Raw genomic sequence first — 55,389 nt, forward strand, 5'->3', positions numbered from 1 at the left:
ACATCCATGCGGCCTTTTTCTTCAATGGCGCTATGGTGCGTGGCGATATCTACAAAGCGCAGCAGATCGGTGCCCTGTGGGAGCAGATCACCCGTAGTAGGGGGAGCTACGACAGCTGCAATCACAACAAAGCCCAGTACGGTGATAAATGCGGTATCGGGATGATTCACCGTCGTGACGAGCGGACTCGTGGCAATGTGCATCGTACGATGAGCTATCTGGTCAAGCGGTTTCAGCGACTTAGATTACGTCCGAAGGGGGCGAAGTGCTTGCGTAAGGGGCAACCTGTACTCCGGTAGCTTGGTATTGGTACGCCGCTAGCCCTATTCCCTGGGAAGGTGTGCTCGGTGGTGTGGAGATACGGTTGAGGCGGGCGTCAGCGTTTGACCGGAATAGGCTCCTCGAAGGGGCTGCTCCCTTGGTCTACTTAGCCGCTCGCCTGCTCGCCCTTCGAGCTCGTCAATTTAGCGCTGCTGACTCAGCGACCCGATAATCCGGCATTCCTCGATTACCCCACCATGGCAGCAGGACAGCAAGTGCTGCAGTTCGTTCTCCAGCCCCTGTAGGTCGTGGATGCGCAATCTCACCTGCTCCAACTGCTCGGCCACCTTGGCATCCACCGAGGCGCATGACGCTTGGCGGTGGTCGGAAAAAACCAGCAACTGACGGATGTCGTTAAGACTGAAGCCCAAGGCGCGGCTGCGACGAATGAACAGCAGTCGATCACGTTCCTCCGCTGTGTACTGGCGGTAGCCGGAAGCGTTGCGCGAAACCATGGGCAGCAGGCCCAATTGCTCGTAGTAGCGAATGGTTACCGCCTTGGTATCGGTTAGGCGCGCCAGTTGGCCCACAGTGAAGTTCGTCGTACTCATGGCACTTGACCTTATAGTCGCTATAACCCTCATTCTAACGACAAGATCGAGCGAACGAGGTACGGATCATGGACAGCTGCTGCGAAAACAAGGCCGGCGAACTGGCCCAGCTGCGCGCTAAACAGAGCCGAGTGCTCTATATCGTCCTGGCCGTCAACGTCGTCATGTTCCTGGTGGAGTTCATCGCCGGTTGGATCGCCAACTCAACGGCGCTGCTCGGTGACTCGCTGGACATGTTCGGCGACGCGTCGGTGTATGCCCTTACGCTGTTCGTCATGCACCGCAGTGTTCGAGCCCGCGCCGGAGCCGCGCTGTTCAAAGGCGGGTTCATGCTGTTGTTCGGCGTGCTGGTGGTAGCCGATGCTCTGCGCAAACTGATACTGCAGGAAGTGCCGTCTGCCGATCTGATGGGTGTCATCGGCACACTCGCACTGATCGCCAATGGCTACTGCTTCGCGCTGCTCTACAGCCATCGCTCCGATGACCTGAACATGCGTTCGACCTGGCTCTGCTCGCGTAACGACTTGCTGGCCAACAGCAGCGTGATTATCGCAGCAGGCATGGTCGCGCTGACAGGCAGCTTGTGGCCGGACATCCTCGTCGGCCTGGCCATCGCCGCATTGTTCCTGCACTCCGCCGGGCAGATCATCCGCGAGGCTTGGATAGAGTGGCGAGCCAGCGCGCCTGAGCCGCAGCAATGCCCACAGCCGTTGCTGGGTATCACCGAACCGACCGCTACGCCAGTCCAGTTTGAGCCGGCCAAGAGTTGCTGCGCGGGTGAGGCTCAGACAGCGAAGAAGGACACCTGCTGCGAACAGCCCCGAGCCGCCAGCACGCCGGTGAAGGGCTGCTGCTCGCCTAAGCAACAGGACTAGAAACTCATAACAACAAGGAGTACAGCGATGCGCAGACTCGTACAACTCGCGACTACAGCACTGCTGCTGATCGCCTCGACGGCGGCCATGGCCGAGCTGCAGGTCAGCGAGGCAAAGCTAAGGCTGTTGCCGGGTAACTTACCGGCGGCCGGCTATTTCACTCTGACCAACACCGGCAACCAGCCGGTGGTACTGACCGGCGCCCAGAGCACCGCCTTCCTCCAGGTGATGATGCATCGCAGCTCGCTGGAAAACGGCATGGCCAGCATGCAGCACGTCGCTCAGGTCGAGGTAGCCGCTGGCGCGACGTTGAAATTCGCCCCCGGCGGTTATCACCTGATGCTGATGCAGCGCCAACGCGAGTTGGCCCTGGGCGACCAAGTCGAAGCAAGCCTGCTCTTCGCCGATGGCCAGAGCCTGTCGGTGACCTTCACCACCGTACCGCCTGGCGCGGACTGAGGATCAGCAAATGACCACCCAAACGCCCTCGCATCTGTGGGCTCTCCTGCTCCTTGCCTGGCTGGTAGCGCTGGTGTCGACGCTTTCCGCACTCTTCATCGGTGAGGTGATGGGCCAGGCGCCCTGCGTGCTGTGCTGGTTCCAGCGCGCCTTCATGTTTCCCCTGGCGGTGATCCTGGCTATTGCCTGCTACCGCTCGGATTTCGCCGTCTGGCGCTATGCACTGCCGCTGGCCGGCATCGGTGCGTTACTAGCCTTTGTGCACGTACTGCTCTACGCCGGCTTGATTCCGCAGCCGATTCAACCCTGCACGGCCACCGGGCCATCGTGCTCCGGTGCCGGCATGACCATCTTCGGCGGCGTACCGCTGCCGGGGCTGGCGCTGTTCGCTTTCGTTCTGATCGTCATTTTGCTTGTCCTTATCCGTCGGAGAACCACCCCATGAACCGCCGTACTCTGGTCCTGATCATCAGCGTGGTGATTCTGATCGCCTTCGCTGCAGCCGCTTACTTCTACTCGCCGTCTGCGCCGCCCCCAGCGGAGCAGCCCGCTCAAGCCCAGTCCCCGGCACAGCAGGCAACTTCCAGTGCAGCCAATCTGGTTCGCTTCCACTCGCCGGTCTTCGGCCCTGCGCAGGCACCGGTCACCATCGTCGAGTTCTTCGATCCTTCCTGCGAGGCCTGCCGCGCCTTCTATCCCCATGTGAAGAAGATCCTCGACGAGAATCCCGACAGCGTACGCCTGGTGTTGCGCTACGTACTGTTCCACCAGGGCTCGGAAGAAGTCTCACGGCTGCTGGAAGCAGCTCGCAAGCAGAATCTCTACCCGCAAGTCCTGGAAGCGGTGCTTGAGGCTCAGCCAGGCTGGCATGACGATCCCAAAGTACTGGAAGCTTGGGTTGCCGCTGAGCGCGCCGGACTGGATATAGAGAAGGCTCGCGCAGACATGCATACGCCAGCCGTTGATGCGGTGCTGCAACTGGATATGCAGGATGTGAAGGCTGTAGGTGTCCAGGGCACGCCGACCTTCTTCGTCAATGGTCGTCCACTGGATAAGTTCGGCCCTGAGCCGCTGCGCCAGATGGTCGCCAGCGAAGTCGCCAAGGTCGGGAAGTGATGTCATGGGCGCATTGGAGAACCGCATTCCTCCGCCTTTAGTCGCCACCCTTTTTGGCTTGCTGATGTGGCTTGCAGCCCATCATCTGCCGGGTGCTCTGGAACTGAAAGTCGAGTGGCGTGCCAGCATAGCTCTGTTGGTGTTGCTGGCGGGCGTCGCCATCTGCTTGGCTGGCGTGCTGTCCTTCCGTGTAGCCCGTACCACGGTCAACCCGCTGAGGCCGGAAACGGCTTCGGCGTTGGTACGCTCGGGCATATACCGACATACGCGTAATCCCATGTATCTCGGCTTTGCTACTGGCTTGCTTGCCTGGTCGGTCTATCTAGCCTGGCCGCCAGCACTGCTGGGTGTGCTGGGCTTTGTGCTGTACATGAACCGTTTTCAGATCGCACCTGAGGAGCGAGCCCTTACCGGTCTCTTTGGAAATGACTTCGTACAGTACTGTCGTCAGGTCAGGCGCTGGCTTTAGCGCCAATGGATACCCTCTTCTGCCCCTGTTTGTGTAAAAGCAACGGTATCGACCTTGCTGTGATTTGATGACTTCAAATCTGCTATTAGCAGGGAAGCGTTTATCCAAGGGCGAGGCGAGACCAGCCTACTTTGCTTGCCGAGCGTCAAGATGGCTGATTGGCGGACTTAAATCCGGTGTGGTCGCGACGTTTTCATCGACGAAGCCGAGCATACCAAACTGAGTTAATGAGAACTTGCGTGGGCTTTATGCAATACCCCCTTGAAAAGGGGGCTGGCTGTCAGCGTTGATTGCGACACTCGCCATAACTTCGATAGCGGATGCTGCGTAGTTCATCGTTTGAGTCCTCGAATACCATGATCATCGGTACTGCGCCGCAGTACTCGATGTTCGGGCTCTGATAAATGACTTTGGCTACGTTCAGTTTCATGCTGTAGCTATAGTCTTGAATTTCAGGCACTGGCTTGCCGGTGCGCTCGGCATATTTCTGAGCGATCTCGACACTCTTCTGTTCGATCTGCCTGACCTTGTCCTCTGGAAAGGACTGTGCGTAAGTGTAGCCAGCAGCCAGCAGAAGAGTGATCGGAAGGAGGCGTTTGAGCAGTTTCATGAGTAGGCCCGTTGGCTAGTGTTTACAGGGCAAACATTAGCGATTCGTCCCTTACCCAGGCATTGCGCCAACATTACAATCGCGAAAGGGGGCTGGCAGGTGAGGGCACCTGCCAGCGACTGACTCAGAATGCGTACTGCAAGCGCATGACGACTCCGTCGCCGCTATCATCACCGACCGAGTTACTGACCCTGTCGGTACTGGCCTTGATGTAGTTGGCACTGATCTTTACCGCATCGTTGGCGTACCAGTTGACACCCAAGGTGTGAGCCTTGCCGCTTGCATCGCCGACTTGCCGCGTCGCGCTACTACTGGTCACGTTGTCATCTTCTACGTTGATCGAGTCGAATCGGTAGAACAACTCCCATGCGCCTAACTGTTTGTTGGCAGGTTTGATGGTGTCGAACTTGGCTCCATCGAGTTTATAGAGGCGCGGCTCACCTGTGAGCGTATAGGCCACCTGCACGTAGTAGCCCTTGGCGTCTATATCGCTGCTAGCCTGATCGGCCTTGAGTGTGCGGCTAAGGTATTCGCCCTGAATCGAAAAGGCATTCAGTGCCCATGCACCTTCTACGCCCCAAACGGCATCGTCTTCCCAAAGGTCGGCAGTGGCCGCGCTACCACCGAACAGCGCACGGTTGCCGTTGGCGCCGGCACTGTTGCCACCGTTGGTATCGACGCCGCGCATCCCCATACGCGAGCGAATGCGAGTATCCACTGCACTGCCACTGAGGTCGCGATAGGCGTACTGCAGGCCTACATGCAGAACGTTACCCGGTTGGTTCAAAGGCGCAAAAACGCTGCGAGCGTTGTAGCGTTTGACGCTGTCGCCGTCGGTATCGTTATTGTTCTCGCTGAAAACGCTGCCTGACAGGAACACGCTGTCAGCGAGTACGCTGCTGGCCTGTACGCCCATGCCCGAGTTGTCATTTGTCCATTCGGCCAGGTCGTACGAAAGGTTGCGTTCCAGGGCTGTCGTCCATTTGGAACTGGTAGCTTTTTCCAAGCCGAAGTCGGTGTAGAAACGCCCGAGCTTGATGTTCAGGGGGCTGAAACCAGTGTAGGTCACGCTGGCTTCATCGAAATAACCTGCGCTGTCGTTACCGGTGTTTCGTGACAGGTCATAGTTGACCTGGTACTTCCAGTCTTTGTAAGCAGTGCCACCCAATTCCAGGTAGGCACGACGGAAGTATGCCGCATCGGCAGCGTTGCCATTACGGGTGTAGTAGTCGTCGAACATCGCATAGTCGGCCTGTAGACGCCCACCGATCTTGAAGCTGAATGCCTTGTCGGTCGTCGCGACCTCCAGGCCACCTTTGGTCTTGATAACGATGTCAGCACCATCGGTGGTGACCGTGCCGGCCATTACCGAGAAGGCCGGCAGGCTTAGCAGAATGCCGAGTGCCAGTGGGGAGAGTTGGGTGCTTTTGATCAACATGCATGGCTCCTTATCGCCGAGTGCTAGGTGTTGGCGACGCGATGCTTTGCAGTTCGGGTGACGGTTATTGGTCTGTTTCGTGACGATTTGATTGCGGGGTGTAGGCTGGTTTTGCCAGCCCAGAGCTGGCGGGCGTTGGGGCTTTTCGGTAATCGTCCGTGGGTGGTTTCACTTCAATTACCGTTTGGTGAAACCGCAGGCTGTGATGACCCCTACGCTGAAGGTAAAGGCGATCCAGCTAGACCAGCCGAAGTTTGAGTGCTCTGTGCGGGTCACGTTCCCGCATTACAGATAAGTAATTTTCCAGCAAGGCTGGTGATAGGTGGTGGTGAGTAGGCTTGCTTGCACGCAATCACTTCTCATCTGCCTTACATGATGCTTCTGGGTCACACATCGAATCGAATACCGGGCGGCGCTTATGGGGGCTGCCGTGGCTGAGGTCGAACGGCGGGTGGCCAGAAGCTTCCTGACGACTGCGCGCTGTGCCAGTTTCAAGCAGGCTGCGCGCAGCCTGAATCTGCCTCCCATGGTGCTACGCAGGCAGTTGCAGCGGCTCGAGAAAACTGTTGGAGAGGCGCTCTTCGTGTATCAGGAGCGTGCCCTTGCTCTGACGGTGCGCGGTCGTTCTTTGCAGGCAGAGCTGGCTGCCCAGTATCAAGATTTGCGTCCAGAGGCCGGTTTGCTTGAAAAGCCCAAGCTCCGTCTGGCGTTACCTGAGAGAGTGCTCAACGATATTCTGGGACGGCATCTGGTGGCCTTTCTGCGTAGGGATGCTGGTGTGCACCTGGAGCTGATCCGCCAGGAGCGTGGCCCGTTAATGCAGAGTGAGGTCATGATCTGGTTGGCCGATCCTAATCAGACTCGACCCGACCCAGGTTTCGCCATGACGCGACCGCAGCGTCTGGCCTGCATCGACTTTCAGGCGTGCATAGCCAAGCGCTATGCGCGTGAGCGGCGCCTCCCCGCCAGCCTCGAAGATCTGAATGACTACATGCTGGTTCAGCAGGCCGATATCTCCACATCGGCCCTGTTTTCACCGTGGAATGCTCTGGTGGACTCAAGGCGCAGCGCAGTGACGCGAGTGCATTCTCAGCAGTGGGCGATGGAACTGGTCAAGCATGCCGCCTGCGTTGGTCTGATGCCGAACTACATCACTCATCTCGATGCGAACCTGCAATCGCTACCCACCCTCTTCACGCAGCCCATGAGGCAATCGATCTGGCTGTCCTGCGCACCATTGTCCGCGCAGCGCGAGGACGTCGTTGGGCTGGTGGCGTTGATCCAGGCTGCGTTCGAGGAGCGGCGGCAGTGGTTTCTGCCTGATGACGGTGAGTGAAGCTACATGGCGAACTCGACAACATGGTTACAAGAACAACGATGCCTCACCCATGACAATTGGAGAATAAAGCATGAAACGATCCACCCTGGCACTGGCCATCACGGCGGCGGCACTCAGTCAGGCTGCTTCCGCCGATTTTCTCGGAGACAGCAAGGCGACGCTCGATATGCGCAACCTCTACTTCAATGAGGATGTGCGTGATCGCGACATTCCATCTACTCAGGAGTGGGGGCAGGGATTCATCCTCAACTATCAGTCTGGCTTCACCGAAGGGACGGTCGGCCTGGGGGTTGATGCCATTGGCCTGCTGGGGGTACGCCTCGATGGCGGTGGCCGGTCGGGCAAGGCAGGTATTGATCGTAACCCTGGCGCCCTGTTCCCGCTGGATAGCGATGGTTCTGCAGTCAGTGACTATAGCAAGGCCGGTGTAACGGCCAAGGCGCGTCTTTCCAAGACCGAGTTGCGCCTAGGCACTTTGCAGCCGAAGTTGCCGGTGGTGACTTTCAACGATGGTCGCCTGTTGCCGCAGTTGTTCGAAGGTGGTCAGATCGTCTCCAACGAGATCGAAGGGCTGACCTTGACAGCCGGTCAGTTGGAGCACGCAAAAGGTCGGAGCTCGACTGACTCACGTGGCTTGTCCATCGCCGGATCCAACAATGCAACCACTGGACAGTTCGTTAATACGTTCTATTTCGCGGGTGGCGACTACAAGGTCACCAAGGATCTCACCGCTCAGTATTACTTCGGCAATCTGGAAGATTTCTACAAGCAACATTTCCTGGGATTGATCCACAACTACGCACTGGGCGGTGGCAATCTCAAGACTGACCTGCGTTACTTCTACAGCACCTCCGATGGCAAGAACAGCAGTGAGAGCGGCCGGGCTGAGGGCTATCGCAGCAACGGTTACTGGACGGTCGGTGACAGCAAGCGTGGTGAGGTAGATAACCGTACATGGAGTGCCTTGTTCACCTACAGCCATAGCGGTCATGAGCTGAGCGCGGGTTATCAGCAGGTGTCCGGCGATAGCGCCTTCCCGTACCTGAATGCTGGCGACGGGGCAACCAGTTACCTGATCACTGATCGGCAGATCGGTCGTGGCGGTAAATTCCTCAGTGCTGGCGAGCGCACTTGGCTGGCCGGCTATGCCTATGATTTTGGCAAGCTGGGTATCTCGGGGCTAAAAGCCTCGGTGATGTATTTGTCGGGTGATAACGTTGACAGCGCACAGGGTGAGCGTAACGAATGGGAACGTGACCTACGCCTCGATTACGTGCTGCAGGAAGGATCAATGAAGGGACTCGGCTTCTCTCTGCGCAATGCCAGTCTGCGTGGCAATGTTGGGGCAGACGTCGATGAGAATCGGCTTTATGTGACGTACAGCTTGCCACTGCTTTAAACCATGGAAAGTTGCCTCTTCTGTTCTGTGCAGAAGGGGCAACATGATTCACTTCAATTCGTTTTTTTCAGCATTTGATAAAGACGAACCGCTACCGTGGCTGCTCAACTGGAGTACGATGCCACAGTATGCCGTTTTTTCACTTCCTCCCTTGCAGCGCCCGAGCAATTCGCGCAACTGCGCATGCAGTGCCTGCAAATTCTGAATGCGTGCCTCGACATGAGCGATGTGTTCTTCCACCAATGTACTAATGAGTGCGCAACTCGCATGCGGCCGATCATGCATTGCCAATAATCGACCTATTTCTTCCAATGTCATATCGAGTGCACGACAATTGCGGATGAATGTCAGGCGTTCGAAGTGCAGCTGACTATATAAACGATAGTTACTGTTGTTGCGCGAGGGGCTGGGTAGTAATCCCTGATGCTCGTAGTAACGAATGGTTTCCACTGGGCAGCCAGTTAGCTTAGCGAGTTCACCAATTTTCATAATGATGCTTCCAGAGTACGCCAGCATGAGGGGCTGATAAAGCCGTTAGAGCGGCTTGCCATCATCTAGATTGATGGCTTCGTGACAGCCTGGAAATGAAGAGGTTCTTTGATTACGAAATTGTAATGCAGCGCTCATCTTCGAGTTATCTGGAGGTTGCAAGGATAGAGGGGCCAAATCCACAAGAAGAAATCGGCCTATGACAATCCCAGAACTGCCGGTAAGCATCAGGAGCAATGCATGAAAAAAAGTCCTCTAACCATGGCGATCATCTCCGCGTTGGCATTCGGTGCAAGCGCGATGGCTCAGGCATCCGAGTCTCAGGTTGCCGAAGGCTTCATCGAAGGAAGTAGCCTGAATATTCTTAACAGAAACATGTATTTCAACCGGGACTTTCGCAAGGGGGAGGCCAGGGTACTACCCAACGGTGAGCGCAGCAGCTACACCGAGGCTTGGGGGCACGGCATCATGGCTAACTTCGAGTCCGGTTTCACTCAGGGAACCGTTGGTTTCGGCATTGACGCCTATGCCGGACTGGGCCTGAAGCTTGATACCGGTGATGGACGTTATGGTCCCGGTGGTAGTGTCAACATGTTCCCGGTCGACAGCGATGATCGTGCCGAGGACTCGTATTCGAAAGTGGGGGCCGCGGTAAAGGCGCGCTTCGCTGATACGGTCGTCAAGGCCGGTGACGTATTCCCAACCACGCCCGTCGTGCACTACGGGGACTCTCGTCTGCTGCCGCAGAGCTTCAAAGGTGTGACGGTCGTCAACGAAAGCATAGAGGGCCTGACCCTGCAAGGCGGTCGTCTACATGCCATGAGCCAACCGCAGGAGAGCACTTCACGCGGTGATTTCGCGACCTTCTATGCTGGGCAGGTGGACTCTCCCTGGGTCGGCTACTTTGGTGGTGACTACGAGCTCAACGACAACCTGGGCTTCAGCCTTTACAGCAGCCGTTTGAAGGATGCCTGGGATCAGTACTACGCTGGCATGTGGTGGACTTACCCACTTTCCGAGGACCTGTCGTTGTTTGGTGGTCTGAATTACTACAACGCCACCGACGAAGGTAAGAAGCAGCTGGGTGATTTCAGTAACAACATCTATAGCGGTAGCATCGGTGTCAAGTACGGCGCTCACCGTGTAGCGCTCTCTCACCAGCGTAACAACGGCGATGACGACTTTGACTACCTGCGTCAGTCCGACTCGATCTTCCTCGACAACTCCCTTCAGTACAGCGACTTCAACTCGCCCAAGGAACGCTCCTGGATGGTGCGCTACGATCTGGACATGGCTGACTTTGGTGTGCCAGGGCTGAGCTTCATGGCGCGTTACGCGCTGGGACGTGATGCGGATTACTCCAATGCCAACAGCACCTACATGCGCACGGATGATGCCGGTAACCCGCTGACCGATCAGAAGCGCTGGGAGCGCAACCTTGAGGTCAAATACGTGTTCCTCGAGGGTTCTCTGAAGGATCTGTCCGTGCGTGTACGTCAGATGACCACTCGCGCTACTGCTTACGAAAGCGACCTCGATGAAGTGCGTGTAATCGTCGAGTATCCGCTTCAGGTGCTGTAACGACATTCAGGGGCGGCATAGCCGCCCCTCTCTGACAAGATTGTAATTTGAACCTCATGCTCATGTTAGGTGCCGATCCGTAACATGAGACTGTCTTCGAAGCATTCGTTTCCATATTTGCTCAGTCAGTCCGAGGTGCATATGAAAGTTTTTTCCCAGTTTCTGTTTATCGTGTTTCTGGGGGCAGCCAGCATGGTTGCCTCTGCAGAAGATGGCTCTGAGCGCTCTCTCAATGCCGTCAAGCAATTCCGTGAGAATCAACAGCGTATTCATGGTGACAACGCCGTTGAGCAGCAGAAGTCCCAAAGTGCTCAGAGTGAGCAAGACGATTGAGCGTATGAACTAACGCAGCCGTCCTGCTCGCTCTCTCCAGTCCATCTCTTGGTAGCTCCCGCTCCTTTGGTGAGAGATGGTTCCTTGGCGCCCCTTTGGGGGCGCTTTTTTTGTTCGTCAAAGAATTGGGTTGGAACTGCTTAGTCTTGTGGGCGCGATATCTCTCCACTTGAGTTTGCTCTATCCCAAGTTGAGTGGGCACTGATTGATAGTGGATAGTGTCTGCCGTAATAAGTGTCCATGATCCATACCAGGCGACGTTTTCCGAATAATTCAAAAGAGAGACGGTAGAGCAGTGCTTACTGGCACGACGCTTCGTCATATGTTCGAGAGACGCTTGGTATCGCTGAAAGTCTGTTGGGCAAGTGGAAGTGCTAGAACGAACAGCAGTGTGAGTGGTGAAAGTGTGGAGCTGCGCCAGCGGCTGGCTCAGGTCACCAGTAATGCGATGCTCTAAAGACGCTCGCCATCTCCTCACAGCCCACGGAGTCAAGTTTCGCGCTGTCGAGGCATTGGTCGGTCTCTATCCCGTAGCACTGATGTGCCGGCTGCTGTGGGTATTAAGCAACGGTTTCTATGCCTGGCAGCAGCGGCCTCCCTCGGTGTGAAAGATGGCGAGTCGGCGTCTGAGCAAGGAGAACCACACCATCTACCATGAGGTGAATGTCTGTAGGGGACGAAGTGGGCGGCTGAAACTGAGAAAATGTGTCGTCTGGTGAGGGGCTTGTATTCGACGTAGATGGGGCGAAAAGGGGGCGCCATCCCTGGCGCAATTCGATTAAGCAGTCTTTTCCGTTGCGCTTTGGCGGGCCTGTTCGATCAAGGGCTTTGGTAAAGGGAAGTACAGCGTAAAAACTGTGGTCTGATCTGCGATGCTGCTCACGCCCACGTGGCCATGGTGCAGGCTCATGATCGAACGCACGATGGCCAGGCCCAGCCCGGTGCCGCCATCAGCACGTGACCGTCCACGATCCACGCGATAGAAACGCTCGAACAGTTTGGGTAGGTGCTCGGGAGGAATGCCTGCACCTGGGTTGCTCACTGCCAGGGTGGCGTTCGTCGTGTTAGTGACGAGGTCAATATCGATTTTCGAGCCTTCCGGGCTATGGCGGATGGCGTTGGATAGCAGGTTAGAGATAGCTCTCTGTACCATCAAGCGATCGCCATTAATTGTTGCGTACCCTGATACGTTGAGTTTGATGTCCTTTTCTTCGGCCGTGAGGCTGAAAAGCTCCACTACTTTCTCTGCCTCTTCGTGCAGTGCAATTGCCTCGAAGGGGATAAGTGCTGCCGGATGGCTGACGTGGGCGAGAAACAGCATGTCCGATACGATCCGTGTGACCCGGCCGAGCTCCTCAGTGCAGTTCTCCAGCACCAGTTTGTATTCCTCTGGCGGGCGTTCCCGTGAGAGCGTCACCTGCGCTTTACCGATCAGATTGGTGATGGGGGAGCGTAATTCATGTGCCAGGTCGTCAGAGAATTGCGAAAGCTGTTGTACGCCACCGTCCAGGCGATGAAGCATGAAGTTGATGCTGTTAGCCAATTCGCGAAGCTCCTGCGGTAGGTTATCCAGTGGCAGGCGATGGCTCAGATCCTGGGTCGAGACGAGTTCTGCAACCTTGCGGAACTGATTCAGGGAGCTCAGGCCGCGATGAGCGATCCACCAGGCTCCGGCCGCGATCAGAGCCAGTACGAAGGGCAGGGCAATCAAGGTGGATTCGACATAGGCATGTAGCAGTGCTTGGTCAGCGGAGCGCTCCAGTGTAAGGACGGCGCGTATTCGTGATCCGTCCTTACGCAGAATAAGCTGCGAGGCGGTCAAGAGCTGCTTGTCCTGCGCATCTCGCCAATGTTCGAAGGCGATGGTCTCGCTGGCGTTTTCTATAAAGGAAGGTAGGGCCTCCTGTGTCTGGCCCACGCTCATGATTTCCTTGGGAGACGAGCTGTCATCATAAAGAGCGAGCGAAAGGCGATCGTGGCCCTTGATCAAATCTCTGATGTTGTGGGCCTGGTCACCGACTTCCGGGCGAGTGTTGATTTCTCTCATGCCATGGCGGATTTGCTGAAGCTTGTCCTCGAGGCTTTGCTCTGCAATGTAGTCGAGCTGCCGGCTTAACGAGAAATAAGCCAGCGCACTCAGCAGTGCAACCAGTATCAGGCCCAGTATTGCGACCGACAGGCTGAGTTGGCTTGAGAGTCTGGCAGGCCTCATTGACGAGCCTCCAGTACATAGCCGACGCCGCGCAAGGTGTGGATCAGTTTGTTCTCGAAAGGGTCGTCGATCTTGGCGCGCAAGCGGCGGATGGAAACTTCGACGACGTTGGTATCACAGTCGAAGTTCATGTCCCAGACCAGCGAGATGATCTGGGTGCGCGAGAGTACTTCGCCGCTGCGTCGCATCAGCAGGTGCAGCAGAGCGAACTCCTTGGTGGTCAGATCGATTCGTTGGCCGTTGCGATAGGCGCGGTGGCGGGCTGGATCCAGCTCAAGGTCGTCGACCTTGAGCACGTCTGGCGCGCTGACCTGTTCACCTCTTCGTAGCAGCGAGCGAACTCTGGCCAGAAGCTCGGGGAACTCGAATGGCTTCACCAGATAGTCGTCGGCACCGGAGTCGAAGCCTTTGAGCTTGTCGGCCAGGCGCCCGCGTGCCGTCAGCATCATCACAGGGGTGCGACTATTACGGCGAATGCTGGCCAGTACGCCCCAGCCATCGATCTCTGGTAAGTCGACATCAAGGATGATCAATTCGTAGGACGCCTGGGCCGCCATGTGCAAGCCGTCGACACCATTGGTGGCAATATCGACGACATAGCCGCTCTCGGTAAGTCCCTGGTGGAGATATTCGGCAGTTTTAAGCTCGTCCTCAACAATCAGGATTCGCATGTAGTAGTTGACCTTGGTGGGGGAGAGAAATTTTTATCGAGTCGCGATGATTGTTGGGCTTGGGGGCGATCGGCATTTGCGTGGCGGATGATGATCCCTGTAGTAACTACAGGGTCAAGCGGGAGCCCCCTGATTTAGAGGGCTACAGCCCCGTCCGTGTACGCCGCCGGTTGCTTTTATGATGCTTTTTATATGTCCAGTTGTAACTTTATGACTCGAATGATTGTTGCATTCGCGGCATGTTAATACAGCGTTATATGGCGTGGTTGGGCATTACGTATTTGTAATTTTGCAGTCACCTCGACGATAGGTGAGGCTCCCTAAATTCTGCACCGAATAAAGTTTTCGGAGGTTTCATGCATGTCTCCGAATTTATCCAGGTGTGGAGGAAAAGCCCTTGTCGAGGCGTTATTCGAGAATTGCTGAGGCACTTTGCCTCGCTGTTGCCTGCTCATTCATCGTGAGCCAGGCCGTGGCATCAACGCCGATCACCCTGGGCGACGCATGGGGGCAAGCATTGCAGACCAACCCGTCGTTGATGGCGGGTGATCGCAATGTCGGCATCGCAGAAGGTGAGCGTCGCCAAGCCGGTGTGATTCCCAATCCGGAGTTGTCTTGGGAGGTTGAGGACACCCGCAGTGCTACGAGAACCACGACGGTACAGATCAGCCAGCCTATCGAGCTGGGCGGCAAGCGCGGCGCCCGTATAGAAATGGCCGAACGCGGTATCGACAGTGCTGCGATCGGTCAGGAGCAACTGCGCAATGAGCTGCGTGCCGAGGTGGTAGGGGCTTTCCAAGGAGCCTTGTTGGCGAAGATGCGCCAAGAGTTGGCTGAGCAGTCACAGCGCCTGAGCGAGCGCGGCGTGGCGGTCGTCGATGCGCGCGTCAAGGCGGGCAAGGCCTCTGCCCTGGAGGCATCGCGCGCCCGGCTGCAGTACGAAGAGGTTCGACTTGAGGCCGCACGGGCTCGAGATCAGTACATCAACGCCATGAATCAGTTGCTGGCCTTGATTGGGGGGGCATCCGCCAGTGGTGAGCCTAGCCTCAGTGGCGATGTTACCGATATGCCCGCAATACCCTCCGAAGTCGCACTTCTGAGCCGCCTGGACAAAGTCCCGCAGATGCGTCTTGCCAGGGTCGAGATCGACCGGCAGGAGGCCGGAATCGCCGTTGAGAAAAGCCGGCGGATTCCCGATCTGACGGTCAGCCTCGGCAGTCAATACAGCAGTGAGGATCGTGAGCGCGTCAACCTTGTTGGTTTGTCCATGCCTCTGCCTCTGTTCGATCGCAACCAGGGCAATGTTCTGGCTGCCTCGCGGCGGGCTGATCAGGCGCGCGACTTGCGAAATGCTGCCGAGTTACGCCTACGCAGTGAGGTGCAGCAGGCCTATCAGCAGTGGCGAACGGCGCAGGGAGCAATTAGCGGCTTCGAAGGTGACTTGCTCGCGTCCGCGGACACCGCGTTGGAAAACACGACGCGTGGATTCCAGATGGGCAAGTTCGGTTTTATCGATGTGCTCGATGCCCAGCGCACATTGATCGACGTTCGCTCCCGTTACCTGCAGGCACTCGGCGAAGCACTCGATGCCTGGGTTCGCCTGGAGCGCATCTACGGCGATCTGTCTGCCCAAGCGGATAGCTACTGATTTCCTGTCACGACGATCGGCGCGATGCCGGTTACTGATCATCTTTTGGGGTTGTTCATGCAGAAGAAACTTGGTGTTGCCATCGCGGCGGCCCTGACCTTGGGGTTCGTCGGTGGTGCGTTGTTCTACAACGGCGGGCGCTATGCCGCAGAAATCGGACACATGCTTGCCAGTAACGACAGCGTTGATGCAGTCAAGGTTAGGCAGGTCAGTGAGGTCGAGGACGAACATGCCGACGATGATCATGGCGAGGCTGGCGATGATCACGGTGAGTCCGCGGGGGGGCATGCCGAAGAGGGGGGGCTGGTGCTGAGCAAGGCGCAAATAGCCGCTGCGGGCATTGAGCTCGTCGACGTACAAGCGCGAGCCATGAGCACATACATCTCTCTACCTGGCGAGGTGAATTTCGACGAGGAGCGCACGGCTCATGTCGTGCCGCCCAGCGCTGGCGTGGTCGAGCGCGTGCTGGTCGGGCTGGGGCAGAAGGTGGCTGCTGGGGATGGCCTGGCGACTATCGTCAGTCAGCAGGTTTCCGAGTTGCGCAGTGAAATGGCGGCTGCCGCTCGACGCGTTGAGCTGGCCCGCACGACCTTCGAGCGTGAACGCCAATTGTGGAAGGACGGTATTTCGGCCGAGCAGGATTATCTCCAGGCCCGGCAAACGCTACAGGAGGCCGAGATCGCTCTGGCCAATGCCCGACAGAAGGGCAAGACGATCAGCCCTCAGGGCGAGGCTGGCGAGGGCAGCCGTTACAACCTGCGTGCACCTTTTTCCGGTGTGGTGGTGGAGAAGCACCTGGTACCTGGCGAAGTCGTCAGTGAGACCAGTAATGCCTTCACGGTGGCTGATCTGAGTCGCGTCTGGGTCACCTTCAGCGTTTCCCCACGTGATCTGGAACAGGTGAAAGTCGGGCAGTCAGTACGTGTCAGTGCGCCAGAGCTGGGGCGCGAAGCTACGGGTAAGGTGGCTTACATCAGCCGCCTGCTGGGTGAGCAGACGCGGACGGCGACAGGCCGCATCGACCTGGATAACGCCGACGGCATTTGGCGTCCCGGCCTGTTCGTCTCGGTTGCCTTGGCGACTGAAAGCCATGAGGCCGCGGCCGTGGTGCCGGCTTCATCGATTCAGGATGTCGAGGACAAGACTAGTGTCTTCGTGCGTACCGCTGAAGGCTTCGAAGTGCGTCCGGTGACATTGGGCACCCGCAGCGATGGCTTCGTCGAGGTACGCGAAGGCCTGAAGTCAGGCGAACGTGTAGCTGCCACAGGCAGTTTCATCCTCAAGTCCGAACTGGGCAAAGGCAGCGCCGAACACGCGCACTGATCCTCACCGACGAGTATTTTTCATGTTTGAGCGCATCATTCAATTCGCCATAGAACAGCGCTTTCTGGTGCTGTTGGCCGTTTTGGCGATGGCCGGTGTGGGCGTGGCCAGCTATCAGAAGCTGCCGATCGACGCCGTTCCCGACATCACCAACGTCCAGGTACAGATCAGTACCGCTGCCGAGGGCTTTTCGCCGCTGGAAACCGAGCAGCGCATCACTTTCCCGATTGAAACGGCCATGGCCGGCCTGCCGCATTTGAAACAGACCCGCTCGCTGTCACGCTCGGGGCTGTCGCAGGTTACCGTGATTTTCGAGGATGGCACGGATCTGTATTTCGCCCGCCAGTTGGTCAACGAGCGCCTGCAAAGTGCCAAGGAGCAATTGCCCGAGGGGGTCGAGGCATCCATGGGGCCGATTTCCACCGGCCTGGGTGAAATCTTTCTATGGACGGTCGAGGCCGAGGAGGGTGCACTCAAGGAGGACGGTACGCCTTACACACCAACCGATCTGCGGGTGATCCAGGACTGGATCATCAAACCGCAGTTGCGCACGGTGCCTGGCGTTGCCGAAATCAACACTATTGGTGGCTTCGCCAAGGAGTTCCAGGTCGCTCCAGATCCCAAACGCCTGGCTGCCTACAAGCTGACGCTGGGTGACCTGCTGCTGGCGCTGGAGCGCAACAATGCCAACGTCGGTGCTGGCTATATCGAGCGCAATGGCGAGCAACTACTGATTCGGGCACCTGGGCAACTGAGCACGCTGGACGATATCGCTAATATCGTCGTGGCCAATGTGGACGGCACGCCCATTCGTGTCAGTCATGTGGCGCAGGTGATGTTGGGTCGTGAACTACGTTCTGGTGCTGCGACCGAGAATGGTCGCGAGGTCGTGCTGGGAACAGTGTTCATGCTGATCGGCGAGAACAGCCGCAGTGTGTCGCAGGCCGTGGCCGCACGTCTGGAGGAGATCAACCGTTCGCTGCCTGAAGGGGTGGTTGCGGTGACCGTCTATGACCGCACCAATCTGGTGGACAAGGCCATCGCCACGGTCAAGAAGAACCTGATCGAAGGGGCGATCCTGGTTATCGTCATCCTCTTCTTGTTCCTCGGTAACATCCGTGCGGCGCTGATCACTGCCATGGTCATTCCGCTGTCGATGCTGTTCACCTTCACCGGCATGTTCAGCAATAAGGTCAGCGCCAACTTGATGAGTCTGGGTGCACTCGACTTCGGCATCATCGTCGATGGTGCCGTGGTCATCGTCGAGAACGCTATTCGCCGTCTGGCTCATGCGCAGCACAGGCTTGGCCGCGAGCTGACCCGTAGTGAGCGTCTGCATGAGGTCTTCGCGGCATCCAAGGAAGCTCGTCGTGCGCTGATTTTCGGTCAGTTGATCATCATGGTGGTGTACCTGCCGATCTTCGCCCTGACCGGGGTCGAGGGCAAAATGTTCCACCCTATGGCCTTTACCGTGGTGACCGCCCTGTTCGGGGCCATGATCCTTTCGGTGACCTTCGTTCCTGCGGCCATTGCGCTATTCGTCACCGGTAAGGTGAAGGAAGAGGAAAACGCGCTGATGCGCGTTGCCCGACGCACCTACGAGCCAGTGCTGGCCTGGGTCATGCGGCGGCGTATGCTGGCCTTCAGTGCGGCTGTGGCGCTGGTTCTGTTCTCCGGTCTGCTGGCATCACGTATGGGCAGCGAGTTCGTGCCGAGTCTCAGTGAGGGGGACTTCGCGCTGCAGGCGCTGCGTGTCCCAGGTACCAGCCTGACGCAGTCGGTGGATATGCAGATGCGCCTGGAGGAGACCATTCTGGCCAAGGTGCCGGAAGTGGAGCGAGTATTCGCGCGTACCGGTACGGCGGAAATCGCCTCCGACCCGATGCCGCCGAACATTTCCGACAGCTACGTGATGCTCAAGCCGCGTGATCAATGGCCTGATCCGAAAAAGTCGCGTGAGACTCTGATCGCCGAGCTGCAGGCCGCTGCCGAGTTGGTGCCGGGCAGTAACTACGAGCTTTCGCAGCCTATTCAATTGCGTTTCAACGAATTGATATCGGGTGTGCGTAGCGATGTCGCGGTGAAGATTTTCGGCGACGATATGGACGTCCTCAATAGCACGGCAGCCGAAGTGGCCGAGACCTTGGGCGGTATTGATGGGGCGTCCGAGGTGAAGGCCGAGCAGACAACAGGCCTTCCGGTGCTGACCGTGGCCATCGACCGAGACAAGGCGGCTCGCTATGGTCTGAATGTCGGTGACATTCAGGAAACCGTCGCCGTGGCTGTCGGTGGGCGCCGCGCGGGGACGTTATTCGAGGGGGATCGCCGTTTCGATCTGGTAGTACGTCTACCGGAAAACCTGCGTACCGATATCGAGGGGCTCTCGCGACTGCTGATACCCGTTCCAGCAACGGGGGCAGCCACCAGCGTCGGCTTTATCGCGCTCTCTGAGGTGGCCAGTCTGCAACTGGCGCCAGGGCCAAATCAGGTCAGTCGCGAGAATGGCAAGCGCCTGGTTGTGGTGAGTGCCAACGTGCGGGGGCGTGACATCGGCTCCTTTGTGCAAGAGGCCGAAGAGAAGATTCGCAGCGATGTGAAGCTGCCAGCCGGTTATTGGACGACTTGGGGCGGACAGTTCGAGCAACTGCAATCGGCGGCCAAACGTCTGCAAGTGGTGGTGCCGGTTGCCCTGCTGCTGGTGTTCATGCTGCTGTTCATGATGTTCAACAACGTGCGTGATGGCTTGCTGGTGTTTACCGGTATTCCTTTTGCGTTGACCGGTGGCGTGATGGCGCTGTGGCTGCGTGACATACCGCTTTCGATCTCCGCCGGGGTGGGCTTTATTGCTCTGTCGGGGGTGGCGGTTCTCAATGGTCTGGTGATGATTTCCTTCATTCGTAATCTGCGCGAGGAGGGAATGGGGTTGCAGCAGGCCGTCACCGACGGTGCCCTGCAACGTCTGCGCCCGGTATTGATGACTGCGCTCGTTGCATCACTTGGCTTCGTGCCCATGGCTCTGGCGACTGGGACTGGGGCTGAAGTACAGCGCCCTCTGGCGACTGTGGTGATCGGTGGGATTCTGTCCTCTACCGCACTTACGCTGCTGGTGTTGCCTGCGCTCTATCGTTGGGCCTATCGGCGTGAGGAGGAGGCTGAGCTGAAAGACTGAGAGCGAGTATATCGCGGCGCTGGTGCGGAATTATTACGAACCGGCGAAGTGGCAATGGCTCAATGGGTTGGTAACGGATGGCGCGTAAGGCCTAGTTACCCGGCCCATTTCTCAACAGAGTCTGTCGAAAGCAGCCATTTGAAGGATACTGTAATCGCAAAAAATAAAAGTGATCCCGCGCCGATTGGCGCGGGATCTGAGCTGATACTAGTGTCGCTTACTGAAGCGGTAGGCCGCATTCTTCGCGAATCTGAAGCTCTAGATAGTAGTCTTCGTTCGGCACGCCGAATCTGCGTTCGAGCTCATCCAGCGCATCTTCATAGCAGGCTTCCTTTCCATAGTTCTTCGGGCGTGGCTTCGAGCTACCGAACGGGGCTTGATTTTTCTTGGGGCCGACATCGTTGCGATAGGCCACGGTATTGCCTTGAGCGTCATAGTCCAGATACCAGCCATTTTCGATTAGGTAATTCCCCTGGCGTCCCTGTCCAAGCAGCGCACCGGGAGTGTATCCGTCGACCTCATTTTGAAGGGCGCATCCATGTTCTCCACACTCCATGGTTAAAGTCCCTGCGGTGTGTTTTACAAAGCGCTCCCCTGTTTCCCGGTTGATGAATGCCATCTGCTTTTGGCTGGGCGTGTTCTTGCCCGCCGGCCGACAGTCGTAGACGGTGCGGGTTGGCAAGGAGCCATCGGCCCTTCTCAGGCCCAGAGTCGGGATCTCCATCTTGGTGTCACAGGACATAACGTTCATGGCGGGCGTGTAATCGAAGTACTCCACTTGTTCTGCGAAGGTAGGGAGGCTGCTGATCAGCCCCAGAGCTATGAGCGACTTCCTGAATATGGTCATGAGGACTCCTTTTCATTTATTTGGCCCATGTAGGTAGAAGCTGCATGGAGGCCATGTGGCGTAGGTGATTGCTGAAGAGAAAGGTGAGGGAGGGTTACTTCTTCTTTTTCTTGTAGCGAACGACGATCCGGTTGTAGGTCGGATACTTCTCGATCACGTAGTCAGGGCTGAGTGTCAGCAGGTTGTGCATGGCAATGCCGGTGGCCGTGAGCAATCCCAAGGCACCCGTAACACCCCCCGCGAAACTGCCTGCTGCCAAGCCAATGCGACCGGCTGTGTAAACGCGGCAGGTCAGCCCAGTGACCTCAATCTTGTTTTCGACCAGGCGAACGGCTTCGAGCAATTTGCCGCTGAGGCCTACGACCTCGAAGGACTCCTTGCGGCTGATGAGTTGAGGAAGTTTGGCGGTGGCCAGGTCATCAAAAGTGAGTTGCGTCATTTCAGTACTCCCTGTGCGATCAAAGAAATGGGTCGTAAATACCGTGGTCGTTTTAGCAGCATAACGAAACGATTCGCGGCATGCCAAGAATCTCCGCGACTCAAGATCAAGACCAAAGCCTGATACGTCTGGGAAAGGCTGTGCGTGCCCGTAGAGCGCAGCAGGCCTTCTCCCAAGAAGCGCTTGCTGATGCGGCTGGGATTGACCGTTCGCATATGGGGAAAATTGAGCGGGGAGAGCGCAACGTGACATTTCTGAACATTGCGCGGATTGCTCATGCTCTGGGCTGCAAACCTTCGGATTTACTTCTGGATGCAGACCTCTAGGTAAGGGCTATCGCCCGTGGTTAGGCGGACGGTTCGAGCTGTTGGGATTGGGCTTCGAGCTTCTCGGCGAGTGTTTGGGTGTGAACGGTGCTGTCGGGTTTCGACGCGGTGGGCTGACCCTCCGGAAAGAACTCTTCAGCAATGGCGCTGCTGTCCTCGCCGTCGTCCTCGAAGATGCCGTTACCCAGACCGACACGCGCAGTGGCATCCAGCGCGACCTGATCAAAGCCCGCTGCCTGACGCGTCTCATCCAGCTCCCGCGCAGTGAGCAACGCTTGCTCCACGGTCATGCCGCCGCGCAGCGTCAGATCGACGTAGAAGATCGGCGTGCCGTGGCTCTGCCGGGTGGATTTGCCACGTAAACGCAGCTCCAGCGGCAGGCACGCCAGGCGATCACCTGATATGGCCCGGAAGTACTGCAAACGGGCGATTAGCGTGCGGATGCTGTTGAAACCGGTGGTGCGAAACACGAAGCTGCCCAGGGCATCCTCATCGCCGATCACTACGTTCATGCGCCCGTAGGGCTTGCAGGCATTGCCCTTGGCCAGGGGGCAGGCATCGGGCGAGGGGCAGGGCAGCGATTGAACGCCGTCCTTGCTGATGCGCTTGCAGGTCTCACCGTTGCCGACACATACCGGTCGACCGTTCTGCCGATCAAACAGGGTGTAATTAGCGCGGAAATTCAGCTCCGGTTCGTTGAACAACAAGCGCACAGGAATGCTACGCAGCTTGTCGTCCTTACCCTGACGAAGCTCGTCATTGAGCGGATGCAGAAGCCAGCCGTCCTTGCCCTGCACCTGAGAGGTGATGGTGAATTGGTCGTCTTTCTCCGGCAGGCGCTTGCCGTTTTTCTCGACGACCTTTCCGATGGAAATACGCCCGAGCACGGGCGGGGTAATTGCCAGACCTTTGAGCATGATGGCGCTCCTTGAAAGCAAAAAAGGCCAGCCACACAGCGTGAGCTGCATGGACTGGCCAAGGGGAGGGATTGAGTGGAAGAGGGTGATCAGCCGATCAGAAAGCGCCGGCTACCTTCCTTGAGTTTTGGATAGCGGGCCTGTAGGTAGGGCTTTTCCTGGAGCAGGCGCTCGACATCAAGCACGGTACTGTCCTTGGCTTTGCGCCAGCTCACGTAGCCGCTGGAGAACTCGGCCCGGGTGGATTCACCCATGGCTTGCTGCAGCATCTGCTTGAGCTCGGCCTCGCGTTTCTCCTTATCGGAGATCGATTGGCGTACAGCCTTCAACTCCAGGAATGCAGCAGCCAGGCCGGCATTGCCACTGAGATCGACGACCTGACCGTTGTCCTGTGGATACAGGCAACGCAGCGCCAGTTCGGCCGAGGCAGTGCCGTCGACAGGCGGTGGCGTATCGGTTTCAACGTACTGCCAGAAACGGCGCTCCAACTCGATCAGGCGAGCAATCATCTGCTCGTCCCGTTCGATGCGATGGATCTCCAGCGTCTGGCCACCGAGCAACACCGCTACATCCGCCGCCTGCTTGCCGGTGACGGCGAGCTGGTGCATCACCTGCAACTGCACATATTCGGGGACGCCTTCTTTCCAGAGGCGTGCCCCGTTTATGCCGGCTGTCTTGCATTCGAGGATCTGCACCTCATCTGTACCAATCACCTCGCGATCAATGTTGGCCAGCATCCAGGGCAACTCCGGATTGGGATGCTGCAGCACGGCGTTGATGCGACGTACCTTGTGCTTCGTGCGTTTGCTGTAATGCCAGGCCACGATGGGCTCCAGCACGTTGCCCCAGTAGGCCGGGCTTTCTTCGTCGTGCGGGTCGGTCTTCGGCAGGTTGCTGTCGCGGCCGGTTTTCTCCAGCCACAGCTCCAACTGGGATTTGTAGGGATTGAGACCGACCGCTGCTGCTGCATCCGAACTGCCGATGCCTTGCTTGCGGATCTGCAGCCAGTCCTCGCGCGGTAGTTCCTTGGTGCTGACCAGGCGCAGGGCAGGGCGTTTATTGCTGGTGATGCCATTCAATGACGTTGCTTTCATGGTGTTCACCTCGCGGACACAAAAACGCCCGATCAGCGCTGATCTGACCGGGCGTCATGGAGTGGATGAAATGGAGAAAGAGGAGGATCAGGCGACCATTTGCAGGGCCGCATCCAGCGCGCGTTGCTTGACCTGCGCGCCTTGGCCAAACCAGGCCGAGTCGAGGCGGTACTCAGTGCTGCGAGCACGACGTTCATGGTCGACGTATTCGGTCACCGCGTTGAGCAGACCCCAGGCAGTGCCACGAGCCGACTCTAGATCCGAGCCACGGCCACGCCCTTCGTACAGTTCCTGAACGCGGCGCAGAGCGCGCTCGTTGGGCAACTGCTCGGGCAACTGGCCGGTCGGGCTGACCTCGCACAGCACATTCATGAAATAGCCCAGCGCCTCATGCCACTGCACCTTGCGCTCAGCCAACGCGCGCATGCGGTACATGAAGTCGTCCCATTGCGAGACGGCGATGCCGAGTTGCTTCTTCACCACCTTCGGATCGAAGCGCGTGTTGTGTGGCACCCTGATTGCGCGACTGGTGCCGTCCAATGCCACTGTCAGGGTGTTGTTGCACACCACGCGCACGGTGGTCGGTGTCGCTGTGGTAGCCAGGGTGCCGTCACAGGACGTCGCCAGCAGCAGGTAGCCGTTGACCTGGTCATTACCCTTGATGGCGGTTTCTTGCCCGGTACGCGCCAGTGCCCAGAACTTGCGGCCACCCTTGAGCACGCCAGCGGTTTCCAGCTCGTAGCCGGAGACCTCGGTCAGATCGCGGTAGAACTCCAGCACCTCGCGAGGCTGCACGGTGTGATAGCGACTGGAGACCACTGACAACGGTGCCTTGGTGTCGGAGCGATAGAGCACCTTCTGTTCGGGGAAGGAATGGATCGTGCCCAGGTGGCCGACGGCATCGGATTTGAAATGCACGGGGCTTTCCTGGATCTGCCAGTCCATACCGGCTTCACGTTGCCAGATTTCGATGGGCTGTTTGCGCGGCAGGCTGTTGCCCAGACCGTGCCAGGGAGTCGCGCCGACGTAGGCCATTTGTTCGACTTGATGAGCCATGATGAATTTCCTTTGGGTGCGCGCCGGCATAAAGCGCTGCGCATGGCGCAGCACCGGCAATCAGAGATGAGTGAGAGAAGTAGGTGTCTGGATCAGACCGGCTGATTGAAGCGGTGACCGCAGCTCAGACAGAAGTTGTGGGCCAGCACATGACGGTCGAGTTTTTCGCCAAGCTGAGCGCCCATCGCGCAGCCTCCAGCAGCGCCAACCAGGCCACTGAGAATGGCCGATGACAGGGCATTGAGATTTACGTTGGGAGGTTTGGCGAGATCGCTACTGGTAACAGTCGGGCCAGTGAGCAGGATGGTGCCTGCGCCACGCAGCGCACCGCCCAGCATGCCGATGAAGGCAGCAATCCGCATGGCGGTGAGGTGCGTAGAGACCTGAGGAGAGCCGCAGCTCGGGCAGTGCAATGACATGGTTGAAGACTCCATGGTGGGGATGTCATTGCTGTGATGTGTGACTGAGATTTTTTGGAGCTGGATTTACGGTGGTGGTAGGGCTATTGACTCAAAAGCTGTTGGCCATGTATGCCGTAGTGGCATATGGCTTCTGCGTACCGCTGATCCTGCTATGCTGGCTCCTCACATCCCTTGGCTCGAGCGCCAGGGACAGTTGCTTAGGAGGAGCCATGTCGGAAACCGTAAACGTTGGTGAGATTGCTGAGAAGCTTTCAGTTGATATATTTGGCAGCTTTTTCTGGCAAATGAAGGATAAATGGAACGAGAATTTTAACTGCCACTGTCCTGCTCACTTGGGTAGTGATGGCAAACCAAAGACTCAACATCCTGGTGATGCGATTTTCTATTACGAAGATCCCTATCTCGGGAGCACGATCTATCTTCACACTGACCTGAAAGCCTACAAGAAAGAGAGTATCGGGAAGCAAAAGCTTCGCGACGCCTTCAAGTCCTTGGCTGTTACTGTCGAATGCGCTAGGGATTCGGAATCTTGGCGAAGTAGTTTCGCGATTACTGACTGCGATAACTATGAAGTTCGAGGTCTTCTCTTTGTGCACAACCATGATCATGGGTATGAAAAGCCATTTTACGGCCTGATCGAGAAAATTGGTTTTGACTCGATTCCCATACCGCCCAATGTCTATCTTCACTACCTTGGGCCACATGACATCAATCGTTTGTTTACCATCGCCAACGATATGATTCGCCTGACTAGCCAGAAGAAAATGTCTAGCGAATACACCTTCTATTATCCCGACCTTGTATTGCGTCGGCGGCAAGGGGATGTATGGGGGCAGCCCGCAACCATCGAAGCGCTTACCAGTCCTTACCTGATTGTTCAGCATAAAGGTACGGACAAGACCGAGCCAGGCTACGTGGTGTACTACAACCGTCCCGGTGCCTCGCATACTGAGTTTGAATATTTTTTAGACAGCCTTTCGCGATATCAGATGTTGGAGTCAGGCAAGTCAGTTCAAATTCGAGTCACAGTGCCAAATGCTGACCCTCAAATGGTGGCAAACTTCAAAGCGGCCAAAGAGAGTTACGCCAAGGCTTGGGGCTTCGATCCGATTCGAGAAACTGTCTTGAACGCGATCAGTTTTGAGGCAGTTACCGCAGTGACGGACTCGTACAATCCAGGTTGGATGGGGTGGCGCAATTGAAAAAAAGAACATTCGGCCCGGCCATGTACTACGCATCGGATAAAAATGTCTTTGATGCACTGATTCAACACCGAGTGGATGCCCCTACCTTGGCGGTGCTGTTCGAGCGACGTAACATGATTGTTTCCAAAAAGACCCCAAGAGACGATCTGGCAGAGTATTTCTCCCGCCTTCCTCATGACTACTATGATCATCGGATAATATCGGAGAAATTGGGGGTTCTTCCTCGCAGGGAGCGCACTACCTCTATGGATCTTGTTGGAGCCATTGATCCCGAGGAGCTTAAGTTTGCGCTTGAGGCTATTAAGAAGGAAATCATTGCCAATGGTGATGTCGCCCACATTGTTAGGAGTGGTAATGATTTTACGCTGAAAGTCCAGTATTCGCTCATTGATTACAAAAAAACCGAATTTGCACAGCAGCAAATCAAGGATGGTGTGGTTGAGTTTATTAAGAGCGCTGACGGCTACCTGATCAACAACGCGCAAAATGAATTCATGAACACTGTGCGCGATGAGATCGTTGCAAAGGTAGACACGCTAGTACCTGATGATATTGAACGTATCACGGTTAACCTGTATGACGTAATTAATCCTAAGATGAGGACGCGCTTCTTCATTGATCTTAGTACAAGCTTGGATGGCTTTAGTCGTCGTGATGTATCTGACGTATATGTATATAAGCCGAAGCTGGACGCCGATGATGAAGAATTAGCATCCGATGAGCATGAGACGCATATCGAAAAAGTATTGCTTAAGGGTAATGGTGTTACTCGTTCGTCCTTGCTCCTTGATCTCGTGGATGAAGATGCATTCTATATTTTTAAGATGTGTTGGACTGCGCAGCGCACTCTTGGGAATGGAGATGTAATTAGTGTGGAGGTTTTGTTCGCAGATCCCAAGAATTGCATGGATTTCTCGATCTTAGTCAAGTCGGTATACCCTTATGTAGACGGCAAAGTGGGGAAAAAACGCGCGCCCTTGAAGTCTGAAATCGACTCGATGTCTAGGTTGATTGAAAAGGCCGCGCGTGAGCAGATGCAGAAACTTAAGGCGGAATGCACTCAAGGAGGTGATCAAGTATGATCTCACGCTACAAGTGGTACCAGGTGCGTCTACCTTGCTCTGTAGCCGAGTTCTTTACCAAGTTACGAGCCGTAGGATACGACAGTGCAGGCACTGCGGGCTTTTTGACTAGCGAAAGCGAGTCATCTTTTCGCTACATTTGGCCATCTACTATCAACGCTGTCCGTCTAGACAGTGAAGGGAACGCTGAGTATCAGCAGATCATCACCGTCAACTCTCAGTCTATTATTGTGCTTAACGAACGATCCACAATTTTTCGATTTGAGAGTCCGGCAAGGTCAATACGTGAAGTCCTGAACGCCTTGGAGAATGCGATAGGGTTTGGCTTTGCTTGTGAGCAGATAGTCATCAGCGATGCTCTGGTACAAACGGCACTAGAAAGTGCCACTAGAAAAGTTCTGAACAGTTTAAAAGTGTCGGGTGCGATCCCGAAGGCCAATTCCCTTGCTCGGATTGAGTTGGTATCTAAAGAGGGCATCAATACAGAAAATATTAAACTACTAGGGATGGCTGATTTTTTGGTTGATGCAGCCTCCTACGAGGTCACCTACAAAGGGGTTAAGGGGCAGATAGGATTTTCACGATCAGCAGCCTGTAAGATCAGCGGCCCACTTACACCATTCATCCTGAGCAATATTGAGAGAGCTCTGCAGGCGCAGTGCTAGCTTGGCTTCAATCAGTAGTCGCCTTTTGAACAGCATATCGAAGCGACGTTTATTTCGCGTTTTCTCGCATGGCTGACGTCGATAAGTTTCCGGTAGCTGTGTCCTGAATATGCTCACTCTACTAGGCTGTCACTGACTTGATGTAGTCAGTACTATTATAGTTCGCCACGAACCTCGCCCTTGTCGATGTGTGTACTGATAAGTTCAGATTCCCAGCCGCGTTCATTTGACGCGGTACTGGCCACTGAGTGCATGCCATGGCTGACTAGGCGTCCCTCGAGCCCATGCGTTCTAGTGCTATATTCGCCGCCTGCCTGTTGCTGTGGATACGATCTGCGGGCGCAGTGCCGACTACAGGCTTTTGCCGTTATCCGTCAGTGTGTCTGCATTGGTATTTGTACAAAATACTGCCCAGTCGGTCATCAATTCTCTACGTTTATCTAGAAAGTCCGAACGAGAGTAGGCAGCCTCTGTTTGGTCTCGCTCATCATGAGCCAGCGCAAATTCGCATACCTCTCTAGGGTAGTGAGTGTTTTCGCTTGCCCAGTCCCTGAAGGTAGAGCGGAAGCCGTGTCGGGTGATGTCTGCATGGCCGAGTTTGTGCAGCAGGTTGCGAACTGCGTTGGCGTGGATCACGCCGGTCTTTCCTTGTCCAGGGAACACGTAGGGCGAGTTCGTGGTTGGCATATCTCGAAGCATGCTTACCGCAGCTTCAGGCAGCGGAATGACAAAGGCTTTTCGCATCTTCATGCGTGCGGCAGGTAGTGACCATATGCCTGCTTCTAGGTCGAGCTCAGACCATTGAGCGAAGCGGATCATGTGGGAGCGGGCGCCAGTCAAGATCAATAGGCGCGTAGCAATAGCATCTCGGCCTGGGGCTTGAGCGAGTTTTTCCATCAGGCTTGGTAGTTCTTTCCAGTGCATGGCCGGAAAGTGGGTGCGCTGACGAGCCTTCTTTTTTTCCGCCTTGCTCAGAAGATTATCCAGGTGACCGCGCCAGCGAGCTGGGTTGTCACCTGAGCGTAGGCCGCGAGTCTTGGCCGCGTCCAAGATCTGCTCGATCTGGCCACGGACTTCGTCTGCTGTACGGGTCTTGGTTGCCCAGATCGGGCGTAAAACACTCACCACTTGTTCGGTTTTGATCGCATCCGCCGAGAGCATCCCTATGGTAGGGAATGCGTAGAGCTCCAGTTTCCTTAACCAGCCTTTACGCCATTTCTCTGACCAGGAGGCGCCATGAGCGTTTTGGTGCTCTTGAGCGAGGTCTTTGAAGGTTATACGGCTGGCATCGGCTTGGCGCTGCGCTTCGCGCTTGGCCTCTCGTTCTGCGTCCCGGGTGCCTAGTGGGTCAGAGCCGTTTGCCAGTACCTTACGTTGGTCAGCGGCCAGTTGCCGGGCCGCGCTCAAGGTGATGGTGGGGAAGGGGCCTAGGCCCATTTCACGGCTGCGGCCATCCCGCTTGTAGCGAAATATCCAGCTGGAGACTCCGCTTTTTGAAACCTGAAAGTACAGGCCTTCGCCATCACTGCTCTTCCCTGGTACTGCAGCCTTGGCGAGAGATTCGGCTGTTTTGCTTGTGAGCTTACCCATTATGTCTTCCTTTTGACCCACACTCTGACCCACACCTTTATGTGGGATTCAGTGGATTCTCATCGGACGTTATGGGAGGGATGGTACGCTGCAGGCCTTGTGAATTCTAGCGTGTGAGATCTTGCTGGATTTCTTCGGGCAATAAAAAAGCCGGCTTGTGGCCGGCTTTTAGGAGGTGGTCAGGGCTTATTTTTGGTAAGCCGCGACTGCCTTGTTGATCAGGCCGCGGGCTTCTTCAGCGCCGCCCCAGCCTTCTACCTTGACCCACTTGCCCTTCTCCAGATCCTTGTAGTTCTCGAAGAAGTGCTTGATCTGCTCGATCAGCAGCGCGGGCAGGTCGGTGTATTCCTGAACGTCTTTGTACAGAACGGTCAGTTTGTCGTGCGGAACGGCAACCAGCTTGGCATCGCCGCCGGCTTCGTCGCTCATGTGCAGTACGCCGACCGGACGAGCGCGGATCACCGAACCCGGCGCGACCGGATAAGGAGTCACGACCAGCACGTCGAGGGGGTCGCCGTCGTCAGCCAGAGTGTGCGGGATGAAACCGTAGTTGGCCGGGTAGAACATCGGGGTGGCCATGAAGCGATCGACCATCAGGCAATCGGTGTCATGGTCGATTTCGTATTTGATCGGCGCGTGGTTGGCCGGGATTTCGATGGCAACGTAGATGTCGTTCGGCAGGTCTTTACCAGCCGGGATCTTGCTGTAGCTCATGGGGGAAACTCCCAGGGAGGGCCAAAAAAGTGGGGCGCATTATAGGCGTATTCGCAATGCGTTACTACGGCGGCCTACTCAGCCATTGGTCGCGTTTTCGACCGTCCTGTAGTCGGGGTGTTCCGCTTGCAGCCGTCGCAATCGCGCCAGGCTGTCCTGGCGGTAGAACAAGGACAGCTGCTGGTAGACGTCCGGAAAGGCATCCGCCAGCAGATCCGGTGCGCTGAAGAAGTATTCGCTGGCCACCGCGAAGAACTCTGCCGGGTCTTCCGCCGCGTAGGGGTCAATGGCGGTCTCGGCGTCGGGATTGGCGTCCAGCTCGGCGTTCAGTGTGTCATAGGCGCTCTGCATGGCATGCGCCCAATCCTGCACGCGCATGTCGCGGTGCAGCGGTGGCAGGCCATTGGCGCCGCCTTCGAGCATGTCCAGCTTGTGCGCCAGTTCGTGGATCACCAGGTTGTAGCCTTCCCAGCCGCCGCTGCTTTCGACGCCCGGCCAGGCGAGGATCACCGGGCCTTGTTGCCAGGCCTCGCCGCTGCGCGCGTCGTCCCATTCGTGTTCGATACCGCTGGCGTCGCGGTGGCGTTGTGGGCTGAGGAAGTCGTCCGGGTAGAGGACGATCTCGTGAAAACCCCGGTACCAGTCCAGATCGCCCAGGTGCAGCAGGGGCAATTGCGCCTGAGCCGCCAGCAGCAGGTGTTCGACCGGGCCGAGTTTGAGGCCGGGCAGTGCTGTCAGGTGCTTGTCATGCAGGAACAGCACGGCGCGTTCGCGCAGGTGCTGCTCTTCGTGTTCTTCGAGGCCGTCAAGGATGGGCAGGCGCTTGCGAACCTCGGCCCAGTGAGCCGGATCGACGGGGTTGCGTTCGAGAGTGCGACGACGGCGCCAGGCCTTGAGTGACCACATGGGGAATGCTTCGTGGCGGAAAACCCGGCCACCATAAGGGCGGTGGCCGTTCGCGGCAAGCCGTGGCGAGCGCTCGCTGTCTCAGTCGACGTTGATCGGCAGCACGTAGTTCTTGAACTGCTCGTCTTCGACGAAGCCGATGGACTCGTAGACCTTCTGCGCCACTTCGTTGTCGCGGCTGGTGGCCACGCGCATGCGTACGGCGTTGGTGTCCTTGGCCATCTGTTTGGCCGTGTGCAGCAGGCGGTCGGCCACCAGTTGGCGGCGAGCGTCTTCGGCTACATAAATGTCGTTGAGAATCCACACGCGTTTGAGCGACAGCGAGGAATAGCTGGGGTAGAGCTGGCAGAAGCCGAGCAGCTTGTCTTCGTCGTCGGCCAGGGCCAGGTAGATCACCGACTCCTTGCGGCGCAGGCGCTTCTCGAGAAACTTGCGCGACGACTCGGGGTAGGGCAGCTCGTTGTAGAACTCGCGGTATTTGACGAACAGCGGGGTCAACAGATCCAGGTGCTCCAAGGTGGCTTGGACGATGCGCATGGTGGGCCTCGGCTTCTCTTTGTGGTGGGCAGCAGCGGCGATGCAGCTGTATATGCCAGCGACTCGGTCGATGCTGCCTCAAAGCCAGTTGAAAGCGCAATCCAAGCAAGCGTTTGATTTTCGCTTGTCCGGCAACTTGGTTTTCGCGTCCTTGTCTGAACAGGGCGCAGCAGCCGCCCGGTGGGGGCTGTGCTAACCTGCGGCCATCGCTTCACGCCCCAGCGTCGGGCTTCATAGAGGTTATTCATGCATATCCATATTCTCGGCATCTGCGGCACCTTCATGGGCTCGCTCGCGGTGCTGGCCAAGGAACTCGGCCACCACGTCACCGGTTCCGACGCCAATGTCTATCCGCCCATGAGCACCCAGCTCGAAGCCCAGGGCATCGAATTGATGCAGGGCTTTGACCCGGCGCACCTGCAGCCGGCGCCCGATCTGGTAGTGATCGGCAACGCCATGAGCCGCGGAAATCCGGCGGTGGAGTACGTACTCAACAAGGGTCTGCCCTATGTGTCTGGCCCGCAGTGGCTGGCCGACCACGTGCTGCAGGGACGCTGGGTGATGGCGGTGGCCGGTACCCATGGCAAGACCAGCAGCTCAAGCATGCTGGCCTGGGTGCTGGAGCACGCCGGCATGGCGCCAGGCTTCCTGATCGGCGGCGTGCCGCAGAACTTCGGCATCTCCGCGCGCCTGGGCGACACGCCGTTCTTCGTGGTCGAAGCCGATGAATACGACAGCGCCTTCTTCGACAAACGAAGCAAGTTCGTCCACTACCGCCCACGCACGGCGATTCTGAATAACCTGGAATTCGACCATGCGGACATCTTCCCGGATCTGGCAGCTATCGAGCGGCAGTTCCACCACCTGGTACGAATCATTCCGAGCGAGGGGCTGGTCATCCATCCGGCCAGCGAAAGCGCGCTGGCGCGGGTGATCGAGATGGGCTGCTGGACGCCCGTGCAGACCACCGGTGAAGGTGGCCAGTGGCAGGCACGTCTGCTCAGTGCGGATGGCTCGCGCTTCGAGGTGAGCTTCGACGGCAAGGTCGAGGGCACCGTAGAGTGGAACCTGACCGGCCAGCACAACGTCGCCAACGCCCTGGCCGTGCTCGCCGCAGCGCGCCATGTCGGCGTTGTGCCGGCGCTGGGCATCGAGGCACTGGGCCAGTTCATCAATGCCAAGCGGCGTATGGAGAAAGTCGCTGAGGTGGGCGGCGTGACCATCTATGACGACTTCGCCCATCACCCCACGGCTATTGCCACCACCCTCGACGGCCTGCGCAAGCGCGTTGGCGACGACACTCAGGTGATCGCGGTGATCGAGCCGCGCTCCAATTCGATGAAACTCGGCGCCCATCGTGACGGCCTGGCCGAGTCTGCCGAACAGGCCGATGCGGTGTTCTGGTACGCGCCGCCGAATCTTGGCTGGGACCTGGCCGCCACCGTGGCGCAGGCGCGCAATCCGACGCGGGTGTGCGACTCGCTGGAGTCGATCATCGACGGTGTGAAGGCCCTGGCGCGCCCCGGTACCCAAGTGGTGGTCATGAGCAACGGTGGCTTCGGTGGTTTGCACGGCAAGCTGGCCAAGGCTCTGGACTGAAACGCATACCCCAGCGGTAGGGCGGGTGAAACCCGCCACATATCAAGAACCGGCGGGTTGCACCCGCCCTACGGAGCATCCATGAGCGGCCCTGAGAGAATTACCCTGGCCATGACCGGCGCCTCGGGCGCGCAATATGGCCTGCGCCTGCTCGACTGTCTGGTGCAGGAAGAGCGCGAGGTGCACTTCCTGATCTCCAAGGCTGCGCAGTTGGTGATGGCTACCGAGACCGACGTGGCGCTACCGGCCAAACCGCAGTCCATGGCGCAGTTCCTGACCGAGTACACCGGCGCGGCGCCGGGGCAGATCCGCGTCTACGGGAAGGAGGACTGGATGGCCCCGGCCGCCTCCGGCTCCGGTGCGCCCACTGCCATGGTGGTGGTGCCGTGCAGCACCGGCACCTTGTCGGCCATCGCTGCCGGTGCCTGCAACAACCTGATCGAGCGCGCCGCCGACGTAGCCTTGAAGGAGCGCCGCCAGCTGATTCTGGTGCCGCGTGAGGCGCCGTATTCGAGCATCCATCTGGAGAACATGCTCAAGCTGTCGAATCTGGGCGTGACCATCCTGCCGGCATCGCCCGGCTTCTATCATCAGCCACAGACGCTGGATGATCTGGTGGACTTCGTGGTCGCGCGCATCCTCAATTGCCTGAATATCCCCCAGGACATGTTGCCGCGCTGGGGCGAGCATCATTTGGTGTCGGATGACTAGCAGCGTGCGCCTGCTCTTATGCGCCGTGGCGCTGCTGAGCCTCAGCGGCTGCGCCACCGTACGCACGCTGGACGCGGCCAAGCCTGGTGCGCCGGTGGTCTATGCCGGTACGCGGCTGGATTGGTACACGATCAATGGCGGGTGCTGCCCGCTAGACCGTTTCGGTGCCGAAGCGCCGAGCTATCCCAGGCTGGATCTACCGGGCAGTGCGCTGCTCGATACCTTGTTGCTGCCCCTGTCACTGGCCACTGCGCTGGGCGTAAGCCTGGGCATCAGCGGCGGGCTGTAACTCGGATGTAATGCGGAGAAGGCGCTGGCGCAGCCTACGGGGTTGGCGTTGCTGGCGTCGTTCAGCAGGTTTCCGTTTCTACTTCCTGGCATACGTCGACCCACTCGGCATCGACCAGTTCGGCCATGCGCTGCGGAGCGATGCGTACGGCGCTGTGGGTGGCTCCGGCCGCCGGTAGGACTTCATCGAAGGCCAGCAACGAGCGGTCGCAGTAGACGCTGAGCGGTGTAGCCAGGCCGAATGGGCAGACGCCGCCCACCGGATGACTGGTCAGCTCGATCACCGTTTGCGCATCGAGCATGCGCGACTTGGCGCCGAAGCATTCCTTCATCTTGCGGTTGTCGATGCGGGCGTCGCCACGGGCGACGATCAGCACGTCGCGTTCGGCGATACGAAAGGCCAGGGTCTTGGCGATCTGTCCCGGCGATACGCCATGCGCCTCGGCAGCCAGCGCCACGGTGGCGGTGCTGGACTGCAGTTCGATGATCGCGATGTCGGGCGCCTTGGCGGCGAAGAAGGTGCGTACAGAGGCCAGGCTCATGAAGCGGTTCCCCAGGTCTGTCGAGGTGAGCACGACGCGGTGCCAGTCTGTGCTGGTCAGGCAAAGCCCCGTCCTGGCGCTGGCGTGGTCGTGAGCACGGCGAAAAAACAAGCGGCCATGCTCGCGCCGCATGGCCAGCACGTCAAGGCCTGATGGCGTCAGTTTGCCAGCAGATGCGCTGCTTTTTCGGCTTCATCGAGCCCGAAGCGACCTTTTTCGTCACGTGTTACCCGGCCCATGGCCACGTCCGGGTCGTGGGTGAATACCAGTCGGCCGCTCCGGGAAAACAGATCGCTGAGCAGCGCTTCCTTTTCCTCTATAAGGCCTTCGGGGAAGCGGTCGTAACCCATGGTGATCGGCAGGTGCACCCAGGGCGCACCGGGGATCAGGTCTCCGGGAAACACCACCGGCCCACCCGGCATGACCACCTCCGGCAGCAATTGGCCCGGTGTGTGGCCGTCGCTCCAGTGCAGGCGCCAGTCTGGACCGAGCAGCTCGCAGCTGTCGCTCTCGTCGAGCAACAGCAGGCGACCGCTGTTTTCCAGCAGGTCGAGCAGCTCCGGAATGTAGGAGGCGCGGTCGCGGGCATGGGGTTGGCGTGCGCGTTGCCACTGGCGACGACCCGTAACGAAGCGGGCATTGGGGAACAGCAGGCGTGCGGGCTGGCCTTCTTGCCAGGCGGCGAGCAGGCCGCCGGCATGGTCGAAGTGCAGGTGGGTGAGCACGACGATATCGATATCGGCGTCGCTCAGGCCGACGGCTGCCAGGCTGTCGAGCAGCACGTGGCGATCTTCCTGCACGCCGAAGCGCTGCTTCAGCTCCGGGCTGAAAAAGGCGCCGATGCCAGTCTCGACCAGGATGTTGCGTTCATCTTCCTGTACCAGTAGGGCGCGGCAGCCGAGGTCGATACGGTTCAGTTCGTCGGCTGGCATCCAGCGCTGCCAGAGGGCCTTGGGCGCGTTGCCGAACATGGCGCCGCCATCGAGTTTCTGGCTGTTGCCGGTCAGGGTGGTCAGGGTTCGCATGGGGTTTCTCTTGTTCTTGTCCGTTCGTGGCGATTGTTTCAGCGTTCGATGGCTAGGGCCACACCCTGGCCGCCACCGATGCAAAGGGTAGCCAGGGCACGACGGGCATCGCGGCGCTGCATCTCGTGCACTAGGCTGACCAAGATGCGGCAGCCGGAGGCGCCGATGGGGTGACCGAGGGCGATGGCGCCACCGTTGACATTGACCTTGGCGCTGTCCCAATGCAGTTCGCGGCCGACGGCGATGGCCTGGGCGGCAAATGCTTCGTTGGCCTCGATCAGGTCGAGCTGTTCCAGGCTCCAGCCGGCGCGTTCCAGCGCCTTGCAACTGGCGAATACCGGGCCGATGCCCATCACTGCCGGATCGACCCCGGCGCTGGCGTGGGCTGCGACACGTGCCAGCACCGGCAGTTGCAGTTCGTCGGCTTTCTCGGCGCTCATCAGCAGCACTGCAGCAGCGCCATCGTTGAGGGTCGAGGCGTTGCCTGCGGTCACCGTGCCGTCGCTCTTGAAGGCCGCGCGCAGCTTGCCCAGGCTGTCCAAGCTGGTGCCGGCGCGCGGTTGTTCATCCTGGGCAAAGCGCAGTGGTTCGGTGCCGCGCTGGGGGATTTCCACCGGGACGATCTCGCCTGCAAAGCGCCCCGCGTCGATGGCGGCCTGGGCGCGCTGCTGCGAACGCAGGGCGAAGGCGTCCTGCTCGGCGCGGGTGACGCCGTACTGCTCGGCCAGATTCTCGGCGGTGATACCCATGTGGTAATTGTTGAACGCATCCCATAGGCCGTCCTGAATCATCGTGTCGACCAATTGCGCATGGCCCATGCGCAGGCCGCTACGGGCGCCGGGCATGACGTAGGGCGCCAGGCTCATGTTCTCCTGGCCGCCGGCGATGATGATCTCGGCGTCGCCGCCACGAATGGCCTGGGCACCGAGGATCACCGCCTTGAGGCCGGAGCCGCAGACCTTGTTCAGGGTCATGGCCGGCACCGTATGTGGCAGGCCGGCGAGCAGGACACTCTGGCGCGCCGGGTTCTGCCCGGAACCCGCGGTGAGCACCTGGCCGAGAATCACTTCGTCGATTTGCTCGCCCTCGATTCCCGTGCGGGCCAGGAGTTCACGGATCACCGCGGCGCCTAGTTGCGGCGCGGGTATGCGGCTCAACGCGCCCTGAAAGCTGCCGATGGCGGTACGGCAGGCGGCGACTATCACGACTTCACGCATAAGGACTCCTCGTCGGCTGGGCAGGGCCAGCCGAAGCTCGAATAAAAAAGCGCGGCGCCGAAGCGCCGCGCAACACGCTCAACCTTGCAGGGCCGCCGGCTCGGCGGTGGCGGATTGCACCTGCCCTATGTTTAGAACTGTTCGGCGGCCAGGCCATACAAGGACTGGCTACCACCACGAATACTCGCTTCCAGGCTCAGGGTGCGCGGCAGCAGACGGGCGAAGAAGAACTCGGCGGTCGCGAGCTTGCTGCCGTAGAAGGCTTCGTCTTCACCCAGCTTGCTTTGCGCCACGGCGGCCATGCGTGCCCACATGTAGGCGTAGGCGACGTAGCCGAATAGATGCAGGTACTCCACCGAGGCGGCACCGACTGCGTTGGGCTCGCTCTTGGCCTGCTCCAGCAGCCAGCCGCTGACCGCTTCCAGGCGTTCCAGCGCTTCCACCAGGCGATCACCGAAGGGCGATTCATGGGCATGGGCGAAATCACGTACTTCACCGGCGAACAGGCGCAGCGCGGCGCCACCATTGGCCACCACCTTGCGCCCGAGCAGGTCGAGCGCCTGGATGCCATTGGTGCCTTCGTAGATCTGTGCGATGCGCACATCGCGCACCAGTTGCTCCTGGCCCCATTCGCGGATGTAGCCGTGGCCGCCGAATACCTGTTGGCCGTGCACGCAGCTTTCCAGCCCGGTGTCGGTGAAGAAGGCCTTGGCCACCGGTGTCAGCAGGGCGACCAGCGCTTCGGCGTTCTGCCGCTCGCTGGCGTCCTCGGCGTACTTGGCCAGGTCGAGCTGCTGGCCAACGTAGCAGGCAAAGGCACGACCGCCCTCGTTCAGCGCCTTCATGGTCAGCAGCATGCGGCGTACGTCGGCGTGGACGATGATCGGGTCAGCGATCTTGTCCTTCGCCACCGGACCGGTGGCGGCGCGGCTCTGGATGCGCTCGCGTGCATATGCCACCGCCGACTGGTAGGAAGCCTCGGCGCAGCCGATACCCTGAATGCCGATGGACAGACGCTCGTAGTTCATCATGGTGAACATCGCCGCCAGGCCCTTGTTGACTTCGCCGATCAGGTAGCCGGTGGCGCCGTCGAAGTTCATCACGCAGGTGGCCGAGGCCTTGATGCCCATCTTGTGCTCGATCGAGCCGCAGGTCACCGCATTGCGCTCGCCGAGGCTGCCGTCGGCATTGACCATCACCTTGGGCACCAGGAACAGCGAGATGCCTTTCGGCCCGGCCGGTGCGTCGGGCAGCTTGGCCAGCACCAGGTGGATGATGTTCTCGGTCAGATCCTGCTCGCCGCCAGTGATAAAGATCTTGCTGCCGATGATCCTGTAGCTGCCGTCGGCCTGCGGCTCGGCGCGGGTGCGGATGATGCCCAAGTCGGTGCCGGCATGGGCCTCGGTCAGGCACATGGAGCCGGCCCAGCGGCCTTCGTACATCGGTGGCAGATAGGTGGTTTTCAACTCTTTGCTGGCGTGGGCGTCGATGGCCAGGCAGGCGCCGGAACTCAGCGCGGAATACAGCGCGAAGCTGGAACCAGCGGCGTAGAGCATCTCCTCAAAGGCCACGGCGAGCATCTTGGGCATGCCCATGCCGCCGTAATTCGGGTTGCCGGAGAGGCCGACCCAGCCGCCTTCGGTGTAGGTGGCGTAGGCCTCGCGGAAACCAGCCGGGGTGCGCACGTCGCCGTCGACCCACTGCGCGCCTTCCTCGTCGCCGCTGCGATTGAGCGGTGCGATCAGGCCGCCGGTGACCTTGGCCGCTTCTTCGAGGATGGCATCGGCGGTGTCGGCATCGACGGTTTCCGCCAGGGCCGGCAGACGTGCCCACAGGCTCGGCGCCTGGAAGACTTCATGGAGGACGAAGCGCATATCGCGCAGCGGGGCGTTGAACTCGGGCATTGTGCAACCTCGACAGCAGTGGCGCCGCGACGAGCGCGGCGCGTGTGGAACGAAATCCGTCAGTCGGCTTCCGCCGGACTTTGCGGCTTATCCTTGACGCTGGTGAATTTAAGCAGATGGGTGCGTTCGACCAGGATGTACAGCGCGGCGCCTGCAGCCAGTCCCCAGCCCGCGCCGTAGACGGCGAGCACCACACCCATGGTGCCGGCGATGCCGCGCTCGGTGTTGTTGTTCAGTTGCTCGAAGCCGACCATCAGGCAGATGTAGCCGGTGAGGATCAGCGTCAGCGACAGGGCGATCGGCAGTACCGGCTGGAAGAAACTGACCAGCGGCAGCATGAACAGCGCGGCGAAACCGGTGATCCAGAAGGTGCCTGCGCCGCTGTAGATCGAATCCATCGCCTTGCGGCCGTACTTGTAGCGCTCGGCCATGGTCGCCGCCACCGCCGTCCACAGCGGGCCGGCCAGGCCTGGGTAGGGTGCGAAGAAGGCATGCAGGGCGTTGCGGATGGCAGTTACCAGGTGGATGCGGTCGACGTTGTTTTCGATTACCTCGTCGGTGCGCAGTTCATCGGCGCGCTGCATCAGCGACTGGCCGACGATGATGTCGCCGAAGGCGATCACGTAAGCGATCACCGCGGTGGGCACGGCCAGCATGAACACGTCCAGGCCGGGGAAGCCGACATTGAACGGCAGGTAGTTCCACATTTCGCCGAAGGCCGGCGCGGTGATGCCCCATTTCACGTCCGGCATCTTGTACTCGCCCACGCCGATGCCGATGAAGATGGCGATCAGCATACCCGGCACCATGCCGTAGTTGACGATCTTGCGGGCGAAGGGCACGCGCTCGGTCAGGCCTTTGAACGACACCGAAAACATCAGGTACAGGCAGATCAGGCTGCCCAGCACCAGGGAAATCGGTGTGTTGGCCAGGCGGCCGCCAGCGCTGATCTCGCCCATCAGTGCGGCGATACCGGCGCCGATGATGATGCCGCCCTTCATCGAGTTGGGGATCAGTCGTACCAGTGCACTGCCCAGGCGGGTGACGCCGAGGAAGAGGAAGATCACGAACACCAGAAACTGCAAGGCGAACAGCGCCTGAATGGCCGCTGGGCCCGGCTCGTAGTTGCCGAGAAACAACAGCACCACGGGGATGCCGGGGGTGATCCAGCCCGGCACCAGCGGCACGCCGAGCAGCGCCGGCAGCATGAAGCCGATGCCGCATACCACCACGTAGGCCAGGGCCACGTCGTAGGGCAGGCCGAGGTATTTCTCCAGCAGCGGGATCATCGCCAGGCTGACCACGAACATGATCAGTGCCTGCAGCATCTCGGCGGTTTCCCAGCGGTAATGCACGAAGGGCAGGCGCAGCTTGAACGGGCCCAGAGGCCAGTGCGGTTGCTCGTCGCCGTCACGGCGCTTGAAAATTTGCATGAGGGTTCTCCGTCGGCCGCCTGGGCCGGTTCTTGTTGTTGTGAAAACGGTGCGGTTTTGCCGTAGCCCGGATGCAATCCGGGGGGGCGAATCGCTGTCCCCGGATTGCATCCGGGCTACGTGGTCAGAGAGCCTTGGCCATATCGCGCAGGACGAACTTCTGGATCTTGCCGGTGCTGGTCTTGGGCAGCTGGGTGAAGACCACGGTCTTGGGCACCTTGAAACCGGCCAGGTGCTCGCGGCAAAAGCTCATGATCTCGTTGTCGCTGGCCTGCTGGCCGGTCTTCAGGGTGATGAAGGCGCAGGGCGTCTCGCCCCATTTCTCGTCCGGACGGGCGACCACGGCCGCCTCCAGCACCGCCGGGTGGCGATAGAGCACGCCCTCGACCTCGATGGTGGAGATGTTCTCGCCGCCTGAGATGATGATGTCCTTGAGGCGGTCGCGGATTTCCACGTAGCCGTCGGCATGGCACACGCCCAGGTCGCCGGTGTGGAACCAGCCGCCCTCGAAGGCCTCGGCGGTGGCGCTGGGGTTCTTCAGGTAGCCCTTCATCACGGTGTTGCCGCGCATGAAGATCTCGCCGATGGTCTGGCCGTCACGCGGTACCGGCTCCAGGGTTTTCGGGTCGGCGACCATCACCCCTTCCAGGGTCGGGTAGCGCACGCCCTGGCGCGCCTTGATGGTGGCGCGTTGTTCCAGCGGCAGCTCGTCCCATTCGGCGTGCCAGGCGCACAGGGTTACCGGGCCATAGACCTCGGTGAGGCCGTAGACGTGGGTCACGGCGATGCCCATTTCTTCCACCGCGCCGATGACCTTGGCGGGTGGTGCAGCGCCGGCGACCATGGCCTTGACCGGGTGATCGATGGCCGCCTTGGCCTCGTCCGGCATGTTCACCAGGGCGTTGAGTACGATAGGCGCGCCGCACAGGTGGGTGACCTGCTCGTCGCGGATCAGGGTGAGGATCTTCGCCGGGTCGACGCGGCGCAGGAACACGTGCACGCCCGCCAGGGCGGTGATCGTCCAGGGGTAGCACCAGCCATTGCAGTGGAACATCGGCAACGTCCACAGGTAGACCGGGTGGTTGCCCATGGCCCAGGTCATCTGGTTGCCCATGGCGTTGAGGAAGGCGCCGCGGTGGTGATAGACCACGCCCTTGGGGTTGCCGGTGGTGCCGGAGGTGTAGTTGAGGCTGATGGCCTGCCACTCGTCAGTGGGCCACTGCCAGGCGAATTCGGGATCGCCTTCGGCGAGGAAGGCCTCGTAGTCCAGATCGCTGACCGCCTGGCCTTCGCCGTACTCGGGGTCGTCGACGTCGATCACCAGCGGCGGGTGGTCGAGCATGCCGATGGCCGCATGGATCACGTCATAGAACTCGCGGTCGGCGATCACCACCTTGGCTTCGCCATGCTGCAGCATGAAGGCGATGGCTTCGGCGTCCAGGCGCACGTTGAGGGTGTTGAGCACCGCGCCGATCATCGGCACGCCGAAATGCGCTTCGAGCATGGCCGGAATGTTCGGCAGCATCACCGCTACCGTGTCGCCCTTGCCGATACCGCGACCGGCCAGCGCCGAAGCCAGGCGCCGGCAACGCGCGTAGGTTTCGGCCCAGTTGCGGCGAATCGAGCCATGCACCACCGCCGGATATCGCGGGTAGACCGCCGCGGTACGCTCGATGAAGCTAAGGGGGCTGAGGGCCACATGGTTGACGGCGGCGCGGCCGAGGCCCTGTTCGTAGATCGACATGGCGGATACACCTTTGGCTGATTGTTAGCTCTGGTTATTCCGGTAATGATGCAGGCATTACCGAAGCTTGCTGGCGGTAATTTATAGGTCATTTCTATTTTTTATGGAAGTTGTACCAAGGTTTTATAGAATAATTACTATATGACTCTTTCGCGTGATCAGGCGGCCGTGCCGCTGCAGGCCTGGCTGCGTATCCAGCGCGAAGCGCCATCCCTCAACGAGCGGGCGGCAGCTTTGCGTCGCGCCGTACTTGGCTGCCCACAGGTACGCCAGGCCTGGTACCTGACCTGGCAGCCGGCCAGCCGCACCTATGCCCAGGAAGATGGCGGGCCACGTTTGCCGCCGGGCCAGGGTGATCCGCTTGCCGCCAGCGATCAGGCCTTGTTCGAGGCGCTGACGACGCAGCCCTGCCTGAGCCTGGAAGCAGTGCGTCAGTTGCCCTGCTGGCTGGCGGGTCGACTGCGCCGCGCTGCTATTCATCACGGTCAGGCCCTGGCGCTGAGCTTGGAGGAGGGTGGTGCCGGCCTGTTGTTGCTGCAGGTGGACGAAGATGCCGGCCTGGAGTGGTTGCCCTGGCTGCGCGAGCTGCTGGCGCAACTGATCGCGCTGGCCGGTGGCATGGCGCGCAGCGCGCCGCTGCTGTCGGCCGATCCGCAGCCGGCGCTGCTGCTCGACGAGCAGGCACGGGCGTTGGAATTCAATCAGGCCCTGCAGAACTTGCTCGGCGACCGTGCGCTGGCACAGGCGGGCGCGCTGCTGCCAGTCAACCATGTGCCGTTGGTGCGTGCTTGCCTGGAGCAGGGGCGCGCGATCGAGGCAGTGGAGGCACAGGACGGCGAGCGCATCCTGATCTGGAGCTTTATCCCCGATGTTGCCGAGCGCCGTGTGCTGGCGCGCTGCCGCGAAGCGACCCAGGAGATTCGCGAGCAGCGCGAAGCGGCGCGCGCGCGACGGCTGTATCGGCTGATCACCGAGAACACCACCGACCTGATTTCCCGGCACACCCCGGACGGCGTGTTCCTCGACGCCACGCCTGCCAGTTGGACGTTGCTCGGCTACTGGCCGGAAGAGCTACGCGGCATGGCGGTCGACAGCCTGCTGCATCCGCAGGATCAGGCTCAGCAAGCCAAGCAGGCGCGCGAGGCACTGGAGCAGGATGGCTACCACACCATGAGCTATCGCATTCGCCACCGCGACGGTCACTACCTCTGGTTCGAGACCGCCAGCCGCGCCATCCGCGAGACTTACACCGGTGCGGTGGTGGAGGTGGTCAGCGTGTCGCGCGACATTACCGCGCGCATCCAGGCCGAGGAGAACAAGCGCCGTCTGGAGGACGAGCTGGCGCATACCACGCGGCTGATCACCCTGGGCGAGCTGGCCTCGGGTATCGCCCATGAGATCAACCAGCCGCTGGCGGCGGTGGTCAACTACGCCAGCGCCAGCCAGCGCTACCTGCAGGGCGTCGGCGGCGATCCGGCCGGTGTGGACAAGGTGGGCCAGGGCCTGGCACGCATCACCGAGCACGCCAATCATGCCTCGGCCGTGATCAAGCGCCTGCGTGCTTTCCTGCGCAAGGGCCAGCGGCGCATGCAGGCGCTGAACCTGGCCGAGGTGGCGCGCGAGGCGGTGCGTCTGTGCAACTGGGAGGCCGGTACGGCGCAGGTGGCGGTGAGCGACCTGTTGCCGGACAATCTGCCGCCGGTATTCGCCGACCGCGTGCTGCTCGAACAGGTGCTGCTCAACCTGCTGCGCAATGCCATCGATGCCAACCGCGAACGTCACCCTGGTGCACCTTCGCAGGTCCGTCTGGAGGCAAGCGAAGCGGACGGCAACCTGGCGATTCGGGTGATCGATCAGGGGCCGGGTGTCAGTGACGAGCAGATGGGCAAGCTGTTCACGCCCTTTTACACCAGCAAGTCCGATGGACTGGGGCTAGGCCTGTCCATGAGCCGCAGCATCATCGAAGGCTTCGGCGGTGCGCTGGAGGCCTTCCCGGTCGAAGGCGGCGGGCTGTGTCTGGAGTGCCGCTTGCCGCTGGGTAGGGACGATGAGTCGTTGTCGAACAGTCGCGGCTAAAGCCCCTCCCACAGGGCATGCAAACTGTGCGAGGGGGCGTTAGCCGCGACCGATGAAACGCATAACAACAAGAGGGGCAGCACAGGGATGCAACAACTGGTTTACGTGGTCGATGACGACCAGGGCATGCTCGACTCGACGCTCTGGCTGCTGGAGTCGGTAGGCCTCAAGGGCGTGCCGTTCACCAGCGGTCGCGCCTTTCTCGAGGCCTGCGATGCGGCGGCCAACGCCTGTGTGCTGCTCGACGTGCGCATGCCGGGTATGGGTGGGCTCAATGTGCAGGAGGAAATGCGCGCACGGGGTATCGACCTGCCGATAATTTTCGTCAGCGGTCACGCCGACGTGCCCATCGTCGTGCGCGCGTTCAAGGCCGGCGCGGTGGATTTCATCGAGAAGCCCTACAACGAGCAACTGCTGCTCGACAGCGTGCAGCAGGCGCTGGAGCGCCGCAAGCCTCTAACCCGGCGCGATCCGCGTCTGGCCGGAGTCCAGGCACGGCTCGATCAACTCACCCCGCGTGAGCGTGACGTGCTCTTGCCATTGGTGCGCGGCTACACCAACCGTGAAGTCGCCGAGCAGCTGGATATCAGCGTGAAAACCGTCGACCTCTATCGCTCACGGGTGATGAAACGCATGCAGGCCGAGACGCTGGCCGAGCTGGTGGGTATGGCTATCGCCGCCGGTCTGGTGGACAGCCTGGCGTTGCGTGAGCCGGTGCGCGTCTGAGCCTTTACGCTGAGCCCTGCTGCAGGTCGAGGGTGGCTCGACCGTAGACGCCGATCTGTTCGGCCGGCTGCGGGACGCCATACAGGTAGCCCTGGAAGTGGCGACAGCCCAGGCTTAGCAAGGCATCGCGCTGTGCCTGGCTCTCTACGCCTTCGGCGATGACGCGCAACTCCAGCGCCTGCCCCAGAGCGAGAATGGTCCGCACGATGGCGGTATCGCTGGCATTGTCGAGCAGGTCGCGAACGAAGCTGCGGTCGATCTTCAACTGGTCGAGTGGCAGGCGTTTCAGGTAGCTGAGCGATGAGTAGCCGGTGCCGAAGTCGTCCAGCGAGAAGCGCACGCCGTAGGCTCTGAGCTGGCCCATCTTGTTGATCAGCGCTTCGATGTCCTGCACCAGCTGGCTCTCGGTCAGCTCCAACTCCAGCTTGTGGGGGTTGGCTCCGGTCTTCTGTAGCGCGCTGAGCACGTCGGTTACGAAGTCCGGATGATGGAATTGGCGGGCGCTGACGTTGATCGCCACGGTCAGCTCGGCGCGCTGCGGGTCATTGGCCCATGAGGCGAGTTGCTGGCAGGCGGTGTGCAGGATCCAGCGGCCCATGGGCAGTATCAGCCCGGTGCTTTCCGCCAGCGGGATGAACTCGCCAGGCGGTACCAGACCGCGCTGTGGGTGTTGCCAGCGCACCAGTGCCTCGGCGCCGAGCAGTTCACCCCGTTCATCCACCTGCGGCTGGTAGTGCAGAAGCAGCTGAGCCTCGCTCAGAGCGCGGCGCAGCTCGTGCTCCAGGGTGGCGCGGGCCGCCAGTGCCTGCTGCATGCGCGGGTCGAAGAAGCACAGGGTATTGCGCCCGGCGGCCTTGGCTTCATACATCGCTAGGTCGGCGTGCTTGAGCAGCTCCTCGGGCTTGTCATGGGGTTGCGAGAACAAGGCGACACCGATGCTGGCGCTGCCGCTGTGGTTATAGCCGGGCAGCTCGAACGGGGTGGCCAGAGCGCGCAGTAGTTTTTCTGCGACATGCTCGATAGTGGCGATGGCAGCCTGAGGCTCGGGCTCGAGGTTCTCCAGGATCAATACGAATTCGTCGCCGCCGAGGCGCGCCAGGCTGTCTTCGAGGCGCACCTGATTGAGCAGGCGCTCGCTGACCTGTTGCAGCAGCAGATCGCCCATGTCATGGCCGAGGGTGTCATTGAGCTGCTTGAAATTGTCCAGATCGATGAACAGCAGCGCGCCCTCACGTCGACTGCGTGCGCTGCGGGCCAGGGCAAACTGCAGGTGTTCGAGCAGCAGGCGGCGATTGGGTAGGCCGGTGAGCGCGTCGTAATAGGCGAGTTGATGGATCTGTTCGAGGTTCTTCTTGTGCTCGGTGATGTCGGTGGAAATGCCGCACAGGGCGTAGATGCTGCCATCGGCCGCACGCAGCGGCAGCTTCACCGAAAAGTAGGTGCGCTCGTTACGGCCGTAGCGATCACGGTTGGTTTCCTCGCTCTCGATGCGCTCGCCAGCCAGTACGCGTCGGTCGTTGATGCCCAGTGCTTGCGCCGTGTCACTGTCGAAGAAGTCGGCATCGCTATGGCCGATAACCTGTTCGGCGCTGCGGCCGAACAGCTCGCAGACCTTGCGATTGACATACTGATAACGCAGTTGCGGGTCCTTGATGTAGATATGCGCCTCGACGCTGTCGAGGATGGTATTGAGGCGCGCTTCGCTGGTCTTGAGATGTCGGGTCTTGTCGGCGACCTGGCGGCGCAACAGCAGGCTGCCGCCAATGGCCAACGTCAGCAGCGCGGCGAGCAGCGCCAGGCCCCACCAGAACAGGACGGGCACGCTGCGCTGCTGAGGCGCGCCACTCCAGCGCTGCAGCACCTGAAAGTAGATAGAGCCAGGCGCTGATTGCCAATTCTGCAGGTGCTGGTCGATGGCACTGAGCAGCTCGCCGTTGGCGCCCTTGCGCGTGGCGTAGAACAGCTGTGCAGGCTGGAACATGATCGGTGTCGCGATCAGGCGGTAGTTGGCGGCGTGATAGTCACCGAACAGCTGATTGGCCACCACTGCATCGGCCTGCTCGGCAAGCACCATGGCAAAGCCCTGGCTCAGGTCGCTGAGCGGAATCATCTGCGCCTGCAGGCCGAAGCTGCTGAGCAAGCTCTGCAGATACTGGAACTGAATCGAACCCTCCAACGCGGCGATACGCAGGCCGCGCAGGTCGAGCACGCTCTGCAGGCGCAGCTCTTCGTGGCTGTACAGCTGTGACCAACTGAACAGCGAAGGCACCTGATGGAAGTCCATCAGGTGTGCCCGCTCCTCGCTGAAGGCGACGTCCGGCAGCAGATCGATCTCGCCGTCCTGCAGCAGTTGCAGGCATTGCTGCCAGGCGCAGGGCACTGTCTGCAGCTGCCAGCGTTCCTCGTTGGCAATGGCCTGCAGCAGTTCACCGAGAATGCCCGAGGGCTGTGCGTTGGCATCGGCAAATATCTTTGGTTCGTTGGCGTACACGCCGACCCTGACCGTGCGTGCCTCCGCGGCGGTGCTCCAGGCGCAGCCCAGCAGGCACAGACACAGCAGCAGGTTAACGAGGTGGTGTAACGAAAGGGGCTTCATGCGCGGGGCGGCTTCCATGGGCGAGTTCCAGCAACCTGTTCTGCAGTATGGCCGCCTATGTCGACTATGCGAGCTCAGGGCGGTGCTCAGTCGGCCCAGCCACGATAGACGTGGGTCATGGGCCTGGGCCCTTTCAGGTAGCCGGTATCCAGTTGGCGGATATGAAAGCCCCCAGCCTCGATCAGCGCGGGTATGTCGCGATCCAGATGGCAGCCGCCGGCCAGCGGTTTCCACAGTGGCGTCAGGCGCTTCTGCCAGCGCACCACGGGGAGGTCCGGTGCCAGGCCGTGTTCGCAGAACAGCAGGCGCCCGCCAGGCTTGAGCACGCGGCGCATTTCACGCAGAGCAGAGACCGGATCGGGGATGGTGCACAAGGTGAAGGTGCAGACGATTTCATCGAAGCTGGCATCCGCTGCCTGAATTTGCCCCAGCTCCAGGGCGATCATCTCCACCGGTACCTGGCAACGTTCGGCGCGCTCACGGGCCAGGCGCTGCATGGCGGCGGACGGGTCGACGCCAACCACCACCTCGACCCGCTGCGGATCGTAGAAACTCAGGTTGAGGCCACTGCCGATGCCGATCTCCAGTACTCGGCCCTTGGCTAGCGGCACGATCTGCGAGCGCGCCTTCATCACCGCGCCCATGCCGCAGGCGAAATCGATCAGATGCGGCAGGATATGGCGGTCATAGAGGCCCATGGTTCAGGCTTCGTCCTGCCCTTCATCGTCCTCATCGTTGTCGCCGCGGTAAGCAGCGAAGCATTTGAGCGTGTGGCTGACATCGTTGCCTTCGATCAGCCAGCTGTCGTCCGCTTCGCTGTAGCGCGCGGCCTGTACCGAAGCCAGGGAGAACTTCCACAAGCGGCGCTCGCGACCATCGATGCAGTGCACCTGTAGCAGCGGTTTGGCGGCGCTGTCGCTGCCCGCCGTGCCAGCGCTGATTTGCGCCAGCAGTTCGGTGTCGAGGTCGAACTGCCAGGCATACAGACCGTCGATCTCGAGCATGTCGGCGTCTTGCAGCGCCTCGATCAGGCTTGTCGGTTTCATCGCTTTATCCACCACGTCAGCGCCCCAGGCGGCGCAGGTCGGAGGACTCTATCACGCGCACGCCGTCTTCCTCTTCCAGAGCCAGGCGCCAGAGGGCGCGGGCCAGGGCACAGGCGTCGATGCCGCGGTACTTGCCCGGCAGCCAGCGCAGCAGCGGCGCCGCCAGGCGCTCGCCGAGACGGAATTCATGACGCGCGCCGAGCAGTAGCGATGGGCGGGCGATGGTCAGTTGCGGCCAGTCCATGGCTTTCAACGCTTCCTCGGTTTCGCCCTTGATGCGGTTGTAGAACACCTTTGATCCGGCGTTGGCGCCCAGGGCGCTGATCACCACCAAGTGCCGTGCGCCGAGCTCGCGAGCGCGACGGGCGAATGCCAGCACCAGGTCATGGTCGACGGCGCGGAAGGCTTCCTGTGAGCCGGCCTGCTTGATAGTGCTGCCCAGACAACAGAAGGCGGTATCGACCTGCCCGGATAGCTGCGGCAGCAGGGCCTGCAGGTCACCTACCGGGTTTTCCAGGTGCGGGTGTGCGGCCAGGGGGCGGCGTGTCGGTGCCAGCACGCGGGCGACCGTTGGCTCGCTGAGCAGGCGGTCGAGCAGGTGTTCACCGGTGAGTCCGGTGGCGCCGGCGATAAGGATGTGCTGCGGGGTCAGGTACATGCGGTTGTCTCTTGTCCGTTACAGTTCAGCTTAGTCCTTTGCCGGACCGCTGGCCACGGCACCGAGCGCACGCTCGGCCTGGCTTTGGCGCAGTTCGCGCCAGTGCTGGAGTACGCCGCGTGGCGCCCAGATCTGCGGTTCGGAAGGTTCGAAGCCGTCGCTCTGCTCACGCTCGGCGACACGTTCCTTGGCCAGTTCGAAGGCCCGTTCAAGGTTGTCGGTCTCGCCCAGCGCTTCGGCGAACAGGGCGCGACCGAAATAGGTGAAGTCGTTTTCCTCGCTGCAGCCGAAGGACACCCGGTCGGCGCGCGCGGCGGTCATCACCAGGGTCTTTTCGTCTTTCAGCGGCGGGATGAAACCGCCGGAGTAGCAGGCGGAAATCACCACCACCTTGTTGCGCTGCTTGAGCGGAGCGAGCAGGGCAGCCAGCTCGCTGGCAGGCAGGTCGGCCAGTTGCAGGCGCGGCTGGTCGAGATTGAGTTCATGACGACGCGAGCCGTGGCTGGTCAGGTAAATGAAGATCAGGTCTTCCTCGCCGCTGCGTTCGGCCAGCGCTTGCACCGCGCGGGTGAGATTCTCGCGAGTGGCCAGCGGGCGGTCGGCAAGATGGTCGCGATGGTTGACCAGGGTGATGCTGCCATAGGCACCGAAGCGCTCGCGCATCAGTCGGCTGACGTAATCGGCTTCGCGCATGAATACGCTTTGCTTGCCGTCACCGGCCAGTGTCAGCGCATACAGTTCGCGTGCCGGTGTCGATGTCGGGATGGCGGCGATGGCCTGGTCGAGCAACTGCCCCTGTTGCAGCAGGCCCAGTTCGAGGCTGTCAGGCAGGACCTGACCCTGCTCGTCGCGTACCAGGCGGCCGCTTTGCCAGGTGCCTGACTGGCGGTTGCCATCGGCCAGGGTCAGGGTGCCCTCGCCGCTGTAATCACCACCTGAAAAGTGGCCGCGATAGGCGCTGCCGTCGGGCAGGGTGAGCAGGCCTTCGCCCTCGTACTGCCAGTCGGCGAACTCGCCGAGGTAGCGGGTGCCTTCGCCGTCGGTGTATTCGCCGGGGCCCTGCATCACGCCTTCTACGAATTCGCCGGCCCAGGTCTCGCCGCCAGCGCTCTGGTAGCGGCCCTTTCCATGAAACTCGTCGTTCTGGAAACCACCGCTGTAGTTGTCTCCATCTGCATTGCGGTAACTGCCCTGGCCACTGAGCAGCCCTTGCACGAACACGCCGCTGTACTGGTTGCCGTAGGCGTCGCTGCGCACGCCCTGGCCCTCTGCCTGGCCGTTGACGAACTGGCCCTGGAAGCTGCTGCCGTCGGCCATCTCCAGTTTGCCCAGGCCATGGAAACGGTCGTTGATAAATTCCCCCTGGTAGCGCTGGCCGCCCTGTTCGAGCAGGCCCACGCCACTGAACCGGTTGCGTTCGAAACCGCCTTCGTAGCGGCTACCGTCGCTGTAGGTCAGGGTGCCCTGGCCATGGAACATACCTTCGTGAAATTCGCCCAGGTAGTGCTCGCCGCCGGGGCCCTGCCATTCGCCGCTACCTTCGAGCATGCCGTCCTTGAACTGGCCGACGAACCAGCTGCCATTGCGGTAGTCCAGCCGTCCGGGGCCTTGCAGCAAGCCGTCGACTATCTCGCCGCGATACTGGCCGCCATCGGGCAGGGTGGCATTGGCCGGCAACAGCGGGCGCGCCTCATCGCAACCGGCGATCAGCAAGGACAGGCACAGCGGCAGCAAACACAGGGCAAGGGGATTCATTACGGACGTCCAGGTCGGTGCTTTGCACGCAGTATGCCGCAAGCCTGGATGCTTGCGCTGCATAGCCGCACTGGTTACGGATGCAGGATCGCTCCTGTTCCGGCGCTGGGCACGGGAAACAGGAGCGACTGGAGATGCCTGGGAGGGATCAGACGAAGCAGAGGGTCAGCGGCTCGGCGATGTAGGCAGGTTTCTCCTGGCCTTCGATCTCCAGCACGGCACGTGCCTTGAGCAGCCACTGGCCGGGGTTCTTCTCGTTGGCGTCGACCAGAGTCACCACCAGGCGCACCTTGGAGTTGACCTTGACCGGCTGGATGAAGCGCACGCTGTCGAGGCCGTAGTTCACTGCCATCTTCAGGCCCTGCGGCATGATCATGATCTTTTCCATCAGCATCGGCACCAGCGACAGCGACAGGAAACCGTGGGCGATGGTGGTGCCGAAGGGGGTCAGCTTGGCCTTTTCCGGGTCGACGTGGATGAACTGGTGGTCGCCGGTGCACTCGGCGAACTGGTTGATGCGCTGCTGGTCGATGGTCAACCACTCGGACTTGCCGAGTTCCTTGCCAACATAGTCCTTGAGCTCTGCTACGGGTACTAACGGCATAGTTCCTCCTTGAGGACGCGGGTGTTTTTCTTGTGTGCGTGAAACCGTTGCGGCCTAGATCATCATGGGGGCGGCATCGGGTCAAGCCTGCCTCGGCGTGATGAATGACGCTGCATAGGCCCGCTCGACGAAGCAATACAGAGGCCAGCGCGGTGGCATCACGCCTATAATGGCCGACATGCCTCAATGGATGCCCGGAATCCCCTCCAGTAGGTCGCTGAAAAACTACCTACGTTGCCATTGCTGCGTTAAAAACAGGCTCGGAATGCTCATTTACAACTCGTAAACTGCGCTTCCTCGCCTGTTTTTGTGTTGCACTGGCCGCCTCGCCTACGTTTTTTAGCGGCCTACTCGTAAGCGGCGCTCACGGCCATCGCTCGTTTTTTGGAGACTTCAAACATGCTGCTTCGCGGCCTTTCCTGGCTGGTGCTGTGCCAGTTACTGGGTACCGTTCTCAACGTTCTGCTGCTGCCGATGTTGCCTGGCCCGATCATCGGCATGTTGTTGTTGTTCGTCTTTCTCATGCTGCGTGGCGAGGTGGGGGAGCCGCTCAGCGTTGCGTCCAGCAGCCTGCTCAAATACCTGCCACTGATACTGGTGCCGCCGGCAGTGGGCGTGATGGCTTATGCCAGCGATATCGCCGCCGATTTCTGGGCTGTGGTCGGCGCGCTGGTACTGTCGTTGCTGGTGTCGCTGGCGTTCGCTGGCTGGCTGATGCAGAAATTGATCGAGCGTCAGCAGCGCCAGGAGGACGTATGAGTCCGGATTGGCAGGGCGCCTGGCAGGCGCTGACCCATCACCCGCTGTTCGGCATCGGCATCACCCTGGGCGCCTACCAACTGGCCATGGCCGCCTACGAGCGAACCCGCTGGGTATTCCTGCAACCGGTACTGGTGTCGATGCTTACGGTGATCGGCATCCTGCTGCTGTGCGGCCTGAGTTTCGCCGAATACCGCAACAGCGTCGCGGCGCTGACTCTGCTGCTCGGCCCGGCCACCGTGGCCCTGGCCGTGCCGCTGTACCTCAACCTGCGGCGGATTCGCCAGCTGTTCTGGCCGATCATCCTGACGTTACTGATTGCCGGCACCTTCGCCACCGTACTCGGTGCGGGGCTGGCCTGGCTGTTCGGCGCCGAGCACATCATGCTGATGAGCATGGCGCCGAAATCGGTAACTTCGCCGATTGCCATGCTGGTGGCCGATCAGATTGGCGGCATCGCGGCGCTGGCGGCGGTGTTCGTGATGATCACCGGGGTCATCGGCGCCATCGTCGGACCGTCCATTCTGCGACTGTGCCGGGTTCATCATCCGGCGGCGCAGGGTATGGCGCTGGGCATCACCGCGCATGCCGTGGGTACCGCGCGTGCCCTGCAGGAGAGCGACGAGTGTGGCGCCTTCGCCGCGCTGGCGATGAGCCTGATGGGTGTGATCACCGCCGTGCTGTTGCCGCTGGCGATTGTCATGCTGCTGTGAGAGCCTGCCTGACCATCCCTGATGCTCCGGCAGCCATGCGTAGATAACAGGCCGTAAACCATGAAGCTCCCGCTGTTCCCGCTCAACACCGTTCTGTTTCCCGGCTGCGTGCTCGACCTGCAGATATTCGAGGCACGCTACCTGGACATGATCAGCCGCTGCATGAAACAGGGCACGGGGTTCGGCGTGGTGTGCATCGTCGAGGGCGAAGAGGTGGGCGAAGCCGCCAGCCGTTTCGCAGCCATTGGCTGCGAGGCGTTGGTGCGCGACTTTCAGCAGCGTACCAATGGTCTGCTGGGTATTCGCGTCGAGGGCGGTCGGCGTTTTCATGTCGAGCGCGCCCAGGTTCTGCCGGATCAACTGACCGTCGCCGACGTGCAGTGGCTGGAGGAGCAACCCAACAGTCCGCTGCAGGCCGAGCACGCTGACCTGGCCGCATTGCACGCGGCCCTGGCCGAGCATCCGCTGGTGGCGGGCCTGGATATGACCAGCGTGGTCGCCGGTCAGCAGCAACTGGCCAATCAGCTGGCCTACCTGTTGCCGCTGGAGCCCGCGCAGAAACTGCAGCTACTTCAGCTCGATGATCCTGCCCTGCGTCTGGAGCAACTGCACGCCATGCTGGAAGTGCTCCAGGGCGATGCCTGAGGCGACGCCTTAGGGTTTGTACGAAAAGTCGTCGAGCGAAGGTCAGGCGAGGCAAAAGCGGGTGAGGACGCGGAGTTTACGAGCTGTAAATGAGCATTCCGAACCCGTTTTTAACGAAGCATCACCGAGCGCAGGCACTTTTCGTACAGAGCCTAATAGGAATAGCGCAGTAGTGCGGTGGACAACTGCCAGGTCGCCATGGCGCCCAGCACCGATAGGCAGGCGGGTAGGATGATCCACCACAGGCGCGCCGGTAGCGGCGGCAGCGCTTCCTGGCGCTGACACAGGGCCAGGCTCAGGCCGCATACCGCCGAGGCCAGCAGAGCGCCGGCGATAATGTCGCTGGGCCAGTGCACCCCCAGGTAGACACGCGACAAGGCGATCGCCAAGGCTGGCAGGCACGCCACTACCAGCCAGGCCAGGCGCAGGCGTGCCGATTGACCACGGCCGGCCAGCACCCCCAGCACCAGGAAAAAGGCAAAGGCTGCCGAACTGTGGCCGCTGGGAAAACTGAAGGTGGTCAGTGGCTCGCTCAGCACGTCAGGGCGCGCCCGGGCAAAGCCATGCTTGAGCGTGGTGTTGCCTAGCGCCGTGACCAGCAGGGTCGAGCCGGCGAAGAGCAGGTGACGCCATTGCCGTGCCAGGAACAGCAAGGCGCACAGCACTGCAGCCGCCGCCAACTGGATATGGAAGTCGCCCAGCCGGGTCAGGGTGCCGATCCATTGATCCAGGTGCGGCTGGCGCTGTTCCTGGACCAAAGACATCAGGCCCTGATCCAGCGCATCGAGATGCGGCCAGCCGATGATGATGGCCAACAGCAGTAACAGGCTGAGGCCGCCACCGAGCAGGCTGGCGCGTGGCTTTTCCGCCAGGCTGGCTTGAATGGTCAGCAGCAGGATCACGCCAATACCGGCCAGCAGTACCGCTGCTTCCGTCCAGAAACCTTCTGCCATTGGCAGGCGCAGAGCCGCGCCGGTCGCCCAGCCCGGCAACAGGTAAGCCACCGCCCAGCCGGCTGCCGCCACCAGGCTGACCAGTATGAAACGCAGCACTGGCATGTTCAGCATGCCGGCTACCAGCGGCAGCATTGGGCGCAGCGGGCCGATGAAACGACCGACCAACAGGCTGGCCACGCCGTAATGACGGAAGTAGAGCTCGGCACGCAAAATCCACTGCGGATGGTGACGCAACACCGGTAGGCGCCCGATGTTGTGCTTGAAGCGTCTGCCCAGGGCGTAGGAAATCATGTCACCACACAGCGCGCCGGTGTAGGCCAGCAGTAGCGTCTGCCACAGCGTCAGTATCCCGCTGCCGGCGAGCAGCGCGACGCTGAACAGCAGCACCACGCCGGGCAGCACGATGCCTACCAGGGCCAGGCACTCGAGCAGGGCGATAATGAAGATCGCCACCCCCAGCCATTGCGGGTTGCCACTCAGCCAGGTGGTCAGGTTATCCAGCCAGACGCTCATCGTTCTGCTCCTGAAACGCTCAACAATCGATAATCACGCCCTTCGACCTGTCCACGACGCAAAGGGTTGCGTGTGC

Annotated in this window: 55 protein-coding genes (2 of these 55 running past the window's edge); 25 read left to right on the forward strand and 30 right to left on the reverse strand. The window is 60.1% G+C overall.

From position 1 onward, the window contains the following. Positions 1-299, forward strand: the 3' end of a protein-coding gene (locus CXP40_RS09070) for an inovirus-type Gp2 protein (RefSeq protein WP_074941507.1). It extends 646 nt beyond the left edge of the window; 299 of the gene's 945 nt are visible here — the last part of the coding sequence; its start codon lies off the left edge, out of view; the stop codon is at positions 297-299. A 165-nt stretch (positions 300-464) separates the two neighbouring features. Here CXP40_RS09070 and CXP40_RS09075 read toward each other — a convergent pair whose 3' ends face one another. Continuing rightward, positions 465-872: a helix-turn-helix domain-containing protein gene (locus CXP40_RS09075; protein ID WP_074941506.1), complete on the reverse strand. Its 408-nt coding sequence runs from the start codon at positions 870-872 to the stop codon at positions 465-467. Positions 873-940: 68 nt separating this feature from the next. On the opposite strand from CXP40_RS09075, the gene CXP40_RS09080 reads away from it, so the two are divergent. Genes CXP40_RS09080 through CXP40_RS09100 form a run of 5 tightly spaced genes read left to right on the forward strand, consistent with a single transcriptional unit; the run spans position 941 to position 3,791 of the window. Further along, a complete protein-coding gene (locus CXP40_RS09080) occupies positions 941-1,747 on the forward strand; it encodes a cation transporter (RefSeq protein ID WP_074941505.1) in 807 nt (268 codons plus the stop codon). 27 nt (positions 1,748-1,774) lie between these two features. Next, a complete protein-coding gene (locus tag CXP40_RS09085; RefSeq protein WP_074941504.1) occupies positions 1,775-2,206 on the forward strand; it encodes a copper chaperone PCu(A)C in 432 nt (143 codons plus the stop codon). A 10-nt stretch (positions 2,207-2,216) separates the two neighbouring features. Continuing rightward, positions 2,217-2,651 carry a disulfide bond formation protein B gene (locus CXP40_RS09090; RefSeq protein WP_074941503.1) on the forward strand — a complete coding sequence of 145 codons (435 nt, stop codon included), beginning with the start codon at positions 2,217-2,219 and terminating at the stop codon, positions 2,649-2,651. After that, positions 2,648-3,322 carry a thioredoxin domain-containing protein gene (locus CXP40_RS09095; protein ID WP_074941502.1) on the forward strand — a complete coding sequence of 225 codons (675 nt, stop codon included), beginning with the start codon at positions 2,648-2,650 and terminating at the stop codon, positions 3,320-3,322. The genes CXP40_RS09090 and CXP40_RS09095 overlap by 4 nt, the downstream gene beginning before the upstream one ends. 4 nt (positions 3,323-3,326) lie before the next feature. Continuing rightward, the gene (locus tag CXP40_RS09100; protein WP_074941501.1) at positions 3,327-3,791 is read left to right on the forward strand and encodes an isoprenylcysteine carboxylmethyltransferase family protein; all 465 of its coding nucleotides are present in this window, start codon (positions 3,327-3,329) and stop codon (positions 3,789-3,791) included. 280 nt (positions 3,792-4,071) lie between these two features. On the opposite strand, the gene CXP40_RS09110 is transcribed toward CXP40_RS09100, so the two are convergent. Both CXP40_RS09110 and CXP40_RS09115 read right to left on the reverse strand, forming a co-directional pair. Continuing rightward, positions 4,072-4,401 carry a DUF2790 domain-containing protein gene (locus CXP40_RS09110; RefSeq protein ID WP_074941500.1) on the reverse strand — a complete coding sequence of 110 codons (330 nt, stop codon included), beginning with the start codon at positions 4,399-4,401 and terminating at the stop codon, positions 4,072-4,074. A gap of 124 nt (positions 4,402-4,525) precedes the next feature. Continuing rightward, positions 4,526-5,767: an OprO/OprP family phosphate-selective porin gene (locus CXP40_RS09115; protein WP_371916944.1), complete on the reverse strand. Its 1,242-nt coding sequence runs from the start codon at positions 5,765-5,767 to the stop codon at positions 4,526-4,528. A gap of 502 nt (positions 5,768-6,269) precedes the next feature. Here CXP40_RS09115 and CXP40_RS09120 point away from each other — a divergent pair. Further along, positions 6,270-7,175, forward strand: a complete 906-nt coding sequence (locus CXP40_RS09120) for a LysR family transcriptional regulator (RefSeq protein ID WP_244154451.1) — start codon at positions 6,270-6,272, stop codon at positions 7,173-7,175. 73 nt (positions 7,176-7,248) lie between these two features. After that, entirely contained in the window at positions 7,249-8,577 is a 1,329-nt protein-coding gene (locus tag CXP40_RS09125; RefSeq protein ID WP_074941497.1) for an OprD family porin, read from the forward strand. Positions 8,578-8,625: 48 nt separating this feature from the next. On the opposite strand, the gene cadR is transcribed toward CXP40_RS09125, so the two are convergent. After that, positions 8,626-9,066 (reverse strand): Cd(II)/Pb(II)-responsive transcriptional regulator, encoded by a 441-nt coding sequence (gene cadR, locus CXP40_RS09130; RefSeq protein WP_074941496.1) that lies wholly within the window; start codon positions 9,064-9,066, stop codon positions 8,626-8,628. Positions 9,067-9,306: 240 nt separating this feature from the next. Between cadR and CXP40_RS09135 the strand changes: the two genes are divergently transcribed. Together CXP40_RS09135 and CXP40_RS09140 are read left to right on the forward strand one after the other, a co-directional pair. Then, positions 9,307-10,647, forward strand: a complete 1,341-nt coding sequence (locus CXP40_RS09135) for an OprD family porin (protein ID WP_074941495.1) — start codon at positions 9,307-9,309, stop codon at positions 10,645-10,647. Between the two features lie 141 nt (positions 10,648-10,788). Beyond that, positions 10,789-10,980: a hypothetical protein gene (locus CXP40_RS09140; protein ID WP_021488260.1), complete on the forward strand. Its 192-nt coding sequence runs from the start codon at positions 10,789-10,791 to the stop codon at positions 10,978-10,980. A 778-nt stretch (positions 10,981-11,758) separates the two neighbouring features. Here the strand turns inward: CXP40_RS09140 and CXP40_RS09145 are convergent. Together CXP40_RS09145 and CXP40_RS09150 are read right to left on the reverse strand one after the other, a co-directional pair. Then, positions 11,759-13,192: a heavy metal sensor histidine kinase gene (locus CXP40_RS09145; protein ID WP_074941493.1), complete on the reverse strand. Its 1,434-nt coding sequence runs from the start codon at positions 13,190-13,192 to the stop codon at positions 11,759-11,761. Then, positions 13,189-13,863, reverse strand: a complete 675-nt coding sequence (locus CXP40_RS09150; RefSeq protein ID WP_003464910.1) for a heavy metal response regulator transcription factor — start codon at positions 13,861-13,863, stop codon at positions 13,189-13,191. The genes CXP40_RS09145 and CXP40_RS09150 overlap by 4 nt, the downstream gene beginning before the upstream one ends. A 397-nt stretch (positions 13,864-14,260) precedes the next feature. Here CXP40_RS09150 and CXP40_RS09155 point away from each other — a divergent pair, with 397 nt between their 5' ends. The 3 genes from CXP40_RS09155 to CXP40_RS09165 are packed head-to-tail and all read left to right on the forward strand — an operon-like array spanning position 14,261 to position 20,003. Further along, entirely contained in the window at positions 14,261-15,511 is a 1,251-nt protein-coding gene (locus CXP40_RS09155; protein WP_074941492.1) for a TolC family protein, read from the forward strand. 57 nt (positions 15,512-15,568) lie between these two features. Beyond that, entirely contained in the window at positions 15,569-16,834 is a 1,266-nt protein-coding gene (locus CXP40_RS09160; RefSeq protein ID WP_074941491.1) for an efflux RND transporter periplasmic adaptor subunit, read from the forward strand. Positions 16,835-16,856: 22 nt separating this feature from the next. Beyond that, the gene (locus CXP40_RS09165; RefSeq protein WP_074941490.1) at positions 16,857-20,003 is read left to right on the forward strand and encodes a CusA/CzcA family heavy metal efflux RND transporter; all 3,147 of its coding nucleotides are present in this window, start codon (positions 16,857-16,859) and stop codon (positions 20,001-20,003) included. 217 nt (positions 20,004-20,220) lie between these two features. On the opposite strand, the gene CXP40_RS09170 is transcribed toward CXP40_RS09165, so the two are convergent. Both CXP40_RS09170 and CXP40_RS09175 read right to left on the reverse strand, forming a co-directional pair. After that, a complete protein-coding gene (locus tag CXP40_RS09170; protein ID WP_074941489.1) occupies positions 20,221-20,850 on the reverse strand; it encodes a hypothetical protein in 630 nt (209 codons plus the stop codon). Between the two features lie 94 nt (positions 20,851-20,944). Next, positions 20,945-21,289: a hypothetical protein gene (locus tag CXP40_RS09175; protein WP_074941488.1), complete on the reverse strand. Its 345-nt coding sequence runs from the start codon at positions 21,287-21,289 to the stop codon at positions 20,945-20,947. An 80-nt stretch (positions 21,290-21,369) separates the two neighbouring features. On the opposite strand from CXP40_RS09175, the gene CXP40_RS09180 reads away from it, so the two are divergent. After that, positions 21,370-21,615: a helix-turn-helix domain-containing protein gene (locus CXP40_RS09180; protein ID WP_074941487.1), complete on the forward strand. Its 246-nt coding sequence runs from the start codon at positions 21,370-21,372 to the stop codon at positions 21,613-21,615. A 20-nt stretch (positions 21,616-21,635) separates the two neighbouring features. On the opposite strand, the gene CXP40_RS09185 is transcribed toward CXP40_RS09180, so the two are convergent. The 4 genes from CXP40_RS09185 to CXP40_RS09200 all read right to left on the reverse strand — a co-directional run bounded on the left by CXP40_RS09185 (position 21,636) and on the right by CXP40_RS09200 (position 25,101). After that, on the reverse strand, positions 21,636-22,532 hold the full coding sequence (locus tag CXP40_RS09185; protein WP_074941486.1) for a hypothetical protein: 897 nt from the start codon (positions 22,530-22,532) through the stop codon (positions 21,636-21,638). An 89-nt stretch (positions 22,533-22,621) separates the two neighbouring features. Then, positions 22,622-23,626, reverse strand: coding sequence for a YqaJ viral recombinase family protein (locus tag CXP40_RS09190; RefSeq protein WP_074941485.1), 1,005 nt, complete (start codon positions 23,624-23,626; stop codon positions 22,622-22,624). A gap of 87 nt (positions 23,627-23,713) precedes the next feature. Next, entirely contained in the window at positions 23,714-24,682 is a 969-nt protein-coding gene (locus tag CXP40_RS09195; RefSeq protein WP_074941484.1) for a DUF932 domain-containing protein, read from the reverse strand. 92 nt (positions 24,683-24,774) lie between these two features. Continuing rightward, positions 24,775-25,101 (reverse strand): hypothetical protein, encoded by a 327-nt coding sequence (locus CXP40_RS09200; protein WP_074941483.1) that lies wholly within the window; start codon positions 25,099-25,101, stop codon positions 24,775-24,777. 212 nt (positions 25,102-25,313) lie between these two features. On the opposite strand from CXP40_RS09200, the gene CXP40_RS09205 reads away from it, so the two are divergent. From CXP40_RS09205 to CXP40_RS09215, 3 genes are read left to right on the forward strand one after another with little or no spacing between them, the layout of a single operon-like run. Next, entirely contained in the window at positions 25,314-26,306 is a 993-nt protein-coding gene (locus CXP40_RS09205; protein ID WP_106733468.1) for a hypothetical protein, read from the forward strand. Then, positions 26,294-27,391, forward strand: a complete 1,098-nt coding sequence (locus CXP40_RS09210) for a hypothetical protein (protein WP_208606124.1) — start codon at positions 26,294-26,296, stop codon at positions 27,389-27,391. The genes CXP40_RS09205 and CXP40_RS09210 overlap by 13 nt, the downstream gene beginning before the upstream one ends. Next, a complete protein-coding gene (locus tag CXP40_RS09215; protein ID WP_074941481.1) occupies positions 27,388-28,056 on the forward strand; it encodes a hypothetical protein in 669 nt (222 codons plus the stop codon). Before CXP40_RS09210 ends, CXP40_RS09215 begins: the two co-directional genes overlap by 4 nt. Before the next feature lie 351 nt (positions 28,057-28,407). Here CXP40_RS09215 and CXP40_RS09220 read toward each other — a convergent pair whose 3' ends face one another. From CXP40_RS09220 to CXP40_RS09235, 4 genes are all read right to left on the reverse strand, one after another. Further along, positions 28,408-29,646, reverse strand: coding sequence for an integrase arm-type DNA-binding domain-containing protein (locus CXP40_RS09220; RefSeq protein ID WP_074941480.1), 1,239 nt, complete (start codon positions 29,644-29,646; stop codon positions 28,408-28,410). Between the two features lie 186 nt (positions 29,647-29,832). Further along, positions 29,833-30,360: an inorganic diphosphatase gene (gene ppa, locus CXP40_RS09225; RefSeq protein ID WP_013717208.1), complete on the reverse strand. Its 528-nt coding sequence runs from the start codon at positions 30,358-30,360 to the stop codon at positions 29,833-29,835. 78 nt (positions 30,361-30,438) lie between these two features. Beyond that, positions 30,439-31,266 (reverse strand): zinc-dependent peptidase, encoded by an 828-nt coding sequence (locus tag CXP40_RS09230; RefSeq protein ID WP_106733469.1) that lies wholly within the window; start codon positions 31,264-31,266, stop codon positions 30,439-30,441. 81 nt (positions 31,267-31,347) lie between these two features. Continuing rightward, positions 31,348-31,803 (reverse strand): GNAT family N-acetyltransferase, encoded by a 456-nt coding sequence (locus CXP40_RS09235; RefSeq protein WP_106733470.1) that lies wholly within the window; start codon positions 31,801-31,803, stop codon positions 31,348-31,350. A 246-nt stretch (positions 31,804-32,049) separates the two neighbouring features. Between CXP40_RS09235 and mpl the strand changes: the two genes are divergently transcribed. The 3 genes from mpl to CXP40_RS09255 all read left to right on the forward strand — a co-directional run bounded on the left by mpl (position 32,050) and on the right by CXP40_RS09255 (position 34,402). Continuing rightward, complete coding sequence (gene mpl, locus CXP40_RS09245; protein WP_106733472.1) at positions 32,050-33,402, forward strand: UDP-N-acetylmuramate:L-alanyl-gamma-D-glutamyl-meso-diaminopimelate ligase; 1,353 nt, start codon at positions 32,050-32,052, stop codon at positions 33,400-33,402. An 81-nt stretch (positions 33,403-33,483) separates the two neighbouring features. Next, on the forward strand, positions 33,484-34,113 hold the full coding sequence (ubiX, locus tag CXP40_RS09250) for a flavin prenyltransferase UbiX (RefSeq protein ID WP_064494985.1): 630 nt from the start codon (positions 33,484-33,486) through the stop codon (positions 34,111-34,113). Further along, the gene (locus CXP40_RS09255; RefSeq protein ID WP_106733473.1) at positions 34,106-34,402 is read left to right on the forward strand and encodes a YceK/YidQ family lipoprotein; all 297 of its coding nucleotides are present in this window, start codon (positions 34,106-34,108) and stop codon (positions 34,400-34,402) included. Before ubiX ends, CXP40_RS09255 begins: the two co-directional genes overlap by 8 nt. A 61-nt stretch (positions 34,403-34,463) precedes the next feature. Here CXP40_RS09255 and CXP40_RS09260 read toward each other — a convergent pair whose 3' ends face one another. The 6 genes from CXP40_RS09260 to CXP40_RS09285 all read right to left on the reverse strand — a co-directional run bounded on the left by CXP40_RS09260 (position 34,464) and on the right by CXP40_RS09285 (position 42,266). Next, a complete protein-coding gene (locus CXP40_RS09260; protein ID WP_106733474.1) occupies positions 34,464-34,943 on the reverse strand; it encodes a YbaK/EbsC family protein in 480 nt (159 codons plus the stop codon). Positions 34,944-35,101: 158 nt separating this feature from the next. Beyond that, positions 35,102-35,968 carry an MBL fold metallo-hydrolase gene (locus CXP40_RS09265; protein WP_106733475.1) on the reverse strand — a complete coding sequence of 289 codons (867 nt, stop codon included), beginning with the start codon at positions 35,966-35,968 and terminating at the stop codon, positions 35,102-35,104. Between the two features lie 38 nt (positions 35,969-36,006). Then, on the reverse strand, positions 36,007-37,185 hold the full coding sequence (locus CXP40_RS09270; RefSeq protein ID WP_106733476.1) for an acetyl-CoA C-acetyltransferase: 1,179 nt from the start codon (positions 37,183-37,185) through the stop codon (positions 36,007-36,009). Between the two features lie 131 nt (positions 37,186-37,316). Next, the gene (locus tag CXP40_RS09275) at positions 37,317-39,089 is read right to left on the reverse strand and encodes an acyl-CoA dehydrogenase C-terminal domain-containing protein (RefSeq protein WP_106733477.1); all 1,773 of its coding nucleotides are present in this window, start codon (positions 39,087-39,089) and stop codon (positions 37,317-37,319) included. Between the two features lie 59 nt (positions 39,090-39,148). Next, positions 39,149-40,522: a solute carrier family 23 protein gene (locus CXP40_RS09280; RefSeq protein WP_106733478.1), complete on the reverse strand. Its 1,374-nt coding sequence runs from the start codon at positions 40,520-40,522 to the stop codon at positions 39,149-39,151. A 124-nt stretch (positions 40,523-40,646) separates the two neighbouring features. Continuing rightward, a complete protein-coding gene (locus tag CXP40_RS09285; protein WP_106733479.1) occupies positions 40,647-42,266 on the reverse strand; it encodes an acyl-CoA synthetase in 1,620 nt (539 codons plus the stop codon). Between the two features lie 141 nt (positions 42,267-42,407). Here CXP40_RS09285 and CXP40_RS09290 point away from each other — a divergent pair, with 141 nt between their 5' ends. Both CXP40_RS09290 and CXP40_RS09295 read left to right on the forward strand, forming a co-directional pair. Beyond that, on the forward strand, positions 42,408-44,342 hold the full coding sequence (locus CXP40_RS09290; protein WP_106733480.1) for a sensor histidine kinase: 1,935 nt from the start codon (positions 42,408-42,410) through the stop codon (positions 44,340-44,342). An 87-nt stretch (positions 44,343-44,429) separates the two neighbouring features. Further along, positions 44,430-45,068, forward strand: a complete 639-nt coding sequence (locus CXP40_RS09295; RefSeq protein WP_106733481.1) for a response regulator transcription factor — start codon at positions 44,430-44,432, stop codon at positions 45,066-45,068. Between the two features lie 4 nt (positions 45,069-45,072). Here the strand turns inward: CXP40_RS09295 and CXP40_RS09300 are convergent, their stop codons facing one another. The 6 genes from CXP40_RS09300 to CXP40_RS09325 all read right to left on the reverse strand — a co-directional run bounded on the left by CXP40_RS09300 (position 45,073) and on the right by CXP40_RS09325 (position 51,727). Beyond that, the gene (locus CXP40_RS09300) at positions 45,073-47,682 is read right to left on the reverse strand and encodes an EAL domain-containing protein (protein ID WP_218238993.1); all 2,610 of its coding nucleotides are present in this window, start codon (positions 47,680-47,682) and stop codon (positions 45,073-45,075) included. 68 nt (positions 47,683-47,750) lie between these two features. Further along, positions 47,751-48,362, reverse strand: a complete 612-nt coding sequence (locus CXP40_RS09305; RefSeq protein ID WP_106733482.1) for a class I SAM-dependent methyltransferase — start codon at positions 48,360-48,362, stop codon at positions 47,751-47,753. Between the two features lie 3 nt (positions 48,363-48,365). Beyond that, on the reverse strand, positions 48,366-48,710 hold the full coding sequence (locus CXP40_RS09310; protein ID WP_099526350.1) for a DUF5629 family protein: 345 nt from the start codon (positions 48,708-48,710) through the stop codon (positions 48,366-48,368). A gap of 16 nt (positions 48,711-48,726) precedes the next feature. Next, entirely contained in the window at positions 48,727-49,368 is a 642-nt protein-coding gene (locus CXP40_RS09315; RefSeq protein WP_099526351.1) for an oxidoreductase, read from the reverse strand. Between the two features lie 30 nt (positions 49,369-49,398). Then, entirely contained in the window at positions 49,399-51,123 is a 1,725-nt protein-coding gene (locus CXP40_RS09320; protein WP_106733483.1) for a C13 family peptidase, read from the reverse strand. Between the two features lie 148 nt (positions 51,124-51,271). Further along, positions 51,272-51,727 carry a MaoC family dehydratase gene (locus CXP40_RS09325; RefSeq protein ID WP_099526354.1) on the reverse strand — a complete coding sequence of 152 codons (456 nt, stop codon included), beginning with the start codon at positions 51,725-51,727 and terminating at the stop codon, positions 51,272-51,274. Between the two features lie 399 nt (positions 51,728-52,126). Between CXP40_RS09325 and CXP40_RS09330 the strand changes: the two genes are divergently transcribed. Genes CXP40_RS09330 through CXP40_RS09340 form a run of 3 tightly spaced genes read left to right on the forward strand, consistent with a single transcriptional unit; the run spans position 52,127 to position 53,844 of the window. Beyond that, complete coding sequence (locus CXP40_RS09330; protein ID WP_099526355.1) at positions 52,127-52,486, forward strand: CidA/LrgA family protein; 360 nt, start codon at positions 52,127-52,129, stop codon at positions 52,484-52,486. Then, a complete protein-coding gene (locus tag CXP40_RS09335) occupies positions 52,483-53,199 on the forward strand; it encodes an LrgB family protein (RefSeq protein ID WP_099526356.1) in 717 nt (238 codons plus the stop codon). The genes CXP40_RS09330 and CXP40_RS09335 overlap by 4 nt, the downstream gene beginning before the upstream one ends. A gap of 60 nt (positions 53,200-53,259) precedes the next feature. Continuing rightward, a complete protein-coding gene (locus CXP40_RS09340) occupies positions 53,260-53,844 on the forward strand; it encodes an LON peptidase substrate-binding domain-containing protein (protein WP_106733484.1) in 585 nt (194 codons plus the stop codon). Between the two features lie 152 nt (positions 53,845-53,996). On the opposite strand, the gene CXP40_RS09350 is transcribed toward CXP40_RS09340, so the two are convergent. Both CXP40_RS09350 and CXP40_RS09355 read right to left on the reverse strand, forming a co-directional pair. Beyond that, positions 53,997-55,313 carry a bifunctional DedA family/phosphatase PAP2 family protein gene (locus CXP40_RS09350; protein WP_106733485.1) on the reverse strand — a complete coding sequence of 439 codons (1,317 nt, stop codon included), beginning with the start codon at positions 55,311-55,313 and terminating at the stop codon, positions 53,997-53,999. Further along, a protein-coding gene (locus tag CXP40_RS09355) for a DNA-3-methyladenine glycosylase (protein WP_099526359.1) crosses the window boundary here: on the reverse strand, positions 55,310-55,389 show its 3' end. Its footprint extends 640 nt past the window's final position; 80 of the gene's 720 nt are visible here — the last part of the coding sequence; the start codon falls outside the window, past its right edge — the gene reads right to left on this strand; it ends in the stop codon at positions 55,310-55,312. Before CXP40_RS09355 ends, CXP40_RS09350 begins: the two co-directional genes overlap by 4 nt.

Source organism: Pseudomonas sp. YY-1, assembly GCF_002843095.1.
Classification (GTDB): domain Bacteria; phylum Pseudomonadota; class Gammaproteobacteria; order Pseudomonadales; family Pseudomonadaceae; genus Aquipseudomonas; species Aquipseudomonas sediminis_A.

Coding starts and splice junctions, on each gene's coding strand:
- CXP40_RS09075 (WP_074941506.1), bottom strand. CDS start 872: ATGAGTACGACGAACTTCACTGTGGGCCAACTGGCGCGCCTAACCGAT.
- CXP40_RS09090 (WP_074941503.1), top strand. CDS start 2,217: ATGACCACCCAAACGCCCTCGCATCTGTGGGCTCTCCTGCTCCTTGCC.
- CXP40_RS09175 (WP_074941488.1), bottom strand. CDS start 21,289: ATGACGCAACTCACTTTTGATGACCTGGCCACCGCCAAACTTCCTCAA.
- CXP40_RS09335 (WP_099526356.1), top strand. CDS start 52,483: ATGAGTCCGGATTGGCAGGGCGCCTGGCAGGCGCTGACCCATCACCCG.
- cadR (WP_074941496.1), bottom strand. CDS start 9,066: ATGAAAATTGGTGAACTCGCTAAGCTAACTGGCTGCCCAGTGGAAACC.
- CXP40_RS09115 (WP_371916944.1), bottom strand. CDS start 5,767: ATGGCCGGCACGGTCACCACCGATGGTGCTGACATCGTTATCAAGACC.
- ppa (WP_013717208.1), bottom strand. CDS start 30,360: ATGAGCTACAGCAAGATCCCGGCTGGTAAAGACCTGCCGAACGACATC.
- CXP40_RS09190 (WP_074941485.1), bottom strand. CDS start 23,626: ATGAAAGCAACGTCATTGAATGGCATCACCAGCAATAAACGCCCTGCC.
- CXP40_RS09235 (WP_106733470.1), bottom strand. CDS start 31,803: ATGCGCATCGTCCAAGCCACCTTGGAGCACCTGGATCTGTTGACCCCG.
- CXP40_RS09100 (WP_074941501.1), top strand. CDS start 3,327: ATGGGCGCATTGGAGAACCGCATTCCTCCGCCTTTAGTCGCCACCCTT.
- CXP40_RS09265 (WP_106733475.1), bottom strand. CDS start 35,968: ATGCGAACCCTGACCACCCTGACCGGCAACAGCCAGAAACTCGATGGC.
- CXP40_RS09270 (WP_106733476.1), bottom strand. CDS start 37,185: ATGCGTGAAGTCGTGATAGTCGCCGCCTGCCGTACCGCCATCGGCAGC.
- CXP40_RS09295 (WP_106733481.1), top strand. CDS start 44,430: ATGCAACAACTGGTTTACGTGGTCGATGACGACCAGGGCATGCTCGAC.
- CXP40_RS09140 (WP_021488260.1), top strand. CDS start 10,789: ATGAAAGTTTTTTCCCAGTTTCTGTTTATCGTGTTTCTGGGGGCAGCC.
- CXP40_RS09220 (WP_074941480.1), bottom strand. CDS start 29,646: ATGGGTAAGCTCACAAGCAAAACAGCCGAATCTCTCGCCAAGGCTGCA.
- CXP40_RS09145 (WP_074941493.1), bottom strand. CDS start 13,192: ATGAGGCCTGCCAGACTCTCAAGCCAACTCAGCCTGTCGGTCGCAATA.
- CXP40_RS09180 (WP_074941487.1), top strand. CDS start 21,370: ATGCCAAGAATCTCCGCGACTCAAGATCAAGACCAAAGCCTGATACGT.
- CXP40_RS09135 (WP_074941495.1), top strand. CDS start 9,307: ATGAAAAAAAGTCCTCTAACCATGGCGATCATCTCCGCGTTGGCATTC.
- CXP40_RS09280 (WP_106733478.1), bottom strand. CDS start 40,522: ATGCAAATTTTCAAGCGCCGTGACGGCGACGAGCAACCGCACTGGCCT.
- CXP40_RS09260 (WP_106733474.1), bottom strand. CDS start 34,943: ATGAGCCTGGCCTCTGTACGCACCTTCTTCGCCGCCAAGGCGCCCGAC.
- CXP40_RS09160 (WP_074941491.1), top strand. CDS start 15,569: ATGCAGAAGAAACTTGGTGTTGCCATCGCGGCGGCCCTGACCTTGGGG.
- CXP40_RS09080 (WP_074941505.1), top strand. CDS start 941: ATGGACAGCTGCTGCGAAAACAAGGCCGGCGAACTGGCCCAGCTGCGC.
- CXP40_RS09275 (WP_106733477.1), bottom strand. CDS start 39,089: ATGCCCGAGTTCAACGCCCCGCTGCGCGATATGCGCTTCGTCCTCCAT.
- CXP40_RS09255 (WP_106733473.1), top strand. CDS start 34,106: ATGACTAGCAGCGTGCGCCTGCTCTTATGCGCCGTGGCGCTGCTGAGC.
- CXP40_RS09125 (WP_074941497.1), top strand. CDS start 7,249: ATGAAACGATCCACCCTGGCACTGGCCATCACGGCGGCGGCACTCAGT.
- mpl (WP_106733472.1), top strand. CDS start 32,050: ATGCATATCCATATTCTCGGCATCTGCGGCACCTTCATGGGCTCGCTC.
- CXP40_RS09200 (WP_074941483.1), bottom strand. CDS start 25,101: ATGTCATTGCACTGCCCGAGCTGCGGCTCTCCTCAGGTCTCTACGCAC.
- CXP40_RS09285 (WP_106733479.1), bottom strand. CDS start 42,266: ATGTCGATCTACGAACAGGGCCTCGGCCGCGCCGCCGTCAACCATGTG.
- CXP40_RS09195 (WP_074941484.1), bottom strand. CDS start 24,682: ATGGCTCATCAAGTCGAACAAATGGCCTACGTCGGCGCGACTCCCTGG.
- CXP40_RS09085 (WP_074941504.1), top strand. CDS start 1,775: ATGCGCAGACTCGTACAACTCGCGACTACAGCACTGCTGCTGATCGCC.
- CXP40_RS09110 (WP_074941500.1), bottom strand. CDS start 4,401: ATGAAACTGCTCAAACGCCTCCTTCCGATCACTCTTCTGCTGGCTGCT.
- CXP40_RS09290 (WP_106733480.1), top strand. CDS start 42,408: ATGACTCTTTCGCGTGATCAGGCGGCCGTGCCGCTGCAGGCCTGGCTG.
- CXP40_RS09350 (WP_106733485.1), bottom strand. CDS start 55,313: ATGAGCGTCTGGCTGGATAACCTGACCACCTGGCTGAGTGGCAACCCG.
- CXP40_RS09215 (WP_074941481.1), top strand. CDS start 27,388: ATGATCTCACGCTACAAGTGGTACCAGGTGCGTCTACCTTGCTCTGTA.
- CXP40_RS09230 (WP_106733469.1), bottom strand. CDS start 31,266: ATGTGGTCACTCAAGGCCTGGCGCCGTCGTCGCACTCTCGAACGCAAC.
- CXP40_RS09315 (WP_099526351.1), bottom strand. CDS start 49,368: ATGTACCTGACCCCGCAGCACATCCTTATCGCCGGCGCCACCGGACTC.
- CXP40_RS09300 (WP_218238993.1), bottom strand. CDS start 47,682: ATGGAAGCCGCCCCGCGCATGAAGCCCCTTTCGTTACACCACCTCGTT.
- CXP40_RS09320 (WP_106733483.1), bottom strand. CDS start 51,123: ATGAATCCCCTTGCCCTGTGTTTGCTGCCGCTGTGCCTGTCCTTGCTG.
- CXP40_RS09325 (WP_099526354.1), bottom strand. CDS start 51,727: ATGCCGTTAGTACCCGTAGCAGAGCTCAAGGACTATGTTGGCAAGGAA.
- ubiX (WP_064494985.1), top strand. CDS start 33,484: ATGAGCGGCCCTGAGAGAATTACCCTGGCCATGACCGGCGCCTCGGGC.
- CXP40_RS09340 (WP_106733484.1), top strand. CDS start 53,260: ATGAAGCTCCCGCTGTTCCCGCTCAACACCGTTCTGTTTCCCGGCTGC.
- CXP40_RS09310 (WP_099526350.1), bottom strand. CDS start 48,710: ATGAAACCGACAAGCCTGATCGAGGCGCTGCAAGACGCCGACATGCTC.
- CXP40_RS09095 (WP_074941502.1), top strand. CDS start 2,648: ATGAACCGCCGTACTCTGGTCCTGATCATCAGCGTGGTGATTCTGATC.
- CXP40_RS09205 (WP_106733468.1), top strand. CDS start 25,314: ATGTCGGAAACCGTAAACGTTGGTGAGATTGCTGAGAAGCTTTCAGTT.
- CXP40_RS09150 (WP_003464910.1), bottom strand. CDS start 13,863: ATGCGAATCCTGATTGTTGAGGACGAGCTTAAAACTGCCGAATATCTC.
- CXP40_RS09330 (WP_099526355.1), top strand. CDS start 52,127: ATGCTGCTTCGCGGCCTTTCCTGGCTGGTGCTGTGCCAGTTACTGGGT.
- CXP40_RS09305 (WP_106733482.1), bottom strand. CDS start 48,362: ATGGGCCTCTATGACCGCCATATCCTGCCGCATCTGATCGATTTCGCC.
- CXP40_RS09170 (WP_074941489.1), bottom strand. CDS start 20,850: ATGACCATATTCAGGAAGTCGCTCATAGCTCTGGGGCTGATCAGCAGC.
- CXP40_RS09185 (WP_074941486.1), bottom strand. CDS start 22,532: ATGCTCAAAGGTCTGGCAATTACCCCGCCCGTGCTCGGGCGTATTTCC.
- CXP40_RS09165 (WP_074941490.1), top strand. CDS start 16,857: ATGTTTGAGCGCATCATTCAATTCGCCATAGAACAGCGCTTTCTGGTG.